Here is a 55,763-nt window from a genome sequence, read left to right as displayed (position 1 = left end):
CGATGGTCGCGGCGTTGCGCGGGTCGTCCTCCGGGATCCCCTGCTCGACCTTGCCGACCAGGTCCGCGCCGACGTCGGCCGCCTTCGTGAAGATGCCGCCGCCGACACGCATGAACATCGCCAGCAGCGCGGCGCCGAAGCCGAAGCCCTCGAGCACCGCGGGCGCGTCGCCCCGGTAGACGAGGACCACCCCCGCCGCACCGAGCAGGCCGAGCCCGACGACGGACATCCCGACGACGCCACCGGTGCGGAACGCGATCCGGGCGCCGAGCGCACGGCCCCCGGGCAGGGCGGCGGCCGCGGCGACGCGCACGTTGGCGCGCACCGCCAGCCACATGCCCAGGTAGCCGATCGCGGCGGAGAAGCCCGCGCCGACGAGGAACGCGACCGAACGGCCGATGCGCACCCCACCGTCGCCGGGCAGCAGGAACAGCAGCGCGAACACGACGACGGCGAAGATGGCCAGCGTGCGGAACTGCCGGTTCAGGTAGGCCGAGGCACCCTCCTGGACACCACGCGCGATGTCCTGCATGGCGGCGGTCCCCTCGTCGGCCGCGAGGACCTGGCGGCGCAGCGTTCCTGCGCAGACCAGCGCTGCCAGGGCGATCACCGCGATGACTGCGACGATCGTCAGACTGTCGGACCCGAGTGTGAGCATCCGTCCTCCTCGACGTTCTGCCACGCCCCGCCCGGTCGCCGGTGACCGCACGGGAAGCCTGTGAGAGCCCGTCGTCGCCGTTGACGACGGGATGCGCGCGAGTCTACTCATCTGTGATGCCTGTCACGAAATGGTGGGTGACCGGGGCACCGTCCGGCCATAGGATCCGGCCACGACGTCAATGACGACTGATCGGAGCCACACGTGAACTCCCTTGTGCTGATGGTGGTGGGCCTCGCCATGGTCCTCGCCGGGTACTTCCTCTACTCGAAGTTCCTGGCCCGCCACATCTACCGCCTCGACGAGAACTTCCGGACGCCGTCCCACGAGATGCGGGACGGCGTCGACTACGTCCCGACGAACAAGTTCGTCCTGTGGGGCCACCACTTCACCTCCGTGGCCGGCGCGGCACCCATCGTCGGACCCGCGGTCGCGGTGATCTGGGGCTGGCTGCCCGCGTTCCTGTGGGTGACCCTCGGGACCGTGTTCTTCGCCGGGATGCACGACCTCGGCGCCCTGTGGGCCTCGGTCCGCAACAAGGGCCGCTCGATGGGGATGCTGTCCGGCCGCTACATCGGCTCGCGGGGGCGGGCGCTGTTCCTCGTGGTCATCTTCCTGCTGCTGCTCATGGTGATCGCCGCCTTCGCGACGGTCATCAAGAACCTGCTCATCTCCACGCCGACCTCGGTGATCCCGGTCTGGGGCGCCATCGCCGTGGCCGCGATCATCGGCCAGATGATCTACCGCTGGAAGATCAACCTGCCGGTCACCACCCTGATCGGCGTGACCGCCCTGTACGGGCTCATCCTGCTGGGCGACCGCTTCCCCGTCGTGCTGCCCGACTCCGTGCTAGGCATGTCCCCGGCGACGTTCTGGATCGTGGCGCTGTTCCTGTACGCCGGGATCGCCTCGCTGCTGCCCGTGTGGGTGCTGCTGCAGCCGCGCGACTACATCAACGGCGTCCAGCTGTTCATCGGCCTCGGCATCCTGTACCTGTCGGTGCTGCTCGCCAGCCCCGCCGTCGTCGCCCCCGCCGTCAACCAGAACGTGCCCGAGGGCACGCCGAGCATGGTGCCCCTGCTGTTCGTGACGATCGCCTGCGGCGCCATCTCCGGGTTCCACGGCATGGTCGCCTCCGGCACCTCCGCCAAGCAGCTGGACAAGGAGACCGACGCCCGGTTCGTCGGCTACTTCGGCGCCGTCGGCGAGGGCCTGCTGGCGCTCGGTGCGATCATCGCCGCCACCGCCGGGTTCCGGACGCTGGCCGACTGGGAGGCCGTCTACTCGGCGTTCAACGAGGGCGGCGTCTCCGCGTTCATCGACGGCGGCGCGTCGATCGTCAACACCGGCCTGGGCCTCCCCGTGTCGCTGTCGGCGACCATCCTGGCCACGATGGCGGTGCTGTTCGCCGCGACGACCATGGACACCGGCGTGCGGCTGCAGCGCTTCGTGGTCCAGGAGGCCGGCGAGGTCATGGGTGTGACGGTCCGCAAGGGCCTGGCCACGATCGTCGTGCTCGTCGTCGCGGTCGGTCTGACCTTCAGCGCGGGCGGCGACGGCGCGGGCGGCCTGCTCATCTGGCCGCTGTTCGGCACGACCAACCAGCTGCTGGCCTCCCTGACGCTGTCGATCGTGGCCGTGATGCTGCTGCGCCGGAAGCGCAACCCCGTGGTCGTGCTGGTCCCGCTCGTGTTCGTCCTGGCGATGAGCGTGTACGCGCTGATCGTGCAGCTCGGCACGTTCTACGCCGACCAGAACTGGTTCCTGCTCGGGCTCGACGTGGTGATCCTCGTGGCCTCGGCCTGGGTCGCCGTCGAGGCCACGGGTGCGATGATCGCCGCCCGCCGCGGCGAGTTCGACCCGGAGACCGACGAACCGGTGGCCGCCGGGCAGTCCGCCGGGACCACCGCCACCACGCGGGAGTCCTGACGTGGCCGGCACCCTGAGCGCCCTGTCCGCCGGGCTGCGGGAGTTCTACGAGGCGCCCTACCGGCGCACCCTCTCCCGTGCCCGGCGCGACGAGGACGACCTGTTCACGATCGTCGTCCTCGCCGAGGCGCTCGGGGTGCCGAACCCCGCCACGTACTACACCGTCGAGCTGCTGCCGCTGCTGGCCGACCGCGTGCACGAGTGGCACACGCGGCTCGGCATGGACCGTTCCCCGCTGGAGGGAGTCTCGTGCTGCTAGACCTCGCCGCCCGGCGGCAGGTGCTCTTCCTCGGCGGCAAGGGCGGCGTCGGCAAGACCTCCGTCGCCTCCGCCGTCGCCCTGCACCAGGCGCGCCAGGGCCGACGCGTCCTCGTCGTCTCCACCGACCCGGCGCACAACCTCGGCCACCTCTGGATCCGCGAGGTGGGCGACGAGGTCGTGCGGCTCGCCGAAGGGTCCGATGGGCACCTCGACGGCGTGGAGGTCGACCCCGAGCGGACGACGGCGGCGCACCTGTCGGCCGTGCGCACCACCCTCCGGCGGCTGGTGCCCGAGCACCTCGGCGGCGAGGTGGACCGCCACCTCGACCTCGCCCGCGACGCCCCCGGGATGCACGAGGCGGCGGTGCTCGAACGCGTCGCCGACCTCGTGGAACAGGGGACGCAGGAGTACGACCTCGTCGTCTTCGACACCGCGCCGTCGGGGCACACCACCCGGCTGCTGTCGCTGCCGGAGACGATGGGCGCGTGGACCGACGGGCTGCTGCGACGCCGCGAGCGCTCCGAGCGCTTCGGCGCAGCGGCCCAGATGCTGGGCGGGCGCGCCGAGCAGGCCGCCCGGCGGGACGCCGAGATCCGGGCGGTGCTCACCCGTCGCCAGGAACGGTTCGCGCTGCTGCGCGAGGTGCTCACCGACCCCGCCCGGTGCGCGTTCGTCGTCGTGCTCGCGGCCGAGCGGCTGCCCGTGCTGGAGTCGGTCGAGCTGGTCGGCACCCTGGAGGGCATCGGCGTGCCCGTCGGCGGACTGGTGGTGAACAAGCGCTCCCCGGCCGACGCCGGGGACCTGCTGGCCGCCCGCCGGGTCGGCGAGGAGGCGCACCTGGCCACGCTGGGTGAGCACCTGGGACACCTGCCGCGCGACGAGGTGCCGCTGCTGGGCGACGACCTGGTCGGCGCGAGCGCGCTGACCACCCTCGCCGGCCACCTCTGATCCGGCCATCCGCCACCGTGGCAGGATGCGGACCATGCAGGACACCACTCGCACCGTCCCCGACGCCGCCCGCGTACACGCCGAGGACCTCGGCCGGTTCGTCAGCGCGTCCCCGTCCTCGTACCACGCGGCCGCCGAGACGGCCCGCCGCGCGCAGGAGGCCGGGTTCACCCGCCTGACCGAGACCGACGTCTGGGAGGTCACGCCCGGCGGCCGCTACGTCGTCGTCCGGGACGGGTCCGCGATCGCGTTCGTCGTCCCGCCGACGGCGGGCCCGACGACGCCGTTCAGCATCCTCGGCACGCACACCGACTCCCCCGGGTTCAAGCTCAAGCCGAAGCCGACCACGGGTCGCGGCGGCTGGGTGCAGGCCGGTGTCGAGGTGTACGGCGGCCCGCTGCTGAACTCGTGGCTGGACCGCGAGCTCGAGCTGGCAGGACGCGTCGTGACCCGCGACGGCGCCGAGCACCTGGTGCGCACCGGGCCGTTCGCGCGCATCCCGCAGCTCGCGATCCACCTGGACCGCAGCGTCAACGACGGCCTCACCCTGGACAAGCAGCGCCACACCCAGCCCGTGCTGGGGCTGGGCGAGGTCAGCGAGCACGACGTCCTCGGCGAGCTCGCCGCCCGCGTCGCGGGCGGCGCCGTGGACCCGGCCGACGTCCTCGGGTACGACGTGGTCGTCGCCGACACCCAGGAGCCGCGGGCGTTCGGGGCCCGCGGCGACCTGTGGGCTTCCGGTCGCCTGGACAACCTGCTCTCGACGCACTCCGCCCTGACCGCCCTGCTCGCGGCGGAGCCGGACGCCCTCACCGGGGTGGCCGTCGTCGCCGCCTTCGACCACGAGGAGATCGGCTCGGAGTCCCGCTCCGGCGCGGCCGGCCCCTTCCTCGCCGACGTGCTGGACCGCGTGTCCCGGTCGCTCGGTGCGAGCGGCGAGGACCGCCACCGTGCGCTCGCGGCGTCGCTGTGCATCTCCTCCGACGTCGGTCACGCCGTGCACCCCAACTACCCCGAGCGGCACGACCCGGCGAACCAGCCGGTCGCCGGCGGCGGCCCGATCCTGAAGATCAACGCCAACCAGCGCTACACGACCGACGCCCACGGGGCCGCGACCTGGCAGGCCGCGTGCGACGCGGCCGAGGTGCCGACCCAGGAGTTCGTGTCCAACAACACGATCCCGTGCGGCTCGACCATCGGCCCCATCACGGCGACGCGCCTCGGGATCCGGGTCGTCGACGTCGGCGTGCCGATCCTGTCGATGCACTCGGCCCGCGAGCTGACCGCCGTCGTCGACCCCTGGTACCTGATGCGGGCGATGGGCGCGGTGCTGGTGCGCTGACCCGGCCCGGGCGGGTGGCTCAGCGCAGCCCGAGCTTGCTCGTGCAGTGCGGCCACTGCCCCCAGCCAGCGCGCCGCTGGAGGATCTGCGCGCGCTTCGTCTGCTCCTGCGCGCCGTGGTAGTGCGGCAGTCCCGAGCCGCCGACGGCGCGCCAGGTGCTGGACGAGAACTGGTACATCCCGTAGTACCCGTTGCCGGTGTTCAGGCGCACCCGGCCCCCGGACTCGCACTGCGCGAGCTCGCCCCACACGTCGCGCTTCGTGAAGCGTCCCTCGCGCACCCAGCCGGTGCGCCCGCCGGGCAGCTTCACCTTGATCCGGTCCACGTCGCGCTGCGTCGTGCGGGCGCGCTTGACGACGCGCGTCCCGAGGTCGGCATAGGTGATCGTGCGCGACGTCGTGCGGATGTCCTTCGTGACGCGCAAGCGCTTGGTCGTGTAGGTCCGGCCGGTGATGTCGCGCAGCGGGACGGACGTGACCCGCTTCTTGCCGACCCAGCCGACCCGGCCGTCGGGGAGGCGGACCTTGAGCCGCTTCGGGTACCGGTCGAGCACGACGAGCCGGGTGCCGTCGTCGGGGCGCGCGATCGTCCGGCTGCTCGGGCTGCGCTTCACCGTCGTGCGGGCACGGTCGGCCTTGACCCAGCGGTACGTCGTCGTGGTGGCGGTCGGCACGGGGCCGACGGCGGCGGGCGCCGCGGTGGCGGTGGACGGCGCCGCGGCGGCCGAGGCGGCCGTCGCCGGGAGGCCGGCGACGGGGACGAGGGCGACTGCGGTCGCCGCGGCCACGGTCGCGCCGAGCCGCCGAAGGGGTGTGGTCATGGCGACCAGGAAACGATGATCACGATCTGATAACAGCCCCGCGCCGTGTTCCTTCACACAACCCTCGCCGCCACCACGCACCCGTGCTCGGGCGAACCGGACGCCTCCGCACAGACCGACCAGGCCGCGGGTGCCACACTGTCGGCGTGCCGTCCCGCGACCCTGCCGCCGTCCCCGGGGACAACCATCCCCTCGTGGACGTGCTGACCGCGCACGGCGCCCGGGCCGACCGCCTGACGCACCTGCGCACCCTCCCGGCGCGCACCGGGGAGCACGCCGACTGGCCCGCGTGGGCCGACCCCGACCTCGTCGCCGGGTGCCGCGCGCTCGGGGTCGAACGGCCCTGGACCCATCAGGTCACCGCGGCCGAGGCCACCTGGCGCGGCGAGCACGTGGCGCTGGCCACCTCGACCGGCTCGGGCAAGTCCCTGGCGTTCTGGCTGCCCGCCCTGACCGCCGTCCGCGACGCCCGGCGGGCCGCGACGCCCGACGCCGGACGGATCGAGGCACGGCACCGGGGCGCCACCGCGCTGTACCTGTCGCCCACCAAGGCCCTCGCCGCGGACCAGCTCTCCGGTCTGACGGGGCTGCTCGACGCCGCCGGCATCCGCGACGTGCGCACCGCCACCTGCGACGGCGACACCTCGACCGAGGAGCGGCGCTGGGTCGTCGACCACGCCGACGTCGTCCTGACCAATCCCGACTTCCTGCACTTCGCGCTGCTGCCCCAGCACCGCCGGTGGACGCGGCTGCTGCGGGGACTGCGGTACGTCGTCGTCGACGAGGGGCACACCTACCGCGGCGTCTTCGGCGCGCACGTCGCGCTCGTGCTGCGACGCCTGGCCCGGCTGGTCGAGCACCTCGGGGGCGCGGCCCCGACCGTCGTCGTCGCCAGCGCGACGACCGCGGACCCGGCGGTCAGCGCCGCACGGCTGATCGGCGTCGACCCGGACCAGGTCACGGCCGTCACCCGCGACTCCTCCCCCTCGGGCAGACGCACCGTGGCGCTCTGGCGGCCGCCCGAGATCACCGGACCCGCCGTGGAGCGGGTCGGCGCCGACGGCCTCGACCCGGCGGCGGACCCGTGGACGCTGCCGGACCCCCTGGACCGGGAGGCGCACGAGGCCGACGCCGTCCTGACCCCGTCCGGCGAGGCCGAGCACCCGCGCCGGTCCGCCACCGCCGAGGTGGCGGACCTCCTGGCCGACCTCGCCGCGCACGGGGCCCGGACGCTGGCGTTCACGCGGTCACGGCGCGGCGCCGAGTCCGTGGCGCAGCAGACCCGCGACCACCTGCGCCCGGTCTCCACCGAGCTGGCCGGCCGGATCGCCGCCTACCGTGGCGGCTACCTGCCCGAGGAGCGCCGCGAGCTGGAGCAGGCCCTGCGCTCGGGAGCGCTGCTCGGCCTGGCGACCACCAACGCCCTCGAGCTCGGGGTGGACATCTCGGGTCTCGACGCCGTGCTCGTCGCCGGCTGGCCCGGGACCCGGATGTCGCTGTGGCAGCAGGCCGGACGCGCCGGACGGGCCGGCGCCGACGGGCTGGTGGCCTTCGTCGCGCGCGAGGACCCGCTGGACACCTACCTCGTCACGCACCCCGAGGCCGTGTTCGACGCGCCCCTGGAAGCCTGCGTGTTCGACCCCGCCAACCCGTACGTGCTCGCTCCCCAGCTCTGCGCGGCGGCGCAGGAGCTGCCGCTGCGCAGCGAGGGCCTGGCCCGGTTCGGCGACCCGGCCCGGGTCCGCGAGATCCTCGACGTGCTCGTGGCCCGCGGGGCGCTGCGGCGCCGCCCCTCCGGCTGGTACTGGACGCACGCCCAGCCCGCCGCGGACCTGGCCGACCTGCGCGGCAGCGGCGGGCGTCCGGTGCGGGTGGTCGAGGCCTCGACGGGTCGGCTCCTCGGGACGGTCGACGCCGCGTCCGCCGACGGTCAGGTGCACGACGGAGCCGTCTACGTGCACCAGGGCGTGACGTTCGTCGTCGACCACCTGGACCTCGCCGAGCACGTGGCGCTCGTCGCGCGCCGGGACGTCGACCACGCCACCTGGTCGCGCGAGCTGATGGAGATCAGCCTGGCCGAGCCCGGCGACGCCGAGCACCCCGCACCCGAGGGCGCACCACCCGCCCGCGGTCGCGAGTGGGGACCCGTGACCTGGGGTCTCGGCCCCGTGGAGGTCACCAGCCAGGTCGTCAGCTTCCAGCGCCGGCGCATCCCGGACATGCAGGTCCTGGACACCGAGGCCCTGGACCTGCCGGCCCGCACGCTGGGCACGACGGCCGTGTGGTGGTCGGTGCCGGACTTCGTGCTGCGTGCGGCGGGGGTGGACGAGGAGACGGCACCCGGCGCGCTGCACGCCGCCGAGCACGCCGCGATCGGCCTGCTGCCGCTGCTGGCGACGTGCGACCGCTGGGACCTGGGTGGCGTCTCCACCGCCCGGCACCCCGACACCGGCGAGGCGACCGTGTTCGTCTACGACGCCTACCCGGGCGGTGCGGGGTTCGCCGAACGCGGGTACGAGCTCGGGGCGCAGTGGCTGCGGGCCGTCCGGGAGGCCGTGGCCGCCTGCCCCTGCGCCGACGGCTGCCCGGCCTGCGTGCAGTCCCCGAAGTGCGGCAACGAGAACTCCCCGCTCGACAAGAAGGGGGCCGTGCGACTGCTCGACGCCGTGCTGTCCCACGCCCCGGCGGGCGCCCCGACGTCGTGAGACCCCCTACGATCGAGGCGTGACCCCCGAGGACGAACTCACCGCACGCCGTGACCGGCGCGAGAACACCCGTGTCGACCCGGCGAACGCCCGCTCGTGGCTGCTGCTGTCCGCGCTGCGCGCCGACGACTTCGACGCCGCGCAGCTGTCCCGGGCGGACCAGCTCGTGCTGGACTGCGAGGACGCCGTCGACGAGTCGCGCAAGGACGAGGCCCGCCGTCTGGTGCTGGACTGGTTCCGCACCGGCGGACGCGCCTGGGTGCGGGTCAACGAGCGCGGCGCGGCCGCCTGGGCCGACGACATGACCGCGTTCCGCGACGCCGAGGGGCTGTGCGGCGTGATCCTCGCCAAGTGCGAGAGCCCCGACCAGGTGGTCGACACCGTCCAGCGGCTGGGCGGCCACGTCCCGGTCGTCCCCCTGGTGGAGTCCGCCCTGGGGATCGAGGACGCCGTCCGCATCGCGCGCGCGCCGGGCGCGTTCCGGCTCGCCTTCGGCTCCGGGGACTACCGCCGCGACACCGGTGCCGCCAACGAGCCGCTGGCGATGGCCTACCCCCGGTCGCGTCTCGTCAACGCCTCCCGCATCGGCGAGCTGCCCGGACCGATCGACGGCCCGACCGTCGGGTCCAGCCACCCGCTCCTGCGCGAGCAGTCCGGCGACGCCGTGGCGATGGGGATGACCGGACGCATCTGCCTCGACCTGGAGCAGCCGGCGGTCATCAACGAGGTCCTGTCCCCGGCACCGGCGGACGTCGCCTGGGCCCAGGACTTCCTGGCGGAGTTCGAGGCCTCCGGTTCCGTGATCCGCGACGGGTCGGACAAGCCGCGTCTGGCCCGCGCCCGCCTGATCTCCGAGCGCGCGCGACTCTTCCGGGTCGAACCCTCCTGACCCTCGCCGGCCGGCACCCCGCCGGCGCGCTCGCCGCGGCGCCCCGGCGGGTCCGGCCCGGGCGCTCGCCGTGGCGGCGCCGAGACCGAACCGGGAGCCGGGACCGCTGACGGGCCGCCGGACGACCACTTCCACGACGCCGCCGTCGTGCTGCTCGCAGCGGGCGAGCCGGGCACCGTGGTGCACCACCGTCCGGCGGGCCACCGGGCAGGCGTCGTACCCCCACCGGCGCGCCTCGGCACCGGCGAGCGCGCCGAGGTCGGCGGCCGTCCGCGCTCCCGCCCGAGCCTGCTGCGTCTCCACCAGGGCCAGCAGCCCGGTCAGGCACAGCAGCACGACGGCGACCAGACCCAGGACCAGCACCGTGCCGGCGCCGCGCTCGCGGTCGACGGCCGTCACGGCTCGACCCAGGCGACGGCCCCGCCGGTCGCCTCCAGCGGGATCCCGGCCAGGACGCCCCCGGCCACCGGACGCGTGACCACGACCCGCACCCAGTCGCCCTCGGGAATCACCGTCACCTCGGCCCCGGCGCCGCCGACCCGCGCCACGGCAGCACGGACGGCGGCCTCGTCCTCCCCGACGGCGACCATCCGCGCGCCCGCCCGCGCCGCGTCCGCCGCACGCAGCTGTGCGGCGGACGCGGCCACGAGGGTGAGCACCGCGACCAGCAGCAGCGCCACGACGGGAAGACCGACGGCCAGCTCGGCCGTCACCGCGCCACGCTCGGACCGGTCGCGGGGGCTCATACCGTCAACGCCGAGCTGATGATCGACTCGAGCATCCCGCGCACCGTGTCGCTCTGCAGCACGAGGATGAGGAGCCCGGCGAACCCGGCCGCCGCGATGGTCGCGATGGCGTACTCGGCGGTGGCCAGCCCCGCCTCCGGGTCGAGGTCGGGCGTCACGGACGCAGCGGGCTCCGGCACCTCGGGCGCCGCGGTCCCCGGGCTCTCGGGCGTCGTCTCGACGGTCATCTGTTCTCCTCTCGGTCGCGGGCGGCCGGCCGCGGTGGCCGGCCACCCGTCGGGACCCGGGCCGGACGGCCGGGGTCGGACCCGCCGGTGGCGGGGGTCGGTGGGCTCAGCCGGACACGAGGTCCACACCGAGCGAGAGCAGGACGGGCACGAGCCCGAGCAGGACGAAGGCCGGCAGGAAGCACAGGCCCAGCGGGAGCACGAGCCGTACCGCCAGCCGACCCGCCGCCGAGCGGGCCGCGGCACGTCGGCGCTGGTTCAGCTCGGCCGCGGCGGCCCGCAACGACTCGCCCGGTGCGACGCCGTCGGTCCAGGCGCTGCGCAGCGCGTCCCGCAGCGGGGCGAGCCGGGCCGTGCCGGTACCGGGCCGCACACCGCCGGAGGGCTCCCAGGCCATGTGCCAGTCGCCGCCGAGCCGCAGGGAGGCCGCCACGGCGCGCAGGGTCCGGCCGTCCCGACCACCGACCGCGGACCCCACGGCCTCCAGCGCCCGGGGGACGCCGACGCCGCTGCGCACGGCCGTGGCGACGAGCTCGAGCAGCACGGCCACGTCGACCGGACCGCCGGGGTCGTCCCCGACGGGGCGGCCCGCGCGGTCGGGGCCGCGACTCCCCCGGCGGTCGGCACCGCGCCGGCGTGCGGCCCGCGGACCGACAGGCGTCCACCACCAGGGGGCGAGGCCGACCAGCACGCACGCGCCCACCACGACGGCTGTCACGACGGACCTCCGGCCCGCCGGGCGGCACCGACGAGCCGGGTCGTCCACCACCGGCCGGCGGCCAGCGCGATCCCGCCCGCGACGACCGCTGCGGTGCCGAACCCGCCGTCCGTGGCCGACCCCACCGGGTCGGCACCGAGCACCCCGCCGAGCAGCACGCCCAGCGCGGGCAGCCAGACCAGCACGCGCGCGGTGGTCTGCGGTCCGGCCAGCGCCGCGTCCCGTTCCGCGGCGGCCTCGGCCTCGGCGACGAGCGCGTCCGCGACCGACTCCAGGACCTGTCCCAGCGGCGCGCCCACGTCCCTCGACAGGCGTGCCCCGGCGATCACCGCCGCCGCCTGCCGGGGGTCGGTCACGACCTCGGCCAGGCGCCCGGTGACGGGCAGGCCGTCGACATCGGTGGACACGTCCAGCCCGCGCGCCCAGGCGGTGGCCGGGGCGGCCCCGGACCGCAGCAGGGCGACCACCCGGGCCAGGGCGACCCGGACGTCGTCGGGCGCCCGACGGGAGCCCCGGCGTCGAGGCGTTCGTCGGGGGGCGTCCGCCCCGCCCGCGCCCGGCAGGAGCCCGGCGGGCCGACGTCCGCCGGGAGCGGTCACGCACCAGACCGCACCGGCCACGCACAGGCCGGCCAGCACGCTCACGCCACCCACCTCCGCCGCAGCGCGTCCCACCCGTGGCCGGGGACCGGCTCGGCGACGTCGCCCGGACCCTGCCAGGTGGCGACCGGGACGACCTGCAGGTCGCCGTGGCCGTCGCGGTGCACGGTGGCGATCTGGGCCAGGTGGCGCACCCCGCGCCGGCGCTGCAGGTGCAGCACGACGTCGAGGGCGGCCGTGGCCTGCGCGGCGACGGCGGCGCGGGACATGCCGGCCAGCGCCGCGAGCGCCTCGAGGCGCGCCGGGACGTGCTCAGCGGCGTTGGCGTGCACGGTGGCCATCCCGCCGTCGTGCCCGGTGTTGAGGGCGAGCAGGAGCTCGCGCACCTCGGCCCCGCGGCACTCGCCCAGGACGATGCGGTCGGGACGCATGCGCAGCGCACCCCGCACGAGGTCGGCCAGCGTGATCTCGCCGACCCCCTCGACGTTGGGCCGCCGCGCCGCGAGCGCCACGACGTGGGGGTGGACCGGGGCCAGCTCCCGAGCCTCCTCGACGGTGAGCAGGCGTTCGTCGTGGGGGACCAGGCCGAGCAGGGCGGCGAGCAGGGTCGTCTTCCCGGTGCCCGTGCCCCCGGTCACCAGCAGGTTCGCCCGTCCCCGCACGAGCCCGTGCAGCACCGGCACCCACGCGTCCGGCAGGGCGCCGCGCTCCGCGAGCGCCCGCAGGTCGTGGGCCGCCTGTCGCAGCACCCGCAGGGCGATCACCGCGCCCTCGGGGGCGACGGGCGCGACGGCGGCGTGCAGCCGGGTGCCGTCGGGCAGGCGGGCGTCGACGACAGGGCTGGCGTCGTCGAGACGCTGGCCGGCGACGGCGGCCATGCGGACCGCGAGCTCGCGCACGGCACCCGGGGACGCGAGCGCCAGGTCGGCACGCTCCAGGCCGTGGCCCCGGTCCAGCCAGACCTCCTCGGGCCCGTTGACCAGGACGTCCGTGACGCCGGGCGTCTCGAGGAGCGGTTGCAGCGGACCGGCGCCGACCAGCTCGGCCCGGGCCGCGCGGGTGAGGTCGGCGAGCGCGTCGGACCCGAGGACCCGGCCGGTGGACCGCAACGCCGCGGCGACGTCAGCGGCATCGGGCGGCGTGGTGCGGCCAGGACCGCCGAGCCGGGTCCGGACGTCGTGGAGAAGCCGGTCGTCGAGCGTCGTCACGCCGCCTCCCGTCGGGCCGCGGTGCCGGTCAGCGCGTCCACGAGCCGGGTCGCCGCACGTCCGAGCGGCGCCCGGCGTCCCGTGCTCGGGCCGTGGCCGCGTTCCAGGCGGCCTGCGAGCCGCGGGTCCCAGCCGACGGTGGCGACCACCGGGTGGCCGAGCACCTCGCCGAGCCCGCGCTCGTCGACCCGGCCGTGCGCGGGCCGGCAGGCGACCGGGAGGACGTGCGGGGCACCGACGTCGTCCAGCTGTCGCAGCGCGGCCAGCGCTCCGGCGACGCCGCCGGTGCGCAGCGGGGTGACCAGGACGACGGCGTCCGCCGCGCCGACCAGCGTGGCCGCGGCCGCGGTGCAGATCCAGGGGCGGGGCAGGTCGAGCACGACCCGGTGCCCGGTGCGCAGGACGGCCGTCGTCGTGTCCAGCACGACGGCCTCGTCGGGTGCGGTGGCGTCGCGGTGCCCTCCGGACAGGACGGGGACCGCACCCCACCGGGGCAGGGCGGCGACGAGGGCGTCACCGTCGACCGTGCCCCGGGCGCCGGCGAGGTCGCTCCAGCGGGCACCCGCGGCGCCGTCGATCCCGAGGTGCACGTCCAGACCGGCGCCCGGGACGTCCAGGTCGACCAGCGCGGTCGCCCCCACCCGCCGCCTCAGGGCGCGGGCGAGCGCGGCGGCGAGCAGCGAGGTCCCGGCCCCGCCGCAGGCTCCGAGGACCCCGACGAGACGTGCGGCGGACGGCACGGGGGGCACGCCGTCCGCAGGGGTGGTGGTGAGGTCCATGGCGGCCACCGTGCCGGGCCGGACCACACCGTCGCGGGCCACGACGCGGCCGCCGGGGACGACGAGACCTGGGGGTGACGTCCCCGAACGCTCCCGCGGCCCTGCCGACCTCCTCCAGGACGGCGCTAGGCTCGCCCCCATGAGCACCTCGCCGCTGGAGCCGCAGCAGCAGGGGGGCGGCACGTCGACGGGCCGACGGGTCGCCGCGTTCTTCGACCTGGACAAGACGATCATCGCCACGAGCTCCACCGCGGTGTTCTCCCCCTCGTTCCTCGCCGGCGGGCTCATCACGCGCGGCGACGTGCTGCGCAGCGCCTACGCGCACTTCCTCTACATGGCCGGCAGCGCGGACGCGGACCAGACCGAGCGGATGCGCCAGCACCTGTCGGACCTGGCCACCGGGTGGGACGTGGCCCGGGTGAAGCAGATCGTCGCCGAGACCGTGCACGAGCACGTCGACCCGTACGTCTACGCCGAGGCGGTGGACCTCATCACCGAGCACCACGAGGCCGGGCACGACGTCGTCGTCGTCTCGGCGTCCGGCACCGAGCTGGTGGAGCCGATCGCCGCCATGCTCGGGGCGGACCACGTGGTCGCCACCCGGATGGCGGTCGCCGACGGCCGGTTCACCGGGGAGATCGACTTCTACGCCTACGGGGAGAACAAGGCGACGGCGATCCGGGACCTCGCGCGGAAGCGCGGCTACGACCTGGACCGCTGCTACGCCTACTCGGACTCGGTCACCGACGCGCCGATGCTGGCCGCGGTGGGGCACGGGCACGCGGTCAACCCCGACCGTGCGCTGCGCCGGATGGCCGCCGAGAACGGGTGGGAGATGCTGACCTTCACCCGCCCGGTGGCGCTGCGCCCGCGGGTGCGCCCGGTCCCGGTGCTGGCGGCGGTCGGGCTGCTCGGCGCGGTGGGCCTCACGTGGTGGTGGCGCCGTCGCCAGGGACGCGACCTCGCCTGACGCGGGCGCTTGCGGTGGACGTCCCCCGGGCGTTTGATGGACGGGTCAGGACGGCACGCGGGACCCACGCTCAGGAAGTCCACGTCGAGGACTCGTCGAACGGGCTGGACCCGGTACGGCGATCGAGGACAAGGCGCCTGCTACCCGTGTCCTGTCCGGCGTGAACGGCGTCCCGGCCACCGTGCCCGGGCGCCGTTCGCGTGGTGGGTCGGGACCGTCGCCCGAACGGCACCCCACCCGGTCACGCACCGTCCGGGCGCGACCACGACCGCTCGGCGGACCAGGGCGACCGCTCGCGGAACGGCGCCGCCGAGCGGATTGCGGAGCACTCCTTACTTTCGGCGTCCCGGGCGTGATCCGGGTCACGGTGCGGGTCTAGACTCGCCTGTGATGCGGCCCGGAGAGGCACGCGGACGGACGGAACGCGACGACGCGGAGGAACCAGTGACCGACACCCAGTCCAGCAGCCCGAGCCTGGAGAACCTGCTCCACGAGACCCGCACCTTCCCCCCCAGCGGGGAGTTCGCCGCCCAGGCGAACGCCCAGCCGTCGCTGTACGACGACGCGGCGGCCGACCGCCTCGAGTTCTGGGCGCGCCAGGCCCGCGACCTCGTCACCTGGCGGACGCCCTTCACCGAGACCCTCGACTGGTCCGGTGCGCCGGTGGCCCGCTGGTTCGCGGATGGCACCCTCAACGCCGCCTACAACGCGGTCGACCGGCACGTCGAGGCCGGCCTCGGCGACCGGGTCGCGATCCACTTCGAGGGCGAGCCCGGCGACACCCGCACCGTCACCTACGCCGACATGCAGCGCGAGGTGTCCCGCGCGGCCAACGCCCTGGCCGCGCTCGGGGTCGAGTCCGGCGACCGCGTCGTCATCTACATGCCCATGCTCGTCGAGTCGGCCGTGGCCATGCTCGCCTGCGCCCGGATCGGCGCCGCGCACTCGGTCGTGTTCGGCGGGTTCAGCGCCGACGCCCTGCGCAGCCGCATCGCCGACGCCGAGGCCAAGGTCGTCATCACCGCCGACGGCGGCTACCGCCGCGGTGCACCCAGCCCCCTCAAGCCCGCGGTCGACGAGGCCCTGCGCGGCGAGGGCGCCGAGAGCGTCGAGCACGTGCTGGTGGTCCGCCGCACCGAGCAGGACGTCGACTGGACCGAGGGCCGGGACGTGTGGTGGCACGACGTCGTGGACACCGCCGACGACGTCCACGAGCCCACCTGGGTGGAGGCCGAGCACCCGCTCTTCATCCTGTACACCTCCGGGACCACCGGGAAGCCGAAGGGCATCCTGCACACCACCGGCGGGTATCTCACCCAGGCCGCCTACACGCACAAGAACGTCTTCGACCTCAAGCCGGAGAGCGACGTCTACTGGTGCTCGGCGGACATCGGCTGGGTCACCGGGCACACCTACATCGTCTACGGACCGATGCTCAACGGCGCCACCCAGGTGATGTACGAGGGCACCCCGGACACCCCGCACAAGGGCCGCTGGTGGGAGCTCGTCGAGAAGTACAAGGTCTCGCTGTTCTACACCGCCCCGACCGCGATCCGGGCCTGCATGAAGTGGGGCGAGGAGATCCCCGCCGGCTTCGACCTGTCCTCGCTGCGGCTCCTCGGCTCGGTCGGCGAACCGATCAACCCCGAGGCGTGGATGTGGTACCGCCGCGTCATCGGTGGTGACACCACCCCGATCGTGGACACCTGGTGGCAGACGGAGACGGGCGCCATCATGATCAGCCCGCTGCCCGGCGTCACCGCGACCAAGCCGGGCTCGGCCCAGGTCCCGCTGCCGGGCATCAGCGCCGACGTCGTCGACGACGAGGCGAAGCCGGTGCCCGACGGCGGAGGCGGCTACCTCGTGCTGTCCGAGCCGTGGCCGTCGATGCTGCGCGGCATCTGGGGCGACCTGCAGCGGTTCAAGGACACCTACTGGTCCCGGTTCCCCGGCCTGTACTTCGCCGGGGACGGCGCCAAGAAGGACGAGGACGGCGACATCTGGCTGCTCGGTCGCGTGGACGACGTCATGAACGTCTCCGGGCACCGGCTGTCCACGACCGAGATCGAGTCGGCCCTGGTGTCCAACGACCTCGTCGCCGAGGCCGCCGTCGTCGGGGCGTCCGACGAGATGTCCGGCCAGGCGGTGGTGGCGTTCGTCATCCTGCGCGGCGAGCACGCTGACGAAGCCTCGACCGACGAGGGATCGGCGCGCATCGAGAAGACGCTGCGCGACCACGTGGCCAAGGAGATCGGCCCGATCGCCAAGCCCCGCAGGATCCTCGTCGTGCCCGAGCTGCCCAAGACCCGGTCCGGCAAGATCATGCGTCGCCTGCTGCGCGACGTCGCCGAGAACCGTGAGGTCGGCGACGCCACGACGCTGGCGGACTCGTCGGTGATGAACCTGATCCAGGCCGGCCTCGGCAAGCCCTCGGAGGACTGAGCCGGAGCGAGCTCGCGAGCGCAGGCTCCGTCCGAGCAACAGGCCCTGAGGACTGAGCCGGAGCGAGCCCACCACGACCGCGAGGTCGTACCGTCCGCGTCCCCGTCGTACCCCGCGGGTGCGACCGCGACGCGGACGGTACGACCTCGCCGTCGTCGGCGGGTGTGGCTCACGTCGGCCGGGTCACGTCAGCCGGGTCACTCCGTGGCCAGCGCCCGGCTCTTGCGCCGGTAGACCGACGGCGTCTCCCCCGTCAGCCGCACGAAGGTCCGGGTGAACGACGGCTGGTCGTAGAACCCCGCCCGCACCGCCACCTCGGCGAGGGTCAGGTCGGTCTGCGTCAGCAGGGTGGTCGCGTGGTCGACCCGCGCCCGCAGCACGAACTGCTTGGGGGTCAGCCCGAAGATCCGTCGCATCCGACGGTCCAGGGCGCCGGTCGTGCAGCCGGCGACCTCGGCCAGCTCGGCCTGGGTCACGCCCACGCCCAGACGGTCCTCGACGACCTGCACCACGCGGGCCATGGACCCGATCACCTGGTCGTGCACGTCGCGGGTGTTCAGGTCCCGGGAGGTGGACACGAGCCCGAGGACGACGCCGTCCCGCTGCACGGGGAGCTTGGTCGTCAGGTACCACCCCGGCACACCCCCGGGGCGCCGGATGAGCTCGAGCTCGTTGCGCAGCGGCCAGGCCTCGCTGAGCACCCTGCCGTCCTGCTCCTCGTAGCGGGCGGCGAGCTCGGGCGCGAACAGCTCGGCCGAGGTGCGGCCGACGACGTCGCGGGGCGAGCGACGGTTGGCGCGGTCCACGAAGGTGCGGTTGACCAGCACGTACCGGCCGGTGACGTCCTTGGCGCAGAACATCGTGCCCGACATCTCGTCGAGCAGGTCGACGAGCTCGGGGGACAACGCGTCGATGAGCCGCTCGGCCTCGGGCCACAGCTCCACGGGTGCGCCGATCGCCATGGCGTCGGACGCTACCACCGGCGCGGACCCTCGCCGGAGCGCCGGCGGGCACGGGCCAGGGGCCACAATGGTCGGGTGCGACTTCCCGTCCCGATCGAGATCGGTCCCCTGTCCCCGTCCGCCCAGGACGCCGTGCGCACCCTGGCCTCGACGGCCGCGGCCCACGACGGCGTGGACCCGCTCTCGGAGCAGCCGCTGCTGCGCCTCGGCGACGACGGCGCGGACCTGACCCACGCTGTGGTCCGGTCCCGGGCGGGCGCGACGATCGGCTACCTGCAGGTGGACCGCGGGGGCGACGTGGCCGGCGCGGAGATGGTCGTCCACCCCGAGCACCGGCGCGCCGGCGTGGGCAGCCTGCTGCTGCGGACCGCGGAGCGCGACGCGCGGCTGCCGGAGCGGTCCGGGGCCCCCGACCAGCGGGGCAAGCCGTTGCGGGTGTGGGCCCACGGCGACCTGCCCGCCGCCCGGGCCTTCGCGGAGTCCCACGGCTACGCCGTCGTGCGCGAGCTGCTGTTCCTGGCCCGCCCGCTCGACGGGGCGGGCGACGCCGCCGACGCCCCCGCCGTGCCCGACGGCTACGTCCTGCGTCCGTTCCGGCCGGGCGAGGACGACGACGCATGGCTGGCGCTCAACGCGCTGGCGTTCGCCGACCACCCCGAGCAGGGGCGCCTGGGCCCCGACGACCTGAGGGCCCGGCTGGCCGAGCCGTGGTTCGACGCGGCCGGGTTCCTCGTGCTGGACCGTCCGGACGGCCGGCCGGCCGGCTTCGTGTGGACGAAGGTGGAGACCGACCAGCCGGCAGGGCAGGCCGACGGCGAGATCTACGCCCTCGGCGTCGACCCGGGCACGCAGGGCGAGGGACTCGGGCGGCTGCTGACCCGGGCGGGGCTGCAGCACCTGGCGGCCGTGGGTTGCACGCGCGCCGTGCTGTACGTCGAGGGCGACAACGTCCCGGCGCTGCGCACCTACGAGCGGGCCGGGTTCACCCGGGCCGCGGTGGACGTGCAGTACGCCCGCCGCTGACCCGGTCGACGCCTGCGTCACCCACCGGTCGGCAATCAGTGCCACGATGGGGCGTATGACAGGCTCCTCCACCCCCGCGGCGCGTCGACGCGACGCCCGTGGCCGGTTCGTGGCTGCTGCCACCTCCACCTCGTCCGAGACCCGTACGACAGCGAAGGCAGGACCCCGCCGGATGGATCCCGAGCTCGCCGCCCACATCGCCGAGCACATCGCCGAGGAGCCGGACCAGGACCAGGTCGTCGAGGAGTCCCTGCACCAGCCGGAGCTCCCCGAGGACCGGTTCGCCGACCGCGAGCTGAGCTGGCTCGCCTTCAACGAACGGGTGCTCGAGCTCGCCGAGGACGAGTCCCTGCCCCTGCTGGAACGCGTGCGGTTCCTGGCGATCTTCGCCTCGAACCTGGACGAGTTCTTCATGGTCCGGGTCGCCGGCCTGAAGCGCCGCATCGCCACCGGGATCGCCGTCACCGCGGCCTCGGGCCTCAGCCCGCGCGAGGTGCTCGCCGGCATCGGCGCCAAGGCCCACGAGCTGATGGACCGGCACGCCCGGGTGTTCCGCGACGACGTCTCGCCGGCCCTGCACGACGAGGGCATCACGCTCGTGCACTGGGACGAGCTGCTCGAGAAGGAGCAGCAGCGCCTGCACAAGTTCTTCCGCAAGCACATCTTCCCGGTGCTCACGCCGCTGGCCGTGGACCCCGCGCACCCCTTCCCCTACATCTCCGGGCTGTCGCTCAACCTGGCCGTCGTGGTGGCCAACCCGCTGACCGACAAGGAGCACTTCGCCCGGGTCAAGGTGCCCCCGCTGCTGCCGCGGTTCATCGCCGTCGACGACCGGGGCCGCCCCAGCGCGCCGACACCGACCCAGAAGGGTGGGACGCAGAAGTCCTTCGTGCCGCTGGAGGAGGTCATCGCCCAGCACCTGGACTACCTCTTCCCCGGGATGGAGATCCGCGAGCACCACACCTTCCGCGTCACCCGCAACGAGGACGTGGAGGTCGAGGAGGACGACGCCGAGAACCTCCTGCAGGCGATGGAGAAGGAGCTGCTGCGGCGCCGCTTCGGCCCGCCGGTCCGCCTCGAGCTGCACGAGGAGATCTCGCCGCGCATCCGCGAGCTGCTGGTGCGCGAGCTCGGCGTGGTCGAGGAGGAGGTCTACCAGCTGCCCGGGCCGCTCGACCTGACGGGTCTCAACGTGCTGGCCGACATCGACCGCGCGGAGCTGCACTACCCGCCGTTCGTCCCGACGACGCACCGCCAGCTCGCCGAGGTGGAGTCGGCGATGCCCGGCAACGTGTTCGCCGCGATCCGCGAGCGGGACGTGCTCCTGCACCACCCCTACGACTCGTTCTCGACGTCGGTGCAGACGTTCCTCGAGCAGGCCGCGGCCGACCCGAAGGTGCTGGCGATCAAGCAGACGCTGTACCGCACCTCGGGCGACTCCCCGATCGTCGACGCGCTCATCGACGCCGCCGAGGCCGGCAAGCAGGTCCTGGCCCTGGTGGAGATCAAGGCCCGGTTCGACGAGCAGGCCAACATCTCCTGGGCCCGCAAGCTGGAGGAGGCCGGCGTCCACGTCGTGTACGGCATCGTGGGGCTGAAGACGCACTGCAAGCTCTCCCTGGTGGTGCGCCAGGAGTCGGACGGGCTGGCCCGCTACTGCCACGTGGGCACGGGCAACTACCACCCGAAGACGGCGCGGCTGTACACCGACCACGGCCTGCTGACCTGCGACCCGGACGTGGGCCAGGACCTGACCCGGCTGTTCAACCAGCTCTCCGGGTACGCGCCGCACTCGAAGTTCCACCGCCTGCTCGTGGCGCCCCGCACGGTGCGCAGCGGGCTGATCGAGCGGATCGACCGCGAGGCCGAGGCCGCGCGTGCCGGGCACGAGGCGTGGGTGCGGATCAAGGTCAACTCGGCGGTCGACGAGGCGACGATCGACGCCCTGTACCGCGCCTCCCAGGCCGGGGCGAAGGTCGACCTCGTGGTCCGCGGCATCTGCGCGCTGCGCCCCGGGGTGCCGGGGCTCAGCGAGAACATCCGGGTGCGGTCGATCCTCGGCCGGTTCCTGGAGCACTCGCGCATCTTCGCGTTCGCGAACTCGGTCGGCCCCGCCATCGGCGAGGGCGAGAGCAACGGGCCGGAGGTCTTCATCGGCTCGGCCGACCTGATGCACCGCAACCTGGACCGCCGGGTCGAGGCGCTCATCCGGGTCAAGGACACCGGCCAGATCCTCGAGCTGCTCGAGCTGATGAACGACTCGATGTCGGCCCGGACCGCCGCGTGGCACCTCGAGCCGGACGGCACCTGGCGGCGCCAGGTCGAGGACGACGAGGGCCGCCCGACGGTGGACCTGCAGTCCGTGCTGGTCGACCGTCACCGCCGGCGTCCGCCGAGCTCCCGCTGAGCCGCCCGATGAGCACCACGTCCCAGTCCGGACGCGTCCTGCGCACCGCGACCCCGTTCGTCGACCCCCTGGGGCCGACGTCCGTGCAGCACGCCCCGGTGATCCAGACCGCCGGTGCGGTCGTGTGGCGCATCCGCCACGACCGCCTCCAGGTCCAGCTCGTCCACCGCCCCCGCTACGACGACTGGTCGTGGCCCAAGGGCAAGCACGAGGAGGGCGAGTCGCTGGCGACCACCGCCGTGCGGGAGGTCACCGAGGAGACGGGCAAACCCGTGGTCCTCGGGCTCCCGCTGCCCGGTCTGCAGTACCTGACGCCGGAGGGCCGGGTGAAGCGGGTGCACTACTGGGCCGCGCGCCGCGCCTCGGCCAAGCACGACTCCCGGGCGCTGGCCGCGCGGACGCCGGTCGCCCCCGCCTCGAAGCGGGAGATCGACAAGGCCGAGTGGCTCGACGCCGAGGACGCCGCCGAGCGGCTGACCCGGAGCACCGACCGCGGGCCGCTGGACGCGCTGGTCGAGGCGCACCGCGACGGCCAGCTGGCCACGCACGCCGTCGTCATCGTCCGGCACGGACGGGCCCTGCCGCGCGCCAACTGGTACGGCGTCGAGCAGGACCGTCCGCTCACACCCCTGGGGCACGGGCAGGCCGCCGCCCTCGTGCCGGTGCTGGCCTCCTACGGCGTGGACGCGGTGATCTCCAGCCGCTGGGAGCGCTGCGCGACGACGATCGACCCGTACGTGCGCGCCGCCAACCTGCGCCCGGAGTACAGCGACAACCTCGGCGAGGCCCAGCACGAACGCTCCCCGGCGCGCGTCGCGGCGGCGGTGCGCGACCTGCTGGAGGCCGACCGGGCCTCGGTGCTGTGCACGCACCGCCCCGTGCTGCCGACGGTGCTGGACGTGCTCGGCCAGCACTCGAGCCGGTCGGTGGCCTCCACGCTGCCGCGGCGCGACCCCTACCTGGAGCCGGGCGAGGCGCTCGTCGCGCACGTGGCGCGCACGCCGAAGGGCCCCAAGGTGGTCGCGGCCGAGCGGGTGGCTCCGCAGGTCTTCTGAGGCTCCGCCCGCACCGGACCGGTCAGCCGACGGGGCGCCCGCCCCGCAGGACCGTGCGGACGATCGGCACGCCCGGGCGGTAGGCCAGGTGCACGTGCGAGGGCGCGTCGAGCACGACGAGGTCGGCCCGCGCCCCGGGCCGGAGCGTCCCGACGTCGTCGCGCCGCAGGGCCGCGGCTCCCCCGGCGGTGGCGGCGTGCACGGCCTCCAGCGGTGTCAGACCCATCTCCCGCACGGCGAGCGCCACGACGAACGGCATCGACGAGGAGTAGCAGCTGCCAGGGTTGCAGTCGGTGGCCAGGGCGACGGCGACGCCCGCGTCGAGGAGCGCCCGCGCGTCCGGGTAGGGCGAGCGGGTGGAGAACTCCACGGCGGGCAGCAGCGTCGCCACCGTGCTCGACCCCGCCAGTGCCGCGACGTCGTCGCCGGTGAGGTAGGTGCAGTGGTCGACGCTGGCGGCACCGACCTCGACGGCGAGCCGGACACCGGGACCGGGCCCGAGCTGGTTGCCGTGCACGCGGGGCAGCAGCCCGGCGCGGATCCCGGCCTCCAGGACCTCCCGGGACTCGTCGGCGTCGAACGCCGTGGGTGCGGCGGGTTCGCAGAAGACGTCGACCCACCGCGCGTGGGGTGCGCAGGCGGCGAGCATCGGCCCGGTGACGAGGTCGAGGTAGGCACGACGGTCGAGCTCGGCCGGCACGGTGTGGGCGCCGAGGAACGTCGTCTCGTCGGTGAGCTCGCGCGCCAGGCGCAGCATGCGTTCCTCGGTGGCGACGTCCTGGCCGTACCCGCTCTTGATCTCGACGGTCGTGGTCCCCTGGGCGAGCATCTCCGCCACGAGGCGTCCCGCGCCGTGGCGCAGCACGTCGTCGGAGGCGGCCCGCGTGGCCGCGACGGTGGTGGCGATGCCCCCGCCGGTGTACGGCTCGCCGGCCATCCGGGCGGCGAACTCCGCGGACCGGTCCCCGGCGAAGACGACGTGCGAGTGCGAGTCCACGAACCCGGGCACCACGCAGCGTCCCTCGACGTCGAGCCGGTCGTCCGCGGCCGGGGCCCGTGCGGCGGGGCCGGTCCAGACGACCCGACCGCCGGAGACCACCAGCGCGGCGTCGGTCAGGACCCCCGACGGGCCGTGCGCGGGGTCGTGGGCGACGAGCTCGCCGATGCCCGTGACGAGCAGCGTGCGGTCCTCGGCCGGTTCCGTCATCGTCCCTCCTCCACGAGGTCCCAGACCCTCGCGATCGACGTCCGCAGGGCGGCGGCCACGTCCAGGTCGACGTGCCGCCCGTCGCGGACCACGGTGCGTCCGTCGCGGACCACGGTCCGCACGTCGCGGGCCCCGGCGACCAGCGCGGCCTGGGCGGGGTCGGTACCCGCCGTGGCCGGCGTGTCGAGGGCCACGGCGACGAGGTCGGCCCGCGCCCCGACCTCGATCCGGCCGGCGTCGTCCCAGCCGAGCGCGCGGTGGCCCGCCGCGGTGGCCGCCTCGACCACGGCGGCGGGTGCGAGCACGCCCCGGCGGCCGGTGCGCAGCCGGGCGTGCTCCTCCAGCCCGCGTGCCTCGGCGAGCAGGTCGGCGGCCACGTGCTGGTCGGAGCCGACGCACAGCGGCACCCCGGTCGCGGCGAGTCGGTCGACGGGGGCGAGTCCGTCGGCCAGGTCGCGTTCGGTCGTCGGGCAGACGCACACGGCGGTGCCGGACGCGGCCAGCCGGGCGACGTCGTCGGCGTCCAGGTGGACGCCGTGCACCACGGTGGTGCGCGGGCCGAGCGCACCGGCGGCGTCGAGCACCCCCGTGGGGCTCGTCCCGTGGGCCGTCCGTGCCGCCCGGTTCTCGCCGGGCTGCTCGGACAGGTGCGCGTGCAGCGGGGCCCCGTGCTCCCGCGCCCAGGCCGCGACGACGGCGATCTCCTCCGGGGCGAGGGCCCGCACCGAGTGCACGGCCGCCCCGACGCGGACGTCGTCCGCTCCCGCCCAGGCCGACCGGAGCTCCTCCACGCGGGTCCGCCAGGCGTCGGCGTCCCCGTCGCCGAAGCGCCGCTGCGCGGGCGCGAGCGGCTGGTACGAACCGTCCTCGAGCCCACCGTGGAGGTAGCAGGTGTCGAGCAGCGTCAGGCGCACACCGGCCCGGGAGGCGGCCCGCCGCAGCGCCCCGGCCATGGCGTGCGGGTCGTCGTACCGGCCGCCGTCCGGCGCGTGGTGCACGTAGTGGAACTCCCCGACCGCCGTCACACCCGCGAGCGCCAGCTCCGCGTAGGTGGCGGTGGCGAGCTCCTCGTACGCCGCGGGGGTCAGGACGTCGGCGACGGCGTACATGCGCTCACGCCAGGTCCAGAAGGATCCGCCGTCGTCGTGCGTGCGTCCGCGCAGCGCCCGGTGGAAGGCGTGCGAGTGCGCGTCCGCCAGCCCGGGCAGGACGACGCCGGGCAGCACCGTGTCGGTCGGGTCCGGCGTGGTCCCGGGTTCGACGGCGGTCACCCGGCCGGCGTCGGTCTCGACGCGCACCCCGGCGGCGAGGCCGCCCGGCAGCCACGCGTGCTCGCACCAGAAGCTCACGCGGCCTCCCCCAGGAGGTCGGTCAGGACGTCCGCGAGCGCCGCGACACCGGCCTCGCAGTCGGCCGCCTCGGCGTACTCGGTGGGGGTGTGGGAGGCACCCGTGGGGTTGCGGACGAACAGCATCGCGGTCGCCACGCCGGTGGCGGCGAGGATGCCGGCGTCGTGCCCGGCGCCGGTCCCGATCACGGGCGCGGGTGCGCCCCCGGCGGGTCGTCCGACGACGTCGGCCAGGCGGGCGGCCAGGGCCGGGTCGAACACGGTGGCCGGGGACCAGGACTCCTCGACGGGGCCGTAGCCCGACAGGTCGGCGAGGACCCGGTGCACGGCGTCCTCGCGGGGTGCCCGGGAGTCGATCCAGGCCCGGACCCGCGAGGGGATCGCGTTGACGCCGTTCGGCTCCACGGAGACCTTCGCGACGGTGGCGAGCGCGTCGGCCGACCCGGCGGCGGCTCGGACCTCCTGGATCAGCCCGGCCAGGTCCAGCATCGGGTCGTGCCGGTGGGCCAGCGGCGTCGTGCCCGCGTGGTTCGCCTCGCCGTGCAGGTCGACCCGCCAGCGGCCGTGCGGCCAGATCGCCGACGCCACCGCGACGGGCGATTCGTCGTCGCCGTGCAGGTCCGCGAGGTACCGCCCCTGCTCCACGTGCAGCTCGACGAAGGTGCCCACCCGGGCCAGCGCCTCGGTGTCGCGCCCGTAGCCGACCGGGTCCAGGCCCGCCCCGGCCAGCACGTCGGCGAGGGTGTCCCCGGCGTCGTCACGCAGACCGAGCAGACGGTCGGCACCCGCGGTGCCCGTCACGGCCCGGGACCCGAGGCAGGCCAGCCCGAACCGGGCGCCCTCCTCGTCGGAGAAGTTCACGACGCCGAGGGGCCGGGCGGGGCGCACACCGCGGGCCCGCAGCAGGTCGACGGCCGCGAAGGCGCTCGCGACGCCCAGCGGGCCGTCGAACGCGCCGCCTCCGGGCACCGAGTCGAGATGGCTGCCGGTGACGACGCCGGGGCCGTCGGCGTCCGGGTCACCCCACCACGCCCACTGGTTCCCGGCGCGGTCCACGGTGACGTCGAGCCCGCGGGCGGCGGCCTCGGCGACGAACCACTCGCGCAGGGTGAGGTCCGCCGTCGTCCAGGCGAAGCGGGCGTACCCGCCGCTCGGGGCCCGTCCGACGTCGGCGAGGTCCCGCAGGAGTCCCGCGACATCGCTCACGCGTCACCCCGCATCGGCAGCTCGAGGCCACCACGTTCAGCCGCGGCGAGGGCGTCGTCGTACCCGGCGTCGGCGTGCCGCAGCACGCCCGTGGCCGGGTCGTTGGACAGCACCCGCTCGAGCTTCTGCGCGGCCAGGTCGGTGCCGTCTGCGACGGTCACCTGGCCAGCGTGGATCGACCGCCCCATCCCGACGCCGCCGCCGTGGTGCAGCGACACCCAGGTGGCGCCGGAGGCGGTGTTGACCATCGCGTTGAGCAGCGGCCAGTCCGCGATCGCGTCGGAGCCGTCCGCCATCGCCTCGGTCTCGCGGTAGGGCGAGGCCACCGATCCGGAGTCGAGGTGGTCGCGTCCGATGACGATCGGCGCGCTGATCTCGCCGGACTCGACCAGCTCGTTGAAGCGCAGCCCCGCCCGGTCGCGCTCGCCGTGCCCGAGCCAGCAGATGCGCGCGGGCAGCCCCTGGAAGGCGACCTTGTCCTGGGCGGCGCGGATCCACCGGTGCAGGTGGTCGTCGTCGGGGAAGAGGTCGAGCACGGCCCGGTCGGTGGCCGCGATGTCGCGCGGGTCCCCGGACAGCGCCGCCCACCGGAACGGCCCCTTGCCCTGGGCGAACAGCGGGCGGATGTAGGCGGGCACGAAGCCCGGGAACGCGAAGGCCCGCTCGTAACCGCCCTGGCGTGCCTCGTCGCGGATCGAGTTGCCGTAGTCGAACACCTCGGCACCGGCGTCCTGGAAGCCGACCATGGCCTCCACGTGCCGGGCCATCGACTCGCGGGCCCGGTCGGTGAACTCCTCGGGCTTCGCGGCGGCGTACTCGGCCCAGTCGGCGACGTCGACGCCCACCGGGAGGTAGGACAGCGGGTCGTGCGCGGAGGTCTGGTCGGTGACGACGTCCACGTCCGCGCCGCGGCGCAGCAGCTCGGGCAGCACCTCCGCGCTGTTCCCGGTCAGCCCGACCGACAGCGGCCGGGCGGCGGCCTTCGCCTCCTGCACCCGCTGCAGGGCGTCGTCGAGGGAGTCCGCGACGACGTCCAGGTAGCGCTCGCGCACGCGCCGGTCGAGACGCGCCCGGTCGACGTCGACCACGAGGCAGACACCCCCGTTGAGGGTGACGGCGAGCGGCTGCGCGCCGCCCATGCCGCCGCAGCCGCCCGTGACCGTCAGCGTCCCGGCCAGCGTGCCGCCGAAACGCCTGGCGGCCACCGCGGCGAGCGTCTCGTAGGTGCCCTGCAGGATGCCCTGCGCGCCGATGTAGATCCACGACCCGGCCGTCATCTGCCCGTACATCGTCAGCCCGAGCTGCTCGAGACGGCGGAACTCCGGCCAGGTGGCCCAGTCCCCCACGAGGTGGGAGTTGGCGATGAGCACCCGCGGCGCCCACTCGTGGGTCCGCAGCACCCCCACCGGTTTGCCGGACTGCACGAGCATCGTCTCGTCCGCGCGCAGGTCCGTCAGCGTGCGGACCATCGCGTGGAAGCTCGGCCAGTCCCGGGCGGCACGGCCCGTGCCGCCGTAGACGACCAGGTCGTCGGGACGCTCGGCGACCTCCGGGTCGAGGTTGTTCTGCAGCATGCGCAGCGGCGCCTCGGTCTGCCAGCTCCGGGCGGTCAGGGTGGTGCCGCGCGGGGCACGGACCGGCACGGGGGTGCCGCGGTCGTAGGTCGTCATCGGTGACTCCTCGGGTGGGTCGGGTCGGTCAGGCGAGCTCGCCGACGGCGGCGGTCGCGGCGTCCAGCACGGCCCCGCCGACCACGAGGTCGACGACGGCGTCGATCTCCGGCGTCAGGTACCGGTCGGGCCCCGGGCCCGCGACCCGGGTGCGCAGCAGGTCGCGGACGGCGCCGGTGCCCGCGGCCGGCCCGTGGGCCGGGTCCGCGGCGGCGCGCAGGTCCAGGGCCCGGGCGGCGGTGAGCAGCTCGATCGCCAGGACCCGGCTCAGCCCGTCGACGGCGCGGCGCAGCTTGCGGGCACCGGCCCAGCCCATGGAGACGTGGTCCTCCTGCATGGCCGAGGACGGGATCGAGTCCACGCTCGCCGGCGCCGCGAGACGCTTGAGCTCGGAGACGATCCCCGCGGCCGTGTACTGGGCGATCATCAGCCCCGAGTCCACGCCGGGGTCGTCGGCCAGGAACGGCGGCAGGCCCTCGTTGCGCGCGACGTCGAGGAACCTGTCGGTGCGGCGCTCGCTGATGCCGGCGACGTCGGCCACCGCGATCGCCACGAAGTCCAGGACGTACGCCACGGGGGCGCCGTGGAAGTTGCCGTTGGACTCCACCCGGCCGTCCACCGTCACCACCGGGTTGTCGATCGCCGCGGCCAGCTCCCGGTCGGCGACGAGGCGCGCGTGGTCGAGGGTGTCGCGGGCGGCGCCGTGCACCTGGGGCGCGCAGCGCAGCGAGTAGGCGTCCTGGACGCGGGTGCAGGACGGTGTCCCGTCGGGCTCGAGCTCGCGGTGGCTGGCCATGAGCGGGGACCCGGCGAGCAACGCCCGCAGGTTCGCCGCCGACGCCGCCTGCCCCGGGTGGGGGCGCATCGCCACGAGATCGGCCGCGTACGGGGCGTCGGAGCCCAGCAGCGCCTCGACGCTCTGCGCGGCTGCGACGTCGGCGGCGGCGAGCAGGCCCTGCAGGTCGTCCAGGGCCAGGCAGAGCTGGCCGAGCATCCCGTCGGTGCCGTTGATGAGGGCCAGCCCCTCCTTCTCCTGCAGGGCCAGCGGCTCGATCCCGGCCGCGGCCAGCGCCTCCCCGGCCGGGTGGCGGGTGCCCGCGGCGTCCCGGACCTCGCCCTCGCCGAGGGCGGCCAGGGCGACATGGGCGAGCGGTGCGAGATCGCCGGAACAGCCCAGGGAGCCGTACTCGTGGACGACGGGGGTGAGCCCCGCGTTCAGCATCGCCGCGTAGGTCTCGGCGACCTCGGGACGGACACCCGTGCGGCCGGTGCACAGCGTGGCCAGGCGCAGCAGCTGCAGGGCGCGCACCACCTCGGTCTCCACCTCGGGCCCGGACCCCGCGGCGTGGGAGCGCACGAGGGAGAGCTGGAGCTGGGCCCGCGACCCGGCGGGGATGTGCCGGCGGGCGAGGGCGCCGAACCCGGTGGACACGCCGTAGTGGGGGACGACGTCGTCCGCCAGCGCGTCGATCACGGCCCGGGAGCGCGCCATCGCGTCCCGGGCCGCGGCACCCACGGAGACCGGGGCGCCGTGGCGTGCGACGGCGACGACCTGGTCGACCCGCAGGGGGGACCCGTCCAGCAGGACCGTGGTGGTCCCCCGGCCGTCGGTGACGGGGGACGGCGGCGAGGGGTGCGTCGTGCTCATGCCCTCATCGCACACCCGCCGACGGTCGGCGGGGAGCCGTCGGACGGCGATAGTGTCTGGGATACCAGACAGTACGTCCCGGTCGGCCGAGGGAGGTGGTGCGGCGTGGCAGGCAGCAGCGACGTCCCCGCGGCGCGCGCCACGGCGCGCCTGCTCGCCCACCTGGCCGCCCAGCCCGGCCCGGTCCCCGCGTCGTCCGTGGCCGCGAGCCTCGACCTGCCCCGGTCCTCCGTCTACCACCTGCTGTCCGTCCTGGCCGACGAGGGGTTCGTGACCCACTACCCGGAGGAGCGCCGCTACGGACTCGGGGTCGCCACGCTCGGCCTCGGCACCGCCTACACGCGTCAGGCACCCGTGACGCGGCTGGCCCGCCCCGTGGTCTCCCGGCTGGTGGAGGCGACCGGCGAGAACGGCCACCTCGCGCTCCTCAACGGACGTGAGGTGCTCTACCTGGTCGAGCAGCGGGCACCGGGCCGCCCGCCGCTCGTGTCCGACGTCGACGTCCGCCTGCCCGCCCACCTCACGGCGTCCGGGCGGGCGGTCCTCGCCCATCTGCCCGCCGCCCAGGTCCGGGCCGCCTACCCGACCACCGGGGCGTTCAGCGACCGCACGGGACGGGGGCCGCGCACGCTCAGCGAGCTGCGGACGGTGCTGCGCGAGGTCCGGCGGCGGGGGTACGCGGTCGAGGACGGCGAGGTGACCGACGGGTTCGCCTCGGTGGCGGACGTCGTCGTCGACCACCTCGACCGGCCGGTGGCCGGGCTCGCCCTGACCTTCCGGTCCGCCGACCGGGGCCCCGAGGACCGCGAGCGGCTGGCCGACCAGGTGTCCCGGGCGGCCGCCGCGATCAGCACCCGGCTGGGCGCCCGGCCCCGGTGAGGGTCAGCCGCCGACGAGCGGCAGCAGCGCCAGCGTCGCCGCCGCCGCGAGCAGCGCGGCCACCGGGGCGGTGAGCAACCAGTAGATCGCGATCGTGCGGACCACGCCCCAGCGCACGGCGGTCCAGCGCCGGGTGGCGCCGGCGCCCATGATGGCCGAGGTGATGGTGTGCGTGCTCGACACCGGGGCGTAGAGCACGATGGCGTTCGCGTACAGGACGACCGCCGAGACCGACTCGGCGACGAACCCGCGCGCCGGGTCGAGGTCGATGATCCGCTGACCGAGCGTGCGCATGATGCGCCAACCGCCGGCGTAGGTGCCGATCCCCATGGCGGTGGCCGCCGAGATCTTGACCCACAGCGGGACACCGCCGCTCGTCGTGGCCGCGCCGACGGTGATCAGCGCGAGCCAGATGACACCCATCGTCTTCTGCGCGGACTGCAGTCCGTGCCCGAGCGCCATGGCGGCGGCCGAGGCGGTCTGCGCGAGGCGGAACCGCCGGTTGACCCGTGCCGGGGCGACGTTCCGCAGCAGCCACATCAGCGCGAGCATGAGACCGAAGGCGCCGACGAACCCGACCGCCGGGGACAGCAGCATCGGCAGCACGACCTTGTCGACCACCTCGGCGCCGTACACCGCCATCCCGCCGGCCAGCCCGGCGCCCAGCAGCCCACCGATGAGCGAGTGGGTCGAGGAGGTGGGCATCCCGGACCACCAGGCGTACAGGTTCCACACGATCGCGCCGAGCAGCGCGCTGAGCACCACGACGAGGGACTGCAGGGCGGTCGCGCCGTCGAGGTCGACGATCGAGGTCGCGATGGTCTCGGCCACCTCCGTGCCGAGCAGGGCGCCGACGAAGTTCATGCCCGCGGCCATCGTCACCGCGATGCGCGGGGTCAGGGCCCGCGTCGAGACGGAGGTCGCGATCGAGTTCGCCGCGTCGAGGAAGCCGTTGGTGTAGGCGAACCCCAGCGCGACGACCACGATGACGACGACCAGCGCGACCTCCACCGTCACGACTCCTTGACGCTGATGGACTCGACGAGGTGGGCCACGCGCTCGAAGGCGTCGGTGGCCTCCTCGAGGGTGTCGACGATCTCCTTGAGCTTGATGAGCAGGATCGGGTCGGCGACCTTGTCGAACAGGTGACCGAGCAGGGAGCGGTGCAGGTTGTCGCCCTGGTTCTCGAGCCGGTTGATCTCCACGCAGTACTCGGGGAGCTGGTCGAGCTTGCGCAGCCGCGGCATCGCGTCCGCGGTGAGCTCGGCGCAGCGCTGCAGCACCTGCACCTGCTCGGAGACGGCCATCGGCAGCTCGGAGACCTTGTACAGCACGATGAGGTGCCCCGCCTCGTCCATGGCGTCCATGCAGTCGTCCAGGGCGGAGGCCAGGTGGTACAGGTCGTCCCGGTCGAAGGGCGTCACGAAGGTCTGGTTGAGCCGCCGCTTGATCGAGTGCGTGACGTCGTCGGCGAGGTGCTCCGCCTCGGCGAGGCGGGCGACGATCTGCTCGCGCTCCGGCCGGGAGGCGCCCAGCAGCTCGGCGAGCAGCGAGGCACCGGTGACGGTGTGCCGCGCGAGGGCGGCGAGCAGCTCGTAGTAGGTCGAGTCGCGCGGAGTGAGGCGCAGACGCACAGAGACCCCCGGTGGGAAAGAACGCTTTGGTCAGTCACAGGGTAGGACCCGCCCCGGGGCAGCGCGTACTCCGGTCACGGAGATTCACCGCTCCGTGACGGTGGGAGGAGAAGAAGTGCGACGCCGGACCGGGAGCGCCTCTCGGCGCGTGGCCGCTCGAAGCGGCTGAAGATGGAGCCCGGGGCTACCGCGGCCCGGCGCCGCCCCACCATCGTAAGGGCGCGACCCGCACACGTCGAAACCTCTCGCCTCAGTCGAGCGATCCCGCACGCCACAGCGCCGCGGCGTGCTCCAGCTCCTCCGCCGTGCGCGTCAGGTCGCTCGCCCCGCGGGTCATGCGGGCGGCGGCGTCCGGGTCGGCCGTCTCGCGGGCGTCCGCGTCGTAGGCCGCGCCGGTGGCCAGGATCCGGCAGAAGGCGGCGGCCCGTTCGAGCGCGACGGCGAGGTCGCCGCCGTAGACGCCCGAGAGGACGCGGTCGGCCAGCTCGCGCAGGTCGCTCGGGGTGGGCGGCCGCGGCACCCCCGCGACGACCTCGTGGACGGGCGCCACGTCGACCCCGAGGCGGTAGCGCAGGCCGATGGTCCGGGGGTCCCGGCGCACCCACTCGCGCAGCGCGTACAGCCGCCAGAGCGCCCCGGGAAGGGACGCGGGGGCGGCGTCGGACCACAGCTCTGCCACGACGTCCAGCCCCTCCTCCTCCACGAGCCGGACCAGGCGTGCGACCACCTCCGGGTCCTCGGCGGCGCGCGCGGTGTGGACCACGGCGCGGGCGGTCGTGTGGGCCACCTCGTCGCGGCGTGCGGGATCGAGCTCTCCCGGCAGGCTCTCGGCCTCGACCGGGTCGAGCATCGCGGGGCGGCGGAAGCGGGGGCGGTCGGTCACCCCACCAGTCTCGCAGTCGGCGACCGGAATATTTGCATGCTGCAAGCACTTGACTTATTGTTTCTCGAAGCAACGAAAGGGGGTGCGCGATGTCCGACGACGCCACCACCGCTCTCGTCACGGCCCTCGAGCGGCTCAGCCGGGCCCAGCGCGAGGCCGCGGCCCGCATCGCCGGCGACCTCGGGCGCCCCCGCGCCGCGCTCGGCGTCGTGCGACTGCTGCGCGTCCGCGGCCCCGTCCAGCTCTGCGAGGTCGCCGACACCCTGCGCGTGGACGCCTCGGTCGCCAGCCGGCAGGTCGGCGCGCTCGTCGAGGGCGGCTACGTGCGACGCACCGTCGACGAGACCGACCGGCGCGCCCGCACCCTCGAGCTCACGGACGCCGGCCACCGGCTCGCCGCCCAGAGCGATGACCGGTTCGACGCCTTCGTCGCCGAGGCCTTCGCCGACTGGTCGGCCGAGGACCTCGCCGACGCCATCGACCACATCCGCGACGTCGCGGACGCCATCAGCTCCGTCAGCCAGGAGGCCCCTCCCCGATGACCGACACGTCCACCCGATCCACCCCGACCGACACGCCCGCGACGAGCCGCGCCCCGGCGATGACCCGCCGCGAGACGCTGGAGGCCCTCTCGGGCATCCTGCTCGGCGTCTTCGTCTCCCTGCTCGCCACCACCATCGTCTCGACCGCGCTGCCGCGGATCGTCGCCGACCTCGAGGGCTCCCAGCACGCCTACACCTGGGTCGTCACGGCCATGCTGCTGACGATGACGATCTCCACCCCCCTGTGGGGCAAGCTCGCCGACCTGACGAACCGCAAGACGCTCATCCAGGTGGCGCTGGTCATCACCGTGGTCTCCGCGGCGTCGGCCGGGTTCGCCCAGAACATGGAGATGCTCATCACGTCCCGCGCCCTGCAGGGCGTCGGCGCCGGCGGGCTGATGTCCCTGGCGACCGTGCTGATGTCCGACATCATCAGCCCCCGCGAACGCGGCAAGTACATGGGCCTCATGGGTGGTGTCATGGCCGTGGCGCAGATCGGCGGCCCGCTGCTCGGCGGCGTCATCACCGACTCGATCGGCTGGCGCTGGACGTTCTTCGTCGGGGTGCCGTTCGCCGTCGTGGCCCTGGTCGTGCTCCGCACGACCCTGCACCTGCCCGCCAGGCCGCCGCGCACCGTGCGCATCGACGCCGCCGGCGCCGCGCTCATCGCCCTCGGGGTCGCCCTCCTGCTGCTGTGGGTCACCTTTGCCGGCGACCAGTTCGACTGGGCGTCCTGGCAGACGGCCGCCATGGTGGGCGGCGCCGTCGTCGCCCTCCTCGCCGCGGCCCTCGTCGAGCGCCGCGCACCCGAGCCGATCATCCCCCTGCACCTGTTCCGCAACCGGACGTTCGTGCTGTCCGTCGTCGCCTCGGCGGCGGTGGGCGTGGCGATGTTCGGCACCGCGGTGTTCCTCGCCCAGTACCTGCAGCTGGCCCGGGGCATGACACCCACCCAGTCGGGTCTGCAGACGATCCCCATGGTGGTCGGCACCATGGTGGGCGGGATCGTGCTCGGCCGGATCATCTCCCGCACGGGCCGCTACAAGGCGATCATGATCGGCGGGGCCGTCGTGCTGACCGCCTCCCTGTTCGGGATGTCGACGATCGGGACCGGCACCAGCCTGGTCGTGGTCTCCGTGTTCCTGTTCGGGCTCGGGCTGTCCGTGGGCGCGCTCATGCAGAACCTCGTGCTCGCCACCCAGAACACGCTCGGCCTGCGCGACATGGGCGCGGGCACGGCCACCGTGGCGTTCTTCCGCTCGCTGGGCGGCGCGATCGGCGTCTCGGCCCTCGGCGCCGTCCTGGCGGCCGACGTCCGTGACGAGATCACGCGCGGCCTGGCCGGGCTCGGGGTCCCCGCCGGGACGCTCGGCGGGTCCAGCGGCTCCGTGCCCGACATGTCCACGCTGCCGGCACCGGTCGCCGACGTCGTGTCCTCCGCCTACACCGAGGGGATCACCGGGATCTTCCTCGTCGCCGTCCCGATGGCCGTCGTGGCGCTCGTGGCGATCTGCTTCATCGTCGAGATCCCCCTCGGCGAGCGGTCCGGCATCGAGCAGACCCGCGACCTCGTCGCGGAGCAGGAGGCGGCGACGGACCCCGCTCCCGTCCCCGCCGCGGAGGATCGGACCACGCCCGCCGTCGACCCCCGGGAGTGACCGGCACCCGGCCCGGCAGGGGGAAATTCACCCGCTCCAGGGGGCCGGAGTTCAAATCGTGACCTCCGGAACGTCCCGAGAGCGTCGAGGGACCGCCATGATGGGGCACATGCACGACAGCGCTGCGCCCACGACCCCGCCGGACCCGACGACGGACCCCCTGGGTGCCCTGGAACGCGAGGTCCGCGTGCTGATCCGGCGGGCCCAGTCGACGGCCGCCCAGATGGCCCGGCTCATCCACCCGGAGCTCGACGCGTCGGCCTACCCGCTGCTCGCCCACATCGCCCAGTACCCGAACAGCCGCGGGTCCGACCTGGCGGCACACTTCGGCGTCGGCCGCGCCACCGTCTCCCGGCAGCTCAGCCGGATGGCGGACCTCGGACTGGTGCACCGCGAGACCGACCCCGAGGACACGCGCGGGCAGTGCATCACGCTCACCGACGACGGCGTCGCCCGGTTCGAGCACGCCCGCGACGCACGGATCGGCATGCTCGAGGGTGCCCTGGCGTCGTGGTCCGAGGAGGACATCGCCGAGCTCGCCACGCTGCTGCGCCGCTACTCGGCCGACGTGGTCCGCTGGCTGGGGACCCGTCAGGGCGAGGAGTCGCCCGCCACGTCGGGCACGCCGTCCGTCGCGACGGCGGGCTGACCGCGGGGCCGCCCCGGACGGGCGGCCCCCGACGGTCGCTCAGCCCTCGACGGGCTCGAACGTCATGCTGACCGAGTTCATGCAGTAGCGGTCACCGGTCGGCGTCTGGGGTGCGTCGTCGAACACGTGGCCCAGGTGGGACCCGCACCGCGCGCAGCGCACCTCGATGCGCACCATCCCCAGGGACCGGTCCTCGATCAGCTCGACGCGGTCCTCCGCCAACGGGGTGTAGAAGGACGGCCACCCGCAGTGGGATTCGAACTTGGTCTCGCTGCGGAACAGCTCGCCGCCGCAGCCGCGACAGCGGTACACGCCCTCGCGCTGCTCGTCGAGGAGCTCACCCGTCCACGGCCGCTCCGTCCCGGCCTGGCGCAGCACCGAGAACTCCTGCGGGGACAGCTCGATGCGCCACTGGTCGTCAGTCTTGGAAACGTCGTAGCTCATGTCGGCGCCAACACCGCACGTCCGAGCGGTGTTCCCCGGCTCAGCGCTGCCGCGAGCCGCCGGACCGCGACGGCCGCTGCCGACCCTGCTGACCCTGACGCGGCTGCGCGGTCGCGCCCTGGCTGCCCTGGCCACCACGGCCCCGGCGGCGACGGCGACGACCGTCGCCCGTGCCACCGGCGCCGGCCGTCGCGGCCTGCCCCGACGGCTTCTTCCCGGACGCGCGGCCCGCCTGCTGCTGCGGCGGCGTCTCGGACGGGGCCACGTAGGGGGCGACCTCGCCGACCAGCGCGGTCAGCGTGGCGTCACCGGGCGCGGCGGGCTGCGGGCGGGCGGTGATCCGCGCCTTGCGGGTCAGGTCGCGCACGTCGCCGCGCTCCTCGGGGAGCATCACGGTGACGACGTCGCCGCCCGAGCCGGCGCGCGCCGTGCGCCCGGACCGGTGCAGGTACGCCTTGTGCTCGGCCGGCGGGTCGACGTGCACGACGAGCTCGATCTCGTCGACGTGGATGCCGCGCGCGGCGATGTCCGTCGCGACCATGACCTTGACGTCACCCGTCGAGAACGCGGCCAGGTTGCGTTCGCGCGCACCCTGCCCGAGGTTGCCGTGCAGGTCCACGGCCGGCACCCCGGCGGCGGTGAGCTGCCGGGCGAGCTTCTTCGCCTGGTGCTTCGTCCGCGTGAACAGCACCCGCCGGCCCGTCCCGCGGGCGAGCTCGTGGACGACCTGCTTCTTGGACTCCTTGTCCGCCACCGCGAGGATGTGGTGCGTCATCTTCGGCGGCGCGGCCGCGGCCTCGTCGACCGAGTGGGTCACCGGGTTCTTCAGGTAGCGCTTGACCAGGACGTCGACGCCGTTGTCCAGCGTGGCCGAGAAGAGCAGGCGCTGGCCGGTGCGCGGCGTGCGGTCCATGATCCGCTTCACGCCGGGCAGGAACCCGAGGTCGGCCATGTGGTCTGCCTCGTCCAGCACCGTGATCGCCACGTCCTCGAGCGTGAGCACCTTCTGGTTGAGCAGGTCCTCGAGACGCCCCGGGCACGCGATGACGACGTCGACGCCCTGACCGAGGGCCGTGACCTGGCGGGACTGCGCGACGCCGCCGAAGATCGTCGTCGTCCGCAGGCCGAGCGCCTCGGCGAGCGGCTTCATCGTCGCGTCGATCTGGTTCGCCAGCTCACGCGTCGGGCACAGCACCAGCGCGGTGGGCCTGTTCGGCACCCGGCGCGGGCGGCCTGCCGCACGCTCCCGCGCGGCATGCTGCGCCAGCCGGGTCACGACGGGCAACGAGAACGCGAGCGTCTTGCCGGACCCGGTCCGGCCGCGGCCGAGGACGTCGGATCCCGCGAGCGTGTCGGGCAACGAGGCCGACTGGATGGGGAAGGGGGTGGTGATGCCCGTCCGGGTCAGGTGCTCCACGACGGGGGCGGGCAGGCCGAATGCGGCGAAAGAAGTCAACAGAAAAGCCTCTCCGGACGTCGACGACGTCCACGGTCGGGGTCCGCCGCACGCAATCCGGGGGGATCTCCACGACGCCGGGCGCGCGGGTGTCGCAGCCGCCCTCGGGTCCCATTGTCACACGGCCCGTCGCTCGGACCCGCCGTGCCCCGGGCTCGACGTGGTGGAATGGCGGCCGTGGACGACTTCCTCACGACCGCCGGCGACGTGCTCGCGCAGATCTGGACCGCCGCGACCACCGCCGTGGACCCGCCCGACCGCACGGTGGTGATCGCCGCGGGCCTGGTGGCGCTGGCGGTCGTCGCCGTGTCCCCGGTGTGGCGTGTCGCACGGCACGTCATCACCATCGCGCACGAGGGGGCGCACGCGGTCGTGGCGATGCTCACGGGGCGGCGACTGGACGGCATCCGCCTGCACTCGGACACCTCGGGGCTCACGGTCACGGCGGGCCGCCCCCGGGGCCTGGGCATGATCCTCACCGCGTTCGCGGGATACGTCGGCCCCGGGCTCGTCGGCCTCGGCGCGGCCTGGCTGCTGCGCGCCGGGTACGCCGTCGGGCTGCTCTGGCTCCTCGTCGTGCTGCTGGCCCTGCTGCTGCTGAAGATCCGCAACTGGTTCGGCCTGTGGTCCGTGCTCGTCAGCGGCGCCCTGCTGGTCGGGGTGTCCTGGTGGCTCGACCCGACCGTGCAGTCCGCCGTCGCGTACGCCGTGACCTGGTTCCTGCTCCTCGGTGCGGTGCGGCCCGTGGCCGAGCTGCAGTCGCAGCGGGCCAGGGGCCGCGCCCGCACCTCGGACGCGGATCAGCTCGGACGGCTCACCGGCGTGCCGGGGATCGTCTGGGTCCTGATCTTCTTCCTGGTGACGGTCGGTGCACTGGTGCTCGGCGGGTCATGGATCGTCGGACCGGTCACGACCGCCTGAGCGGTCTCGTCAGAGCTTCGCGTAGCGGGCCCGGGCGAAGGAGTAGACGCCGTACGCGGCGATCCCGACACCCAGGACGACGAGCAGCGCGACACCGAACGGCTGCTCACGGACCGTGGTCAGCGCCTCCTCCATGCCACCGGCCTGGTCGGCGTCGTGCGTGACGGCCGCGGCGACGAACAGACCGCCCAGGACGCCGAGCGCGATGCCCTTGGCGATGTAGCCCACCTGGCCGAGGCGGACGACCGCGTTACCCACTGCGCCACCGCCGGTGCCCCGCAGGTCCTCGAGGAACTTCTTGGTCGCGCCCTTGTAGATGTGGTAGATCCCGACGCCGATGACAGTGAGACCGACGGCGCCCACCAGCAGCACGCCGCCGGGAGCCCCCATCACGGAGGCGGTGAGGCTCTCCTCCTTGTTGCCACCGCCGCCCGACCCGCTGCCGGTGGCGTACTGACCCGCCGTGAACGCGAGCACGGCGTAGAGGATGCCCTTGCCCGCCGCCTTGACGCGGGCGCCGGCCTCCTTCTTGTCCGACACGCCGGGGACACCGATGATCGCCTCGGTGAGTTCCCAGAGCCCGAGCGCCGCGAAGCCGACGGTCGCCGCCCAGAGCAGGATCTCGCCGCCCGGCGCCTGGCTGACCTGCTGCATCGCACCCGACGAGTCGGCCTGCCCGGAGGAGGACCCGAAGGCGAGCTGCACCGCCAGCCAGCCGATGATCAGGTGCAGCAGACCCGAGGCCGCGTAGCCGGCCCGAGCGAGGGTGCGGACGGCCGGATGGTTGCGGGCTTGCCGGGCAGCGCCCTGGGCACTCTGGGACGTGGATGACACGTGGACACCTCCTGGTCGCCGCGACGGTCGCGGCGTGCCGTTCACCATGGCGCACATGTCCGCTCGGCGCCATGCGAGACGAAGGACGGCGGGCCGCCCTCCTTCGGGAGGACGACCCGCCGTCGCGGAGCTGGGGAGCTCAGGCCTGCGGCGTGAGCACGAATCCCGGTCCCTCGGGGGAGGGCTCGGCGTCGAGCTGCAGCGCGTCGAGAGCCGGCGCCGAGCTGGAGTCGACGAAGACGTTGGTCTCGCCGGACTCGTCGACCACCTGGTCCTCGGGCTGGGGCGCGGGGACGAGCGCGAGCTCGAAGTTGCCCGGCTGCTCGGCGGACTGCGCGATACGCAGACCGCCCTCGGCCGGGACGCCGGCCTGCTCGGCCAGCGAGTCGACGGCGGTGCGGGCGTTGTCCGTCACGGTGAGCATGGGAGCTCCTCTCGTCGGGTACGCGACTCGTCCACCGAATCAGGACCACGCGGCGAACGCAACGGTTCGCCGCGATCGCCGGAGAACGTCCCGGCCTGTGAGACTGCAGGTGACAGACCTGCCGGCGGGGCTTATGTTGCCCTCCCGACCGCAATGTGAGACTCCTCGCAGCACGCGGCGGCGCAGCGCCCGCCGGCGCGCGGCGCCAGTAGGCTGGCCACAGCCTCCGGCCGGACGGTCGGCGGCGGGCCTCTAGCTCAATCGGCAGAGCAACGGACTTTTAATCCGTGGGTTCAGGGTTCGATCCCCTGGGGGCCCACCAGGCGCCACGGCGGCCGCGCCGCCGAGGACCGCGGGTCCGTCACTGGCATGATCACCTTCACGAGTCACCGGCAACGGCGGGAGGCCCTGCAGTGTCCGAGGCAGATCACGACGACGCGGAAGCACGTCTCGCTGCGCGGGAGTTCTTCGCCTCAGCGCTCTACATGGCCCTGGTCCTCCTGGCCGCGCTGGTGGCCGTGCCCACCGACCGGCTGCCCTCGGACGAGGCGGTGGCCGGGCTGCTGGTCGGCAGTGCGATCGGCCTGACCCTGGCGCACTGGCTCGCCTTCCGCCTGGCGTCACACCTCACCGAGGGAGGCGGTTTCGCGACGGAGTCCGCCGCCCGGGAGGCCGGCGCCCAGATCGCCGGTGGTGTCGCCGTCGCTGCTGTCGCTGCCCTTCCGTTCCTTCTCCTCGACGGCGCGGCCGCGCTGATCGGCTCGCTCGTGCTGCTGGCCACGCTCCCCGCGGTGACGGGCGTGGCGATCGCGCGGCTTCGAGGGAGGCCCTGGCTCACCAGTCTCGTCACGGGCGCGGTTGCGCTCACGCTTGCTGCCGTCGTCGTCCTGGTCAAGAGCGCCGTGGGGCACTGACCCCGGTCTCGGAAGAACACACCGCCGTGCGGGCGGTCAGACCGACAGGAGGAAGAGAGTCGTCTCGTCGACGGCATAGGCGGTGGAGCGGTCGAGCGCGGCGATCGCCTGCGCCGACGCGATCTCCTCGTGCTCGGTCCACTGCCGGCCGTCGGCGCTGACCCAGGCCGTCCCGTCGACGTCCACACCCCACAGCGAGCCGTCGACCCCGGCGGACACCTGCCGCAGCAGCGGCGCCCCGTCCACCGGGGCGAAGGAGGCCGCTCGGTCCGTGCTGTGCATCAGGCCGTCCGGGGTGGCGGCCCACACCTCGTCACCGACCGCGGCGAGGGACGCGGCCGCCATCCGCGGCCCCTGGTCCCAGGTCGACCCGCCGTCGGTCGAGACGATCAGCCCGGTGACGCCGTCGAAACCGACGAGGTAGTCGTCGGTGACGGCCAGGGCGTGGAAGTCGATCTCGCCGGTCAGGGACACCGGGTCCCAGGTCTCGCCCCCGTCGTCGCTGCGCAGGAGCCCGAGCGGGTTGGGCAGCGGGCTGCCCGGACCGGGGTGGCCGGAGGACACCAGACGTCGGGTGCCGGGCAGCCCGGTCATGCCCATGAGGTCGTCCTGCGGGCCGACGGCGGTCACGCCCCCCTGGTCGTCGATGACGCGCACGCCCTCGTGGGTACCGGCGCGCACGACACCCTCCTCGTCCACGACCAGGCCGTGGACGTGGCTGATCGCCTCGTCGAGCTCCACGGTCCGCACGCGCGGACCGTTCTCCTCGGGTGCCGGGGAGGACGGTGACGGGGAGGACCCGGCCGCGGTGTCCGACGACGGGGAGGACGAGAGCGTCGGTGTCGACGTCCCACCGGTGACGGCATCTCCCCCCTCCTGCTCGGCGGCGCCGCACGAGGACAGGACCAGGGAGAGCACGGCGGCGAGGGCGAGGACGGCGGGGCGGTTCATGGGGGGAGCTCCTCGGGTCGGTGGTGGGATGCGTGCGGGCGGTGACGCCGGGCGCGACACCCGGAGCCGAGGATCGCGGGGCTCGGCACATGACGATCGTGGCCCCGTCAGGAGGAGAGAACGCCGCGAGTTCGATGAAGGTTCCATCAAGGCGGCCTACCGAGGACCGTCCGGACCCCGCCCGGGGTGCCGCCGGGTCCTAGCATCGAGGGGGACGACGAAGGAGAGTGGCGATGGCGGACCGGGTCCGGGCACTGGTCGTCGAGGACGAACGCGCGCTGGCCGACGTGATCGCCGGCTATCTGCGCCGGGAGCAGTTCGACGTTCTCGTCACCCATGACGGCCCGGCCGCGGTCGAGGCGGCCCGCACCCACGCACCGGACCTGATCATGCTGGACATCATGCTGCCGGGATTCGACGGCATCGAGGTCTGCCGCCGGGTGCGCACCTTCAGCGACGCGTACGTCGTGATGCTCACGGCCCGCGACGAGGAGACGGACAAGGTCGTCGGTCTGTCGGTCGGCGCCGACGACTACGTGGTCAAGCCGTTCTCCCCGCGCGAGCTGGTCGCGCGGGTGCAGGCGATGCTGCGCCGACCACGCTCCGCGGCTCCCGACCGGGCGGCCGCGACCCGCGTGCTCGCCCTGGGGGACGTGACGGTCGACCCCGAGTCGAGGCAGGTCACCGTCGACGGCCGGGAGGTCGACCTGACCCGCACCGAGTTCGACCTGCTGGCCACCATGGCGGCACGACCGCGCACGGCGTTCAGCCGCGAGCAGCTGATGGAGGCGGTGTGGGGGCCGGGCTGGTTCGGCGACGAGCACGTCGTCGACGTCCACGTCGGGCATCTGCGCCGGAAGCTCGGTGACGATCCCGCCGTGCCCCGCTACATCCGTACCGTTCGCGGCGTCGGCTACGGGGCGGTCTCGCGGTGAGCACCGCCCGGGCGCGCGGGCCGCGACGCCGGATCCGGGACGGCCTGGCCGTGCGTCTGATGCTGGCGCAGCTCCTGGTGATCACCGCCGGGGCGGTCACGCTGCTGGGGACCGCCTTCCTCGTCGCCCCGGGGCTGTTCTCCGACCACCTCGCCCGCGCCGGAGCCCCGGACGAGGAGACGCTCGGCCATGTCCGGTCCGCGTTCACGGACGCCCTCGGCATCGCCCTGCCGGTCGGAGCCCTGATGGCGCTCGCGGCCGCCGGACTGGTCTCGTGGGTGCTGGTGCGACGTCTGGTCCGCCCGATCGAGCAGCTCGCCGACTCGGCGGACGCCATCGCGACGGGACGCGGCGAAGTGCCGGTCCCCGTCGCGGCGTTCAGCTCCGAGATGCGGCAGCTGTCGGACTCCTTCGAGCAGATGGCGCGGCGGCTGGCCGACGTCGACAGCGGCCGCGCCCGCCTGCTCGCCGACCTCGCCCACGAGCTGCGGACGCCGTTGGCCACGCTCGAGGCCTATCTGCAGGGGATGCAGGACGGTGTCGTCCCGCTGACCGACGAGTCGTGGGACACCGCCCAGCAGCAGGTCGACCGGCTGCGTCGCCTCAGCAGCGACGTGCGCGAGGTCGCGGCCGCCCAGGAGCACGCGCTCGACCTGCGTCGCGAGCCGCTGGACATGGTCGAGTCCGCCGCCTCCGCCGTCGCACTCGTGGAGCCACGAGCAGCGGCCGCCGGCATCACCGTGGCGCTGGTGCCCCCGCAGGTACCGACGGCCGAGGTGCTCGCCGACCGTGACCGGATCGGGCAGGTGCTGGGGAACCTGCTGGACAACGCCGTGCGCCACACGCCGCCCGGCGGGAGGGTCGACGTGGGCGTGACCCGGGGCGACGACCAGGTCACGGTGACCGTGACGGACACCGGGCCGGGCGTCCCCGCCGAACAGCTCGAGGCGATCTTCGAGCGGTTCCACCGCGGTGACCCCTCGCGCACCGCCGACGGGTCGGGCAGCGGGCTCGGCCTCACCATCGCCCGGGCCGTCGTGGTCGAGCTCGGTGGCCAGATCGAGGCGAGCAGCCCGCAGGGCACCGCCGGCGGGGCCCGGTTCACCGTGCGACTGCCGGCGCTCGGTCCTCCGCAGGCGACTTGATCGTTTCTTCACCCGGCGGAGATCGATCCGCCGGGGTGCCGCGACATCCTCGAAGGAGTCGGTACCAGCGGGGGCCGGCCGGACAGCGGAGGGAGGAATCGTGATCGGCATCGCACCGGGCACCCTGGTCGCCGACGACGGCGGGACCGGCTGGGGCCACATGGGAGACGGCTGGGGCATGGGCGGGGCCGGCGGGTGGATGATGCTCGTCTGGGTCGTCGTCTGGGTCGTGGTCCTGGGACTGATCGTCTGGGGCGTGGTCGCCCTGACCCGCAGCGGCCGGCGCGACGACGGCGCGGCACCCCCCACGCCCACCGAGGTCCTGGAGATGCGCTTCGCCCGCGGGGAGATCACCGACGAGGAGTACCGCCGGGCACGGGAGACGCTCGAGGACCGCAGGAACGACGGTCGATAGCGCGGGCGGTCCCCCTGCTCCGGTGCGCCGCGGCCCGCAGGACGTCGGGGCCGCGACGCGTCGATCCGATCCTTCGGTCGCCTTGTCGGTCAGGTCCCCCGTTTCGCCCGAACCCTCCGGGGCGGGACCGGGTGATTTCCGGCCTACCACCGAGGTTCGGGACCTTTGGCACCTTGACGGTCCTCGGGGCCGGGCGAACGATTTCTCGTAGAGGCAGCGACCTTCGAGGGGGAGGGGGCGCATCGCGCGACACCGACGACGGTGTCGCCCAGGGTTCCGGTCACGTTCGCGACGCCACAGCTGCCCTGCGCCCCGAACCTTGATGACGAAGGCACGATCATGGAGCTGAGCAGGCGAGATTTCCTGAGAATTGCCGGTGCCGGCGCCGGCGCCGTGGCGCTGAGCAGCGTCCCGGTGCTCCCGACCGCCGCACCCTCGAGATACGCGGCGTTCGCGGCACCGCTCACCGCCGGGCTGAGCGACCCTGCGCTGCAACCGAAGTTCACCGAGCTGGTGCCGAACGCACTGGATCCGGGATTCCTCTTCAAGGACCTCAACGAGAGAGGCGGGCCGGCCTCGCGGCCGAACTTCAGACTCCGGGCCCGACAGACCGTCCAGCAGACCGGGCTCATCGAACCGAAGAACGGGCGCCGCCTCACGACCCCGGTCTGGGGCTACGGCGACAGCACCGTCTCGTGGCCGGGACAGACCTTCCAGGTCACCAGCGCGTCAGCCGGCGGAGCGGACGAGACGACCGTGCGTTGGGAGAACGAGCTCCCGAACCGGCACCTGCTGCCGGTCGACGAGAACCTGCACTGGGCCTACTCGCTGCACGATGCCGGCTCGGCGAACGGCGTGGACTACCGGCAGTACAGCATCAGGAAGAACGGCGTCCCGATGATCACCCACCTGCACGGGGGCAACACGGACTTCCAGTACGACGGCAACCCGGAGTTCTTCTACGGACGCCAGGGGCTCGTCACCGGGCCGCAGTGGGACTTCGTGGACGGCGGGTTCACCAACACGTTCCGCTACGACAACGCCGTCCCCGCCGGGAACCTCTGGTACCACGACCACACGCTGGGCATCACGCGGCTCAACGTGTACGCGGGTCTGGCCGGCTTCTACTTCGTCCGGGACGAGGTCGACACCGGGACGGCCGACAACCCGCTGGGCCTTCCGGCGTTCCCCTACGAGCTCGCCTACGCGATCCAGGACCGGATGTTCACCGACCGTGGAGCGCTGTTCTACCCGGCCTTCCCCGGCGACCCGTTCTACGCCGAGTTCATCACCGAACAGGGCATCGTCCTGGATCCCGCGCTGTTCCCCGGGGGCGGTCCCACCGCGCTCGCCGAGTTCTTCGGCGACCACATGGTCGTCAACGGCAAGATCTGGCCCAAGGCGGACGTCGAGCCGCGGAACTACCGGATGCACCTGCTCAACGGCTGCGACTCACGCTTCCTCGTCACACAGTTCGTCGCCGTGAACGCCGGGGCGACCGACCCGAGCTCGGGAACGCCCGTGCCGTTCTGGGTGATCGGCTCCGACCAGGGGCTCGGCACACCCGCGCAGACCGACACGCTCGTCATCGAGCCGGGCGGGCGCTACGACGTGGTCGTCGACTTCTCCCAGGTGCCGGCGGGCAGCCGGGTGATCCTGAAGAACCTCGGCGGCGACGCACCCTTCGGCGGAGCCTTCGGGGACGACCTCGATCCCGACGACACCTTCGTGGACCGGCAGACCGACCGGATCATGGCGTTCGACGTCGTCGTCCAGCTGTCGGACGTCCCGGACGACTTCGACCCGAACAACCTGTCCGGCTACGGGGGCGTCGGGCCCGAGGACAGGACACGACGTGTCGCCCTGTTCGAGGGGACCGACGAGTTCGGCCGGCTCCAGCCGCTGCTGGGGACCGTGGCGAACGACATCAGCGGGACCAACGTCGCGACGGCGTACACCTGGTTCCAGCCCCCGACGGAGACCCCGACGGCGGGCGACACGGAGATCTGGGAGGTCTACAACTTCACGGCCGACGCGCACCCGATCCACCTGCACCTCGTCAACTTCGAGATCCTCGACCGGCAGGACTTCGAGTACGACATCACCGGGACCCAGACGACGACCCAGCACAACGGCACCACCGGGGACGCACCGGAGATCTCGAACATCCGCAACCTCACGCCGGCGTCGGTGGGGAGCGAGTACTTCGAGAACGCCCCGAAGGACATGGTCACCGCGTTGCCCGGGGATCCCGACGGTGCTCCGCCGACCGGGCAGATGGTGAGGATCAAGGCCGACTTCACCAAGAGCGGCCGGTACGTCTGGCACTGCCACATCCTGTCGCACGAGGACCACGAGATGATGCGGGTCCTCCAGGTGGGCTGACGTGAGCTCTGGAACGCTCAGGTGGCGCGGAAGAACGCGTTCGCCCGGGCGTTCCAGAGCATCACGATGATCAGGAGGGCGAACAGCCCGGACAGGAGCGCGGACCAGAACCCTGCGTACTCCCCCCAGACGATGACGACCCAGAGGGAGAGCACCACGCGCAGCGCCATCAGCAGGGTGACCAGGAACCGCGAGAAGCGGTTCCCGTTGCCGAGGCCGACCGCGACCAGGGCGACGACGAGGCCCAGGGCGATCTCGACCCAGGCGTAGACGGGGGCGTCGCTCGCGCCGATGCCGGCATCGGCGAGCACCTCGTCGGTGGCGAGCAGCATGAGCACCCCGCCGACGACCGAGGCGATGGCGACCAGCCAGGTCAGCACCACGACGAACGTGACGCTGCCGGGACGGGTGACGGGACCTGGAGCGGACATGGGAACCCTCCCTGGGTCGTGCTGCAGCCGCGGCGCCGCCGGGTGCGCGGTACGGACGCTGACCACGCTAGACAGCGTCCCGTGCGCTCGCGCGGCGGAGCCCCTCGGCCCGGTGCGACGCACGCGGGGTGACGCCGGGGCCGGCACGGCGCAGGATGGTCGTCGTGACCACGCTGCTGCCCGACCACCCGGACCCCGACCGTCCCGTCGTCGTCGCCCACCGCGGCTACTCGGCCGTGGCGCCGCAGAACACGTTCGCCGCCTTCGACGCGGCGTGGCGTGCCGGCGCCCCGGCCCTGGAGCTCGACGTGCGGCTCAGCGCCGACGGCGTCCCCGTCGTCATCCACGACCCGGTCGTCGACCGGGTGACCGACGGTTCCGGCGCCGTCGCCGACCTCGACGTCCACACCCTCCAGGGCCTCGACGCCGGGGGCCCGTTCTCGTCGGCGTTCGCCGGGCAGCGCATCCCGCTCCTGCAGGACGTCCTGGCGTTCCTGGCCGCCCGGCCCGGCATGGACCTCCTGTGCGAGTACAAGGGCCCCTGGACGACGGAGCAGGTCGCCCCGACGACGTCCGCGATCGATGCCGCCGGGCTGGCGGGGCGCTGCATCGTCCAGGGGTTCCACCGCGGGACGGTGGCGGCGCTGCGGGAGGCCGCACCGCACCTGCCCCGTGGGCTGCTCTGCGAGGAGGTGCCGGCCGACCTCCTGGACGCCGCAGCCGAGCTCGACGTCGTGACCGTCAACCCCGCCGTGGCGTCGGTGCTGGCCGATCCGGCGCTCGTCCCACGGGCGCAGGCGGCGGGCCGCCGGGTCATGCCCTGGACCGCCAACTCGTCCCGGGAGTGGGAGCTCCTGCTCGACGCCGGCGTCGACGGCGTGGTGACCGACCGGCCCGGCGAGCTGCGCGGATGGCTCAGCGGGCGGGCGCGGCGCGGGGCGGGCTCGGTCGCCGGCTAGCCGCCGTCACCGCCCTCGACCGGGCCGCCCTCCCCGGAGTCCCGGGACAGCCCGGACCGACGCATCCGGCGGTGCGCCTCGTCGTCGGCGGGGTCGTCGGACTCCGCGGCGGCGGCGTCCTCGGAGGTGCCGTCCGCGGCGACCCGCGGGTCGTCGGGCGTGCCGCTGCTGTCGTCGTCGATCGCGATCTCCCCCGTCAGCCGGCGCTCGGCGTTCTCCTCGCGCTCCTCGATGACGTCCTGCCCCGGACCGTTGAAGGTCCGCGACCGCTCCTCGGCCGACTCGCTGCCGCTGTACAGCCCCGGACGGTCGACGCTGTCGAGCACCATCGTCGCGTCGGCCGCGGCACCTGGCGCCGGCGCCGGCTCCTCCCAGCGACGGTCGCGCAGCCGGCGGAGCAGACCCCGCTCGCGGACGGAGGTCCGGCGGGGCCCGGAGGTCGCCGTGCGACCCGGGACGACGATGAGGCCGTCGTCCTCGTCCTGCTCGGCCCCGGGCGAGAGGGCCGCGGTGTCATCGGGCTCCGGCTGCGTCGTGTCCTCGCTCGGGGCTGCGTTGTCCTCGACGGCCGGCAGCACGTGGTCGGCCTCCTCGAAGCGGGTCCGCGGGATGGCGTACGGAGCCTCGCGCTGCAGCCAGGACACCAAGCCCTCGCGCACGGTGCACCGCAGGTCCCACAGGGTCGGCGAGTCCTGGGCGCTGACCAGGGCACGGACGCGGACGTACCCCGACGTGGCGGAGGTCACCTCGAGGATGCCGAGCCGCTCGTCCCACAGGGACGAGGCGCGCAGGATCCGCTCCAGCTCGGCCCGCATCGCCGCCAGCGGGACGCGGAAGTCGACGTCGAACTCCACGGTGCCGAGCAGGTCGGCGGCCCGCCGCGTCCAGTTCTCGAAAGGCGTCGTCGTGAAGTAGGTGCTGGGCAGGATGATGCGCCGGTCGTCCCACACGTGGACGACGACGTAGGTCAGGGTGATCTCCTCGATCCGGCCGAACTCGCCCTCGAGCACCACGACGTCGTCCACGCGGATCGCGTCGGTGAACGCGATCTGCATACCGGCGAAGGTGTTCGCCAGGCTCGACTGCGCGGCGAGGCCGGCGACCAGCGAGAGCACACCGGCCGAGGCCAGGATCGAGGCACCCGCGGTGCGCATCTGCGGGAACGTGAGCAGCACGGCGGCGATCGCGAACACGACGACGACCGCGACGGTGAACCGCCGCACGATGGAGATCTGGGTCTCCACGCGGCGTTTGTGCCGGTCGTCGTGGCTGCCGGCGAGCCGGGCCAGGGTGCGGTCCTCCACGACGAACGCCATGGCGCCGACCAACCAGGCCCCGGCCAGGATCGCGGTGATGACCAGCGTGTGCTGGACCACGCCGTACCAGGCCTGGTCCCGGTCCGCCGACACGGTGACCGCGACCCACACGGCGACGGTCATGAGCAGCGCGCGCAAGGGCTTGCGGAGCCGGGTCGCCATGTCGCGCAGCAGCGGCCGACGCCGGGCCAGGCGCCGGATCAGCGCCGACACCACGGTCACCAGGAGGTACGCCACCACCAGCGCGGCCCCGGCCCAGGCCAGGGTCACGGTCAGGGAGACCGTCGCCTCGACCGTCTGGTCGACCGTCTCCTCGTCGATTCCTCCGCCATCACCGTCCAGGAACATGAGGATCAGCCTAAGGACGCCAGGCGGATCGTGCGCAGCCGTCGGCGGGTCAGGACGTGGTCGGGGCGAACCGTCGGCGTGGGGGCCGGTGCAGCCAGGTGCGGAGCCGGCCGGTCACCCAGGGCAGCACCCAGAACGACATGATCGGGGTGAGGATCAGCGTCGTGACGAGCACCTGGAGCACCAGCGGCAACCCGTCGAAGGCGGGGACCAGCCAAGCCACCAGAGCGGTGAACGTCAGGTTGACGGGGAAGAACCCGAGCCAGATCGCGATCGACTGCTTCCACCGGGGCGGAGCCGGCAGCAGCGGTGGGCCGGACGGCTCGTCCTGGCGCAGGGGCGGGTCGAACCATCCCTCGATGCCGGTCCGCTTCGTGACGGCGTGCTCGGTGACGAGCCCCTCACCCTCCGCGAGCCAGTTCCGGCGATCGGCGGAGGTCTCCCAGGCCTCGAGACGTTCGGCGTCGGCGAACCGGTAGAGCATGATCCAGTCCGTCGACCCCTCGGCGGCGCGGATCCACCCGGAGCCCAGGAACCCGGGCCACCGGTTGGCGAGCCGGACACCCGCCTGGACCCAGGCGGTCACCTCGGGCACTCGTTCGGGGCTGACGATACGGTGGATCGACACGGTCACGGGTGTGGGCGTCATGCCCGTAGTGTTCGTGGTGCGGTGCCCCGGGGCGAAACCGGGATGCCTGACCGGGACGCTTCCGTTCAGGATGCGGACCACCACCGCCATCGGGTGCGGGATGCGGCTTTCGCCCCCTCTTCACCGACGCGGCGCACTTCGCCCGCGAGACTCTCGACCGATCGTCCCCTCCTCGGCAGAGTGCTGTCACATCGAGGCACCACGATGGTCTGCGGCCCGAAACCCGGACCCCGAGTACTTCCAAGGACATCCCCGTGATCGCACCTCGCTTGACCCTGCCCTGGCGCCGGACCGGCAGCCACGTCGCGCCCCGGCACCGGATCGGCGCGACGCGCAGCCCCCGCACCGCCGTCGGCGGCGCCATGGCCGGCCTGGCCCTGACGGCCGCCGTCGCGACCGCCGTCACCCCCGGCATCGCCGGCGCCGAGACGGGCACCCCCGCGCAGACGCGCGAAGCCCCGAGCACCGCGCCGTCGGACGACCCGACCGCGTCCGTCGTCACCTCCGACGACAGCGCCACCCTCACCGCGACGGCCGCCCTGCACCGGGCCGAGACCGTCGTCCAGCAGACCGAGTCCCTGCCGCGCAAGCAGGAGCGCCGGATCGAGCGCCGCGCGGAGAAGCTGTCCGCGATGCTCGAGACGCGCTCGGAGGCCGGCGCCTCCCGTGCCGCCGAGCGCGCCCCGTTGTCGGCGGCCGACCAGGGCTCGGCGACGACGAAGGCCACCGAGAAGTCGCTGACGACGGCAGCCCAGGAGCTCACGAAGCTGCTGGACCGTGCGCAGACCTCGGCGGTCGACGTCGAGGCGGCCCCGCCGACGCCGCGCGAGGTCGCGAAGGAGCAGGCGACCAAGGCCGAGAAGGCCGCGAAGAAGATCTCCCGGCACGCGGACTCCCTCGACGGGTTCGCCAACGGCAAGATCCCCGGCGGCAAGCTGAAGAACCTCTCCTTCGCCAAGGGCGAGACCCTGCGCGCCGACGCCGCGGCGCAGCTCGAGCGGCTCAACGTCGCCTACCGCGCCAAGTTCGGCCGGAACCTGTCGGTCAACGACTCCTACCGGTCGTACTCCTCGCAGGTCGCCACCCGCGCGAGCAAGGGCTACATGGCGGCCGTGCCGGGCTACTCGAACCACGGCTGGGGCGTGGCCGTCGACCTCGGGGACGGCGTCGAGTCCTTCGGCACCGCCGAGTACACCTGGATGCGCAAGCACGCCCCGGAGTTCGGCTGGGACAACCCCGCGTGGGCCCGGGCCGACGGACGCAAGCCGGAGGCCTGGCACTGGGAGTACAAGCCGATCGGCTGACCGCGGTCAGCCCCAGCCGAGCTCGTGCAGGCGGTCGTCGTCGATCCCGAAGTGGTGGGCGATCTCGTGCACCACGGTGACGGCGACCTCCTCGGCGACCTCGTCCGGCGAGGAGCAGATCGCCAGGGTCGGGTGCCGGTAGATCGTGATGCGGTCCGGCAGCGAGCCGGCGGCCCAGCCCTGGTCCCGTTCGGTGAGCGGCACCCCTTCGTACAGCCCGAGGAGATCGGGGTCGTCCGCCGGGGCGTCGTCCTCGACCAGCACCACGACGTTGTCCATCAGACGGGTCAGCTGTTCCGGGACCTGGTCGAGGCCCTCGGAGACGGCGGCCTCGAACTCCTCGCGCGACATCTCCACCACCGGTCCATCCTCCCCCACGGGCGGAGGCGACCCGGTCGGCGGGTGACCGGTATGCTGTCCCCGGCCGGCCCCCATCGTCTAGCGGCCTAGGACCCCGCCCTTTCACGGCGGTAGCACGGGTTCGAATCCCGTTGGGGGTACTCAGCAGGCGCCCCGGCGTCCGCACGGGTCGGCTGTCGGCGTGGCCTACGCCACGTCCGACACCGGCATCAGGAGTGTTTCTCCTGGTCAGGATCCGATTTTCAGATCCGGGCCAGCATGGGGTACGCTTCTTCTCGGCTCGAAACGAGCACCTCGATCGGGAGATCATCTCGATCATGGCCCTGTAGCGCAGTTGGTTAGCGCGCCGCCCTGTCACGGCGGAGGTCGCGGGTTCAAGTCCCGTCAGGGTCGCGCATGAGCGCCCGGAACGTCGGCAACGGCGCCCGGGCTTTCGTGTCCTGGCTCTGTAGCTCAGTTGGTAGAGCGTTCGACTGAAAATCGAAAGGTCACCGGATCGACGCCGGTCGGAGCCACCCCCAACAAGACCCCCCGGACCTCAGGTCCGGGGGGTCTTGTGTTGCGGCCGTCGAGCACTCGTCCTGGACCGAACGTCCGGCCTGCTTCCGGCCTCGTCGTAGTCGCCCCTCGTACGGCGATCGACCCCCGCCACGACATAGCCTGGTGGACGAGCGTCGCACCGATCCCGACCCCGCCGCACCGGAGGACACCATGTCTGTGCTCGACGAGATTCTCGACGCGAACCGGTCCTACGCCGCCGACTTCGGCGCGCGGTCCGAGCTGGCGCTGCCGCCCGCGCGCGGCTTCGCCATCCTCACCTGCATGGACGCCCGGCTCGATCCTGCGAAGTACGCGGGCCTCGCCGAGGGCGACGCCCACGTCATCCGCAACGCCGGCGGGCGGGCTTCCGACGACGCCATCCGCTCCTTGGTGATCTCGTACAAGCTGCTCGGCACGCGCGAGTTCTTCGTGATCCACCACACGGACTGCGGCATGGAGTTCTTCACCGACGAGGTGATGAGCGGGCTGCTGGCGCAAAGCCTCGAGACCGCCGAGCTCGGGCCCGACGGCTTCCGCGACGTCGGGGAGGGTCCCGGCACGAGCGCCGGCGCAGACGTCGACTGGCTCACGATCTCCGACCAGGCCCAGGCCGTCGTCGACGACGTCGTGCGCATCAGGAACAGCCCGCTCGTACCGGGCCGGATCCCCGTCCACGGGCTCGTGTACGACGTCCGCACCGGCCGACTGGTCGAGATCGAGGCCGCCACCGCAGCCGGTCGCGCCACCGACTGACGACGCGACCCTCAGTCCCGACCGCGCCGTCGGCCTCCGGCCGGCGCACCGGGTCGACGCCGGTCGGAGCCACCCCACCAAGACCCCTCGGACATCGCGTTCGGGGGGGTCCCGTCGTCGTCCCCGGAGGTGCGGCGCGACGACGCGCCGGGCCGTTGGAATTGCCTGGACCGGCCAGGACGGGTTGAGTGGTACCCACGAACGCGTCGAGGAGGGGAACTGTCGATGACGGACTGGGACGACGGGCGGACTCCGCCCGCCGAGCGGCCCCCGAGCGTGGGCCGGCTCGTGGAGAAGATCTCGGAGCAGGCCACCCGCCTGGTGCGGGCCGAGATCGCGCTCGCGAAGGCGGAGGCGGCGGAGAAGGCGAAGCGGTCCGGCATCGGTGCCGGTCTGATCGCCGTGGCGCTCGTCGTGGTGCTCTACGCGGTCGGCGTCCTGATCTGGTCCGCGATCCTCGGTCTCGCCGAGGCCTGGCCCCTGTGGCTGTCCGCCCTGGTGGTCGGTGTGGCGCTCGTGCTGTTCGCCGGACTGCTCGTGGGCATCGGTGCCGCTCAGCTCAAGCAGGCGAGCACCCGGCCCGAGACGATCGACCGGGTCAAGGAGGACGTCAGCACCGTCAAGGAGGGGATGAAGCGGTGAGTCAGCAGTCCACGACCGACCCGGCGATGCAGAACGGCGTGCCGGCACGGAGCCGTGAGGAGCTCCAGGCCGACGTCGTCGACGCCCGCCGCGAGCTGGGTGACGCCCTCGACGCGCTGACCACGCGCCTCTCCCCCGCCCACCAGGCGTCACGGCTGGCGCACGGCACGAGGCAGGCCGCGACGGACGCGCGGGGCCTGTTCGACGGGACCGGTCTGCCCGACGACGCACCCCGGTCGCGCAACGTCAAGATCCTCCTGGGTGCGGCGGCCCTGGGCGCGGCAGCCCTGACCGCCCTCGTCGTCCGGGCGGTCGCTCGACGCTGAGCGACGCCGGCGCGCCGGCCGTCCGGGCTCCCTCGTCGGGCGCCCGCGCGGCTGGTGCGCCCTACTTGTTCTGGTCGCCCGCGCTGTCGGGCGTGCCGCCCGCGTTCGCCGCGGCCTCGGCCTCGGCGGCGTCCGACGCGGCACCGAGCAGCGCCCGGACCTCGGACTCCTTGTAGCGGCGATGGCCACCCAGCGTGCGGATCGACGAGAGCTTGCCGGCCTTGGCCCACCTCGTGACCGTCTTCGGGTCGACACGGAACAGGCTGGCCACCTCGGCGGGCGTCAACAGGACCTCGGAGTCACCGTGGAACGACATCCCCTGCACCTCCTGGCATGCGACCGGTCCGGACGGCGCCCGGACAGCTCGACGGCCGTGTCTTGCCATTGTGGGCAGAAAGTGGGATTGAGGCGACTTGAACCGTCGAGCCCGCCTCGCACCGCTGGTCCGGGCTGTCCGCGACGTCCCCCGTGCCGGACACCTGGCCACACCCCGATCGCCACGTGACATACGTCACGACGCGGCCCCGGCGTGACGTCCACCCAGGACACGACACCATCGGAATGGCGGATCGAGTGGAGGGAATGCCTGAGCACCATGTACCGTTGGAACCTGAACAGACGAAATCTTCTCTCGGGGCCGCGCGTCTGGGACGTCGCCGCCCCGCTCCTACGTTGAGGGGGTCGGAGCCATGGGCCGCGGCCGTCAGAAGGCTAAGCAGACCAAAGTTGCTCGCGCGCTGAAGTACTACAGCCCTGAGACGAATTACCACGCGCTGGAGCAGGAGCTGAAGGCCTCCCAGACCGACGTCGTCACCGACGACCGGTGGGGAAGCGCCGCGGACTCCGCCTACGACAACGACGCGGACTGGGACGACGACCGACGATACTGACGCTCGACGGCACTCGGAGCGTCTCGGACGATGACCGAAGGGCCGGACGGTGAGCACCGTCCGGCCTCTCGTGCACCTGGGGCCGGACGGCGCCGCCGCTCAGCGGTAGTCGCCGACGAGCCGCACCGCGCCCGCCCGGACTCCCTTCGTTCCCGCGACGAGGTCGTCGCCGGCGTCCGCGGGGTCGAGGTCGGCGACCGTGCCCAGGGTCCAGGCGTGCACCCCCCGCTCCTGCAGCAGCCTGAGGGCGGCGTCGGCGCCGTCCGCCGCGACGACCGCCACCATGCCGACACCGAGGTTGAGCGTGTTCTCCAGGTCGCCCCGCGGCACGTCGCCCAGGTCGCGCACCGTGCGGAAGACCGCGGGCACCTCCCAGCTGGACCGGTCGACCGTGGCGACCGTGCCCACC

At 73.9% G+C, this 55,763-nt stretch carries 55 protein-coding genes, 4 tRNA genes and 1 pseudogene (2 of these 60 only partly in view); 31 read left to right on the top strand and 29 right to left on the bottom strand.

All coding sequences use genetic code 11. The features are described 5' to 3' along the window. Positions 1-658, bottom strand: the beginning of a protein-coding gene (locus tag Q6347_RS03380) for a sodium-translocating pyrophosphatase (RefSeq protein ID WP_171246504.1). The gene continues 1,640 nt to the left of window position 1, outside the view; only the first 658 of its 2,298 coding nucleotides appear in the window; it begins with the start codon at positions 656-658; its stop codon lies beyond the left edge, outside the window. A 204-nt stretch (positions 659-862) separates the two neighbouring features. Between Q6347_RS03380 and Q6347_RS03375 the strand changes: the two genes are divergently transcribed. Genes Q6347_RS03375 through Q6347_RS03360 form a run of 4 tightly spaced genes read left to right on the top strand, consistent with a single transcriptional unit; the run spans position 863 to position 5,138 of the window. Further along, positions 863-2,587 carry a carbon starvation protein A gene (locus Q6347_RS03375; protein WP_304602665.1) on the top strand — a complete coding sequence of 575 codons (1,725 nt, stop codon included), beginning with the start codon at positions 863-865 and terminating at the stop codon, positions 2,585-2,587. 1 nt (position 2,588) lies between these two features. Continuing rightward, on the top strand, positions 2,589-2,846 hold the full coding sequence (locus Q6347_RS03370; protein ID WP_171246506.1) for a cory-CC-star protein: 258 nt from the start codon (positions 2,589-2,591) through the stop codon (positions 2,844-2,846). Beyond that, complete coding sequence (locus Q6347_RS03365) at positions 2,837-3,796, top strand: ArsA family ATPase (RefSeq protein ID WP_304602666.1); 960 nt, start codon at positions 2,837-2,839, stop codon at positions 3,794-3,796. Before Q6347_RS03370 ends, Q6347_RS03365 begins: the two co-directional genes overlap by 10 nt. 34 nt (positions 3,797-3,830) lie before the next feature. Then, positions 3,831-5,138 (top strand): M18 family aminopeptidase, encoded by a 1,308-nt coding sequence (locus tag Q6347_RS03360; RefSeq protein ID WP_304606683.1) that lies wholly within the window; start codon positions 3,831-3,833, stop codon positions 5,136-5,138. Positions 5,139-5,157: 19 nt separating this feature from the next. On the opposite strand, the gene Q6347_RS03355 is transcribed toward Q6347_RS03360, so the two are convergent. Then, on the bottom strand, positions 5,158-5,958 hold the full coding sequence (locus Q6347_RS03355; protein WP_304602668.1) for a transglycosylase family protein: 801 nt from the start codon (positions 5,956-5,958) through the stop codon (positions 5,158-5,160). A gap of 146 nt (positions 5,959-6,104) precedes the next feature. Here Q6347_RS03355 and Q6347_RS03350 point away from each other — a divergent pair, with 146 nt between their 5' ends. Both Q6347_RS03350 and Q6347_RS03345 read left to right on the top strand, forming a co-directional pair. Continuing rightward, on the top strand, positions 6,105-8,663 hold the full coding sequence (locus tag Q6347_RS03350; protein ID WP_304606682.1) for a DEAD/DEAH box helicase: 2,559 nt from the start codon (positions 6,105-6,107) through the stop codon (positions 8,661-8,663). Positions 8,664-8,682: 19 nt separating this feature from the next. After that, the gene (locus Q6347_RS03345) at positions 8,683-9,552 is read left to right on the top strand and encodes a CoA ester lyase (RefSeq protein ID WP_369810797.1); all 870 of its coding nucleotides are present in this window, start codon (positions 8,683-8,685) and stop codon (positions 9,550-9,552) included. Between the two features lie 60 nt (positions 9,553-9,612). On the opposite strand, the pseudogene Q6347_RS03340 reads toward Q6347_RS03345, so the two are convergent. The 7 genes and pseudogenes from Q6347_RS03340 to Q6347_RS03310 all read right to left on the bottom strand — a co-directional run. After that, positions 9,613-9,951: pseudogene (locus tag Q6347_RS03340) on the bottom strand (Rv3654c family TadE-like protein); the annotation flags it as partial. Continuing rightward, a complete protein-coding gene (locus Q6347_RS03335) occupies positions 9,948-10,298 on the bottom strand; it encodes a TadE family type IV pilus minor pilin (RefSeq protein ID WP_304606681.1) in 351 nt (116 codons plus the stop codon). The gene Q6347_RS03335 and the pseudogene Q6347_RS03340, both read right to left, overlap by 4 nt. Further along, positions 10,295-10,525 carry a DUF4244 domain-containing protein gene (locus Q6347_RS03330; protein ID WP_304606680.1) on the bottom strand — a complete coding sequence of 77 codons (231 nt, stop codon included), beginning with the start codon at positions 10,523-10,525 and terminating at the stop codon, positions 10,295-10,297. Before Q6347_RS03330 ends, Q6347_RS03335 begins: the two co-directional genes overlap by 4 nt. A gap of 106 nt (positions 10,526-10,631) precedes the next feature. Then, positions 10,632-11,243, bottom strand: coding sequence for a type II secretion system F family protein (locus Q6347_RS03325; RefSeq protein ID WP_304606679.1), 612 nt, complete (start codon positions 11,241-11,243; stop codon positions 10,632-10,634). Further along, entirely contained in the window at positions 11,240-11,887 is a 648-nt protein-coding gene (locus Q6347_RS03320) for a hypothetical protein (RefSeq protein ID WP_304606678.1), read from the bottom strand. Before Q6347_RS03320 ends, Q6347_RS03325 begins: the two co-directional genes overlap by 4 nt. Continuing rightward, on the bottom strand, positions 11,884-13,050 hold the full coding sequence (locus tag Q6347_RS03315) for a TadA family conjugal transfer-associated ATPase (protein ID WP_304606677.1): 1,167 nt from the start codon (positions 13,048-13,050) through the stop codon (positions 11,884-11,886). The genes Q6347_RS03320 and Q6347_RS03315 overlap by 4 nt, the downstream gene beginning before the upstream one ends. Next, positions 13,047-13,829, bottom strand: a complete 783-nt coding sequence (locus Q6347_RS03310) for a pilus assembly protein FlpE (protein WP_304606676.1) — start codon at positions 13,827-13,829, stop codon at positions 13,047-13,049. Before Q6347_RS03310 ends, Q6347_RS03315 begins: the two co-directional genes overlap by 4 nt. A gap of 139 nt (positions 13,830-13,968) precedes the next feature. Here Q6347_RS03310 and Q6347_RS03305 point away from each other — a divergent pair, with 139 nt between their 5' ends. Next, positions 13,969-14,799 carry an HAD family phosphatase gene (locus Q6347_RS03305; protein ID WP_304602676.1) on the top strand — a complete coding sequence of 277 codons (831 nt, stop codon included), beginning with the start codon at positions 13,969-13,971 and terminating at the stop codon, positions 14,797-14,799. 444 nt (positions 14,800-15,243) lie between these two features. Next, positions 15,244-17,241, top strand: a complete 1,998-nt coding sequence (acs, locus tag Q6347_RS03300) for an acetate--CoA ligase (RefSeq protein ID WP_304602677.1) — start codon at positions 15,244-15,246, stop codon at positions 17,239-17,241. Positions 17,242-17,438: 197 nt separating this feature from the next. Here acs and Q6347_RS03295 read toward each other — a convergent pair whose 3' ends face one another. Then, positions 17,439-18,203: an AraC family transcriptional regulator gene (locus Q6347_RS03295; protein WP_171246517.1), complete on the bottom strand. Its 765-nt coding sequence runs from the start codon at positions 18,201-18,203 to the stop codon at positions 17,439-17,441. 75 nt (positions 18,204-18,278) lie between these two features. On the opposite strand from Q6347_RS03295, the gene mshD reads away from it, so the two are divergent. The 3 genes from mshD to Q6347_RS03280 all read left to right on the top strand — a co-directional run bounded on the left by mshD (position 18,279) and on the right by Q6347_RS03280 (position 22,688). Then, positions 18,279-19,226 (top strand): mycothiol synthase, encoded by a 948-nt coding sequence (gene mshD / locus Q6347_RS03290; RefSeq protein WP_304606675.1) that lies wholly within the window; start codon positions 18,279-18,281, stop codon positions 19,224-19,226. Positions 19,227-19,398: 172 nt separating this feature from the next. Then, complete coding sequence (locus Q6347_RS03285) at positions 19,399-21,633, top strand: RNA degradosome polyphosphate kinase (RefSeq protein WP_304606674.1); 2,235 nt, start codon at positions 19,399-19,401, stop codon at positions 21,631-21,633. Positions 21,634-21,641: 8 nt separating this feature from the next. Further along, positions 21,642-22,688, top strand: coding sequence for an NUDIX hydrolase (locus Q6347_RS03280; protein ID WP_304602679.1), 1,047 nt, complete (start codon positions 21,642-21,644; stop codon positions 22,686-22,688). 22 nt (positions 22,689-22,710) lie between these two features. Here the strand turns inward: Q6347_RS03280 and hutI are convergent, their stop codons facing one another. The 5 genes from hutI to hutH are packed head-to-tail and all read right to left on the bottom strand — an operon-like array spanning position 22,711 to position 29,767. Next, positions 22,711-23,895: an imidazolonepropionase gene (gene hutI / locus Q6347_RS03275; RefSeq protein WP_304606673.1), complete on the bottom strand. Its 1,185-nt coding sequence runs from the start codon at positions 23,893-23,895 to the stop codon at positions 22,711-22,713. Next, positions 23,892-25,244, bottom strand: coding sequence for a formimidoylglutamate deiminase (locus Q6347_RS03270; protein ID WP_304606672.1), 1,353 nt, complete (start codon positions 25,242-25,244; stop codon positions 23,892-23,894). The genes hutI and Q6347_RS03270 overlap by 4 nt, the downstream gene beginning before the upstream one ends. Next, positions 25,241-26,449: an allantoate amidohydrolase gene (locus Q6347_RS03265; protein ID WP_304606671.1), complete on the bottom strand. Its 1,209-nt coding sequence runs from the start codon at positions 26,447-26,449 to the stop codon at positions 25,241-25,243. The genes Q6347_RS03270 and Q6347_RS03265 overlap by 4 nt, the downstream gene beginning before the upstream one ends. Then, positions 26,446-28,119 (bottom strand): urocanate hydratase, encoded by a 1,674-nt coding sequence (gene hutU, locus Q6347_RS03260; RefSeq protein WP_304606670.1) that lies wholly within the window; start codon positions 28,117-28,119, stop codon positions 26,446-26,448. Before hutU ends, Q6347_RS03265 begins: the two co-directional genes overlap by 4 nt. A gap of 28 nt (positions 28,120-28,147) precedes the next feature. Further along, positions 28,148-29,767 (bottom strand): histidine ammonia-lyase, encoded by a 1,620-nt coding sequence (gene hutH, locus Q6347_RS03255; RefSeq protein WP_304602684.1) that lies wholly within the window; start codon positions 29,765-29,767, stop codon positions 28,148-28,150. 105 nt (positions 29,768-29,872) lie between these two features. Here hutH and Q6347_RS03250 point away from each other — a divergent pair, with 105 nt between their 5' ends. Then, the gene (locus tag Q6347_RS03250; RefSeq protein WP_304602685.1) at positions 29,873-30,646 is read left to right on the top strand and encodes an IclR family transcriptional regulator; all 774 of its coding nucleotides are present in this window, start codon (positions 29,873-29,875) and stop codon (positions 30,644-30,646) included. 3 nt (positions 30,647-30,649) lie between these two features. On the opposite strand, the gene Q6347_RS03245 is transcribed toward Q6347_RS03250, so the two are convergent. The 3 genes from Q6347_RS03245 to Q6347_RS03235 form a co-directional block, all read right to left on the bottom strand. After that, positions 30,650-31,657, bottom strand: a complete 1,008-nt coding sequence (locus tag Q6347_RS03245; RefSeq protein ID WP_304603086.1) for an inorganic phosphate transporter — start codon at positions 31,655-31,657, stop codon at positions 30,650-30,652. A 2-nt stretch (positions 31,658-31,659) separates the two neighbouring features. Continuing rightward, positions 31,660-32,280, bottom strand: a complete 621-nt coding sequence (locus Q6347_RS03240) for a DUF47 domain-containing protein (RefSeq protein WP_171246526.1) — start codon at positions 32,278-32,280, stop codon at positions 31,660-31,662. Positions 32,281-32,530: 250 nt separating this feature from the next. Then, entirely contained in the window at positions 32,531-33,130 is a 600-nt protein-coding gene (locus tag Q6347_RS03235; protein WP_171246565.1) for a hypothetical protein, read from the bottom strand. 122 nt (positions 33,131-33,252) lie between these two features. On the opposite strand from Q6347_RS03235, the gene Q6347_RS03230 reads away from it, so the two are divergent. From Q6347_RS03230 to Q6347_RS03220, 3 genes are all read left to right on the top strand, one after another. Then, the gene (locus Q6347_RS03230; protein ID WP_171246527.1) at positions 33,253-33,705 is read left to right on the top strand and encodes a MarR family winged helix-turn-helix transcriptional regulator; all 453 of its coding nucleotides are present in this window, start codon (positions 33,253-33,255) and stop codon (positions 33,703-33,705) included. Then, the gene (locus tag Q6347_RS03225) at positions 33,702-35,363 is read left to right on the top strand and encodes an MDR family MFS transporter (RefSeq protein WP_304606669.1); all 1,662 of its coding nucleotides are present in this window, start codon (positions 33,702-33,704) and stop codon (positions 35,361-35,363) included. Before Q6347_RS03230 ends, Q6347_RS03225 begins: the two co-directional genes overlap by 4 nt. A gap of 109 nt (positions 35,364-35,472) precedes the next feature. Beyond that, on the top strand, positions 35,473-36,012 hold the full coding sequence (locus Q6347_RS03220; protein WP_171246529.1) for a MarR family winged helix-turn-helix transcriptional regulator: 540 nt from the start codon (positions 35,473-35,475) through the stop codon (positions 36,010-36,012). Positions 36,013-36,051: 39 nt separating this feature from the next. Here the strand turns inward: Q6347_RS03220 and msrB are convergent, their stop codons facing one another. Both msrB and Q6347_RS03210 read right to left on the bottom strand, forming a co-directional pair. Then, positions 36,052-36,456 (bottom strand): peptide-methionine (R)-S-oxide reductase MsrB, encoded by a 405-nt coding sequence (gene msrB / locus Q6347_RS03215; RefSeq protein WP_304602687.1) that lies wholly within the window; start codon positions 36,454-36,456, stop codon positions 36,052-36,054. Positions 36,457-36,496: 40 nt separating this feature from the next. After that, entirely contained in the window at positions 36,497-37,912 is a 1,416-nt protein-coding gene (locus tag Q6347_RS03210) for a DEAD/DEAH box helicase (protein ID WP_304606668.1), read from the bottom strand. A 168-nt stretch (positions 37,913-38,080) separates the two neighbouring features. Between Q6347_RS03210 and Q6347_RS03205 the strand changes: the two genes are divergently transcribed. Beyond that, positions 38,081-38,833: a M50 family metallopeptidase gene (locus Q6347_RS03205; RefSeq protein WP_171246532.1), complete on the top strand. Its 753-nt coding sequence runs from the start codon at positions 38,081-38,083 to the stop codon at positions 38,831-38,833. 9 nt (positions 38,834-38,842) lie between these two features. Here the strand turns inward: Q6347_RS03205 and Q6347_RS03200 are convergent, their stop codons facing one another. Beyond that, positions 38,843-39,667 (bottom strand): DUF1206 domain-containing protein, encoded by an 825-nt coding sequence (locus Q6347_RS03200; protein ID WP_304606667.1) that lies wholly within the window; start codon positions 39,665-39,667, stop codon positions 38,843-38,845. A gap of 139 nt (positions 39,668-39,806) precedes the next feature. Further along, a complete protein-coding gene (locus tag Q6347_RS03195) occupies positions 39,807-40,091 on the bottom strand; it encodes a Fe-S cluster assembly protein HesB (RefSeq protein WP_304602690.1) in 285 nt (94 codons plus the stop codon). Between the two features lie 246 nt (positions 40,092-40,337). On the opposite strand from Q6347_RS03195, the gene Q6347_RS03190 reads away from it, so the two are divergent. After that, positions 40,338-40,413, top strand: a tRNA-Lys gene (locus Q6347_RS03190). A gap of 91 nt (positions 40,414-40,504) precedes the next feature. Further along, positions 40,505-41,005 carry a hypothetical protein gene (locus Q6347_RS03185; protein ID WP_304606665.1) on the top strand — a complete coding sequence of 167 codons (501 nt, stop codon included), beginning with the start codon at positions 40,505-40,507 and terminating at the stop codon, positions 41,003-41,005. Between the two features lie 36 nt (positions 41,006-41,041). On the opposite strand, the gene Q6347_RS03180 is transcribed toward Q6347_RS03185, so the two are convergent. Beyond that, the gene (locus tag Q6347_RS03180; RefSeq protein WP_304606663.1) at positions 41,042-41,956 is read right to left on the bottom strand and encodes a F510_1955 family glycosylhydrolase; all 915 of its coding nucleotides are present in this window, start codon (positions 41,954-41,956) and stop codon (positions 41,042-41,044) included. Positions 41,957-42,189: 233 nt separating this feature from the next. On the opposite strand from Q6347_RS03180, the gene Q6347_RS03175 reads away from it, so the two are divergent. The 4 genes from Q6347_RS03175 to Q6347_RS03160 all read left to right on the top strand — a co-directional run bounded on the left by Q6347_RS03175 (position 42,190) and on the right by Q6347_RS03160 (position 46,836). After that, positions 42,190-42,891, top strand: coding sequence for a response regulator transcription factor (locus tag Q6347_RS03175; RefSeq protein ID WP_304602693.1), 702 nt, complete (start codon positions 42,190-42,192; stop codon positions 42,889-42,891). Next, positions 42,888-44,036, top strand: a complete 1,149-nt coding sequence (locus Q6347_RS03170; protein WP_304606662.1) for a cell wall metabolism sensor histidine kinase WalK — start codon at positions 42,888-42,890, stop codon at positions 44,034-44,036. Before Q6347_RS03175 ends, Q6347_RS03170 begins: the two co-directional genes overlap by 4 nt. Before the next feature lie 100 nt (positions 44,037-44,136). Next, positions 44,137-44,451, top strand: a complete 315-nt coding sequence (locus Q6347_RS03165) for an SHOCT domain-containing protein (protein WP_304602695.1) — start codon at positions 44,137-44,139, stop codon at positions 44,449-44,451. Positions 44,452-44,790: 339 nt separating this feature from the next. Continuing rightward, complete coding sequence (locus Q6347_RS03160; RefSeq protein WP_304602696.1) at positions 44,791-46,836, top strand: multicopper oxidase family protein; 2,046 nt, start codon at positions 44,791-44,793, stop codon at positions 46,834-46,836. Positions 46,837-46,853: 17 nt separating this feature from the next. On the opposite strand, the gene Q6347_RS03155 is transcribed toward Q6347_RS03160, so the two are convergent. Further along, positions 46,854-47,267: a hypothetical protein gene (locus tag Q6347_RS03155; RefSeq protein WP_171246537.1), complete on the bottom strand. Its 414-nt coding sequence runs from the start codon at positions 47,265-47,267 to the stop codon at positions 46,854-46,856. Between the two features lie 164 nt (positions 47,268-47,431). Here Q6347_RS03155 and Q6347_RS03150 point away from each other — a divergent pair, with 164 nt between their 5' ends. Then, positions 47,432-48,226 (top strand): glycerophosphodiester phosphodiesterase family protein, encoded by a 795-nt coding sequence (locus Q6347_RS03150; protein WP_304606661.1) that lies wholly within the window; start codon positions 47,432-47,434, stop codon positions 48,224-48,226. On the opposite strand, the gene Q6347_RS03145 is transcribed toward Q6347_RS03150, so the two are convergent. Continuing rightward, a complete protein-coding gene (locus Q6347_RS03145) occupies positions 48,223-49,890 on the bottom strand; it encodes a mechanosensitive ion channel family protein (protein WP_304606660.1) in 1,668 nt (555 codons plus the stop codon). The two genes, Q6347_RS03150 and Q6347_RS03145, sit on opposite strands and share 4 nt — an antisense overlap. 49 nt (positions 49,891-49,939) lie before the next feature. Next, positions 49,940-50,539: an antibiotic biosynthesis monooxygenase gene (locus tag Q6347_RS03140; protein WP_304602700.1), complete on the bottom strand. Its 600-nt coding sequence runs from the start codon at positions 50,537-50,539 to the stop codon at positions 49,940-49,942. A 254-nt stretch (positions 50,540-50,793) separates the two neighbouring features. Here Q6347_RS03140 and Q6347_RS03135 point away from each other — a divergent pair, with 254 nt between their 5' ends. Then, positions 50,794-51,843 carry a M15 family metallopeptidase gene (locus Q6347_RS03135; RefSeq protein ID WP_304606659.1) on the top strand — a complete coding sequence of 350 codons (1,050 nt, stop codon included), beginning with the start codon at positions 50,794-50,796 and terminating at the stop codon, positions 51,841-51,843. Between the two features lie 6 nt (positions 51,844-51,849). Here the strand turns inward: Q6347_RS03135 and Q6347_RS03130 are convergent, their stop codons facing one another. After that, positions 51,850-52,194, bottom strand: coding sequence for a metallopeptidase family protein (locus tag Q6347_RS03130; RefSeq protein WP_304603087.1), 345 nt, complete (start codon positions 52,192-52,194; stop codon positions 51,850-51,852). Between the two features lie 76 nt (positions 52,195-52,270). Here Q6347_RS03130 and Q6347_RS03125 point away from each other — a divergent pair. The 6 genes from Q6347_RS03125 (at position 52,271) to Q6347_RS03100 (ending at position 54,464) form a co-directional block, all read left to right on the top strand. Then, a tRNA-Glu gene (locus tag Q6347_RS03125) sits at positions 52,271-52,343 on the top strand. A gap of 179 nt (positions 52,344-52,522) precedes the next feature. After that, positions 52,523-52,596 (top strand) — tRNA-Asp (locus Q6347_RS03120). A gap of 49 nt (positions 52,597-52,645) precedes the next feature. Beyond that, positions 52,646-52,718, top strand: a tRNA-Phe gene (locus Q6347_RS03115). Between the two features lie 196 nt (positions 52,719-52,914). Continuing rightward, positions 52,915-53,496, top strand: coding sequence for a carbonic anhydrase (locus Q6347_RS03110; RefSeq protein WP_304602702.1), 582 nt, complete (start codon positions 52,915-52,917; stop codon positions 53,494-53,496). Between the two features lie 225 nt (positions 53,497-53,721). After that, positions 53,722-54,138: a phage holin family protein gene (locus Q6347_RS03105; RefSeq protein WP_171246541.1), complete on the top strand. Its 417-nt coding sequence runs from the start codon at positions 53,722-53,724 to the stop codon at positions 54,136-54,138. Continuing rightward, positions 54,135-54,464: a DUF3618 domain-containing protein gene (locus Q6347_RS03100; protein ID WP_304602703.1), complete on the top strand. Its 330-nt coding sequence runs from the start codon at positions 54,135-54,137 to the stop codon at positions 54,462-54,464. The genes Q6347_RS03105 and Q6347_RS03100 overlap by 4 nt, the downstream gene beginning before the upstream one ends. Positions 54,465-54,525: 61 nt before the next feature. Here Q6347_RS03100 and Q6347_RS03095 read toward each other — a convergent pair whose 3' ends face one another. Further along, complete coding sequence (locus Q6347_RS03095) at positions 54,526-54,780, bottom strand: BldC family transcriptional regulator (RefSeq protein WP_171246542.1); 255 nt, start codon at positions 54,778-54,780, stop codon at positions 54,526-54,528. Positions 54,781-55,153: 373 nt separating this feature from the next. Here Q6347_RS03095 and Q6347_RS03090 point away from each other — a divergent pair, with 373 nt between their 5' ends. Further along, entirely contained in the window at positions 55,154-55,354 is a 201-nt protein-coding gene (locus Q6347_RS03090; RefSeq protein ID WP_304602704.1) for a DUF3073 domain-containing protein, read from the top strand. A 99-nt stretch (positions 55,355-55,453) separates the two neighbouring features. Here the strand turns inward: Q6347_RS03090 and purM are convergent, their stop codons facing one another. Next, a protein-coding gene (gene purM, locus Q6347_RS03085) for a phosphoribosylformylglycinamidine cyclo-ligase (RefSeq protein ID WP_304602705.1) crosses the window boundary here: on the bottom strand, positions 55,454-55,763 show its end. The gene runs 794 nt beyond the window's last position; 310 of the gene's 1,104 nt are visible here — the last part of the coding sequence; its start codon lies off the right edge, out of view — the gene reads right to left on this strand; it ends in the stop codon at positions 55,454-55,456.

The organism is Isoptericola sp. b408, from assembly GCF_030588085.1.
In the GTDB taxonomy this organism is placed as follows: domain Bacteria; phylum Actinomycetota; class Actinomycetes; order Actinomycetales; family Cellulomonadaceae; genus Isoptericola; species Isoptericola sediminis.
Note: the sequence above shows the minus strand (reverse complement) of the source record. Positions and strands in the feature narration are given on the sequence as shown.

Bases quoted from the DNA above. Each gene is read 5' to 3' on its own strand.
- Q6347_RS03235 (WP_171246565.1), bottom strand. From the start codon at position 33,130: ATGCTCGACCCGGTCGAGGCCGAGAGCCTGCCGGGAGAGCTCGATCCC.
- Q6347_RS03280 (WP_304602679.1), top strand. From the start codon at position 21,642: ATGAGCACCACGTCCCAGTCCGGACGCGTCCTGCGCACCGCGACCCCG.
- Q6347_RS03175 (WP_304602693.1), top strand. From the start codon at position 42,190: ATGGCGGACCGGGTCCGGGCACTGGTCGTCGAGGACGAACGCGCGCTG.
- hutI (WP_304606673.1), bottom strand. From the start codon at position 23,895: ATGACGGAACCGGCCGAGGACCGCACGCTGCTCGTCACGGGCATCGGC.
- hutH (WP_304602684.1), bottom strand. From the start codon at position 29,767: ATGAGCACGACGCACCCCTCGCCGCCGTCCCCCGTCACCGACGGCCGG.
- Q6347_RS03205 (WP_171246532.1), top strand. From the start codon at position 38,081: ATGGCGGCCGTGGACGACTTCCTCACGACCGCCGGCGACGTGCTCGCG.
- Q6347_RS03305 (WP_304602676.1), top strand. From the start codon at position 13,969: ATGAGCACCTCGCCGCTGGAGCCGCAGCAGCAGGGGGGCGGCACGTCG.
- Q6347_RS03180 (WP_304606663.1), bottom strand. From the start codon at position 41,956: ATGAACCGCCCCGCCGTCCTCGCCCTCGCCGCCGTGCTCTCCCTGGTC.
- msrB (WP_304602687.1), bottom strand. From the start codon at position 36,456: ATGAGCTACGACGTTTCCAAGACTGACGACCAGTGGCGCATCGAGCTG.
- Q6347_RS03195 (WP_304602690.1), bottom strand. From the start codon at position 40,091: ATGCTCACCGTGACGGACAACGCCCGCACCGCCGTCGACTCGCTGGCC.
- Q6347_RS03090 (WP_304602704.1), top strand. From the start codon at position 55,154: ATGGGCCGCGGCCGTCAGAAGGCTAAGCAGACCAAAGTTGCTCGCGCG.
- Q6347_RS03230 (WP_171246527.1), top strand. From the start codon at position 33,253: ATGTCCGACGACGCCACCACCGCTCTCGTCACGGCCCTCGAGCGGCTC.
- Q6347_RS03105 (WP_171246541.1), top strand. From the start codon at position 53,722: ATGACGGACTGGGACGACGGGCGGACTCCGCCCGCCGAGCGGCCCCCG.
- Q6347_RS03285 (WP_304606674.1), top strand. From the start codon at position 19,399: ATGGATCCCGAGCTCGCCGCCCACATCGCCGAGCACATCGCCGAGGAG.
- Q6347_RS03220 (WP_171246529.1), top strand. From the start codon at position 35,473: ATGCACGACAGCGCTGCGCCCACGACCCCGCCGGACCCGACGACGGAC.
- Q6347_RS03310 (WP_304606676.1), bottom strand. From the start codon at position 13,829: ATGGACCTCACCACCACCCCTGCGGACGGCGTGCCCCCCGTGCCGTCC.
- Q6347_RS03355 (WP_304602668.1), bottom strand. From the start codon at position 5,958: ATGACCACACCCCTTCGGCGGCTCGGCGCGACCGTGGCCGCGGCGACC.
- Q6347_RS03095 (WP_171246542.1), bottom strand. From the start codon at position 54,780: ATGTCGTTCCACGGTGACTCCGAGGTCCTGTTGACGCCCGCCGAGGTG.
- Q6347_RS03155 (WP_171246537.1), bottom strand. From the start codon at position 47,267: ATGTCCGCTCCAGGTCCCGTCACCCGTCCCGGCAGCGTCACGTTCGTC.
- Q6347_RS03335 (WP_304606681.1), bottom strand. From the start codon at position 10,298: ATGAGCCCCCGCGACCGGTCCGAGCGTGGCGCGGTGACGGCCGAGCTG.
- Q6347_RS03295 (WP_171246517.1), bottom strand. From the start codon at position 18,203: ATGGCGATCGGCGCACCCGTGGAGCTGTGGCCCGAGGCCGAGCGGCTC.
- Q6347_RS03360 (WP_304606683.1), top strand. From the start codon at position 3,831: ATGCAGGACACCACTCGCACCGTCCCCGACGCCGCCCGCGTACACGCC.
- Q6347_RS03130 (WP_304603087.1), bottom strand. From the start codon at position 52,194: ATGTCGCGCGAGGAGTTCGAGGCCGCCGTCTCCGAGGGCCTCGACCAG.
- Q6347_RS03145 (WP_304606660.1), bottom strand. From the start codon at position 49,890: ATGTTCCTGGACGGTGATGGCGGAGGAATCGACGAGGAGACGGTCGAC.
- Q6347_RS03110 (WP_304602702.1), top strand. From the start codon at position 52,915: ATGTCTGTGCTCGACGAGATTCTCGACGCGAACCGGTCCTACGCCGCC.
- Q6347_RS03160 (WP_304602696.1), top strand. From the start codon at position 44,791: ATGGAGCTGAGCAGGCGAGATTTCCTGAGAATTGCCGGTGCCGGCGCC.
- Q6347_RS03225 (WP_304606669.1), top strand. From the start codon at position 33,702: ATGACCGACACGTCCACCCGATCCACCCCGACCGACACGCCCGCGACG.
- Q6347_RS03140 (WP_304602700.1), bottom strand. From the start codon at position 50,539: ATGACGCCCACACCCGTGACCGTGTCGATCCACCGTATCGTCAGCCCC.
- Q6347_RS03330 (WP_304606680.1), bottom strand. From the start codon at position 10,525: ATGACCGTCGAGACGACGCCCGAGAGCCCGGGGACCGCGGCGCCCGAG.
- hutU (WP_304606670.1), bottom strand. From the start codon at position 28,119: ATGACGACCTACGACCGCGGCACCCCCGTGCCGGTCCGTGCCCCGCGC.